52 protein-coding genes and 1 pseudogene (1 of these 53 cut by a window edge) are annotated in these 55,378 nt (G+C 70.0%); 23 read left to right on the forward strand and 30 right to left on the reverse strand.

Annotated elements, in window-relative coordinates; all coding sequences use genetic code 11:
• Window positions 1–549: 549 nt before the first annotated feature.
• From grxD to purL, 3 genes are read right to left on the reverse strand one after another with little or no spacing between them, the layout of a single operon-like run.
• Window positions 550–888, reverse strand: coding sequence for a Grx4 family monothiol glutaredoxin (gene grxD, locus ACYVO7_RS21920; protein ID WP_406855082.1), 339 nt, complete (start codon window positions 886–888; stop codon window positions 550–552).
• 50 nt (window positions 889–938) lie between these two features.
• The gene (locus ACYVO7_RS21925) at window positions 939–1,172 is read right to left on the reverse strand and encodes a BolA family protein (RefSeq protein WP_460451912.1); all 234 of its coding nucleotides are present in this window, start codon (window positions 1,170–1,172) and stop codon (window positions 939–941) included.
• A 12-nt stretch (window positions 1,173–1,184) separates the two neighbouring features.
• On the reverse strand, window positions 1,185–3,410 hold the full coding sequence (gene purL, locus ACYVO7_RS21930) for a phosphoribosylformylglycinamidine synthase subunit PurL (RefSeq protein WP_460451998.1): 2,226 nt from the start codon (window positions 3,408–3,410) through the stop codon (window positions 1,185–1,187).
• A gap of 325 nt (window positions 3,411–3,735) precedes the next feature.
• Here purL and ACYVO7_RS21935 point away from each other — a divergent pair, with 325 nt between their 5' ends.
• A complete protein-coding gene (locus tag ACYVO7_RS21935; protein ID WP_460451913.1) occupies window positions 3,736–4,959 on the forward strand; it encodes a VWA domain-containing protein in 1,224 nt (407 codons plus the stop codon).
• A 72-nt stretch (window positions 4,960–5,031) separates the two neighbouring features.
• On the opposite strand, the gene purQ is transcribed toward ACYVO7_RS21935, so the two are convergent.
• Both purQ and purS read right to left on the reverse strand, forming a co-directional pair.
• Window positions 5,032–5,733, reverse strand: a complete 702-nt coding sequence (gene purQ, locus ACYVO7_RS21940; RefSeq protein ID WP_460451914.1) for a phosphoribosylformylglycinamidine synthase subunit PurQ — start codon at window positions 5,731–5,733, stop codon at window positions 5,032–5,034.
• Window positions 5,734–5,736: 3 nt separating this feature from the next.
• Window positions 5,737–5,979, reverse strand: coding sequence for a phosphoribosylformylglycinamidine synthase subunit PurS (gene purS, locus ACYVO7_RS21945; protein WP_406855086.1), 243 nt, complete (start codon window positions 5,977–5,979; stop codon window positions 5,737–5,739).
• A gap of 199 nt (window positions 5,980–6,178) precedes the next feature.
• Here purS and ACYVO7_RS21950 point away from each other — a divergent pair, with 199 nt between their 5' ends.
• Window positions 6,179–6,757 carry a GNAT family N-acetyltransferase gene (locus tag ACYVO7_RS21950; protein ID WP_460451915.1) on the forward strand — a complete coding sequence of 193 codons (579 nt, stop codon included), beginning with the start codon at window positions 6,179–6,181 and terminating at the stop codon, window positions 6,755–6,757.
• A 5-nt stretch (window positions 6,758–6,762) separates the two neighbouring features.
• Here the strand turns inward: ACYVO7_RS21950 and lysA are convergent, their stop codons facing one another.
• The 3 genes from lysA to argH form a co-directional block, all read right to left on the reverse strand.
• On the reverse strand, window positions 6,763–8,055 hold the full coding sequence (lysA, locus tag ACYVO7_RS21955; protein ID WP_460451916.1) for a diaminopimelate decarboxylase: 1,293 nt from the start codon (window positions 8,053–8,055) through the stop codon (window positions 6,763–6,765).
• A gap of 15 nt (window positions 8,056–8,070) precedes the next feature.
• Window positions 8,071–8,349 (reverse strand): LPS translocon maturation chaperone LptM, encoded by a 279-nt coding sequence (gene lptM, locus ACYVO7_RS21960; protein WP_460451917.1) that lies wholly within the window; start codon window positions 8,347–8,349, stop codon window positions 8,071–8,073.
• Between the two features lie 87 nt (window positions 8,350–8,436).
• Window positions 8,437–9,828, reverse strand: coding sequence for an argininosuccinate lyase (argH, locus tag ACYVO7_RS21965; RefSeq protein WP_460451918.1), 1,392 nt, complete (start codon window positions 9,826–9,828; stop codon window positions 8,437–8,439).
• A gap of 30 nt (window positions 9,829–9,858) precedes the next feature.
• Here argH and tlpA point away from each other — a divergent pair, with 30 nt between their 5' ends.
• Entirely contained in the window at window positions 9,859–10,560 is a 702-nt protein-coding gene (gene tlpA, locus ACYVO7_RS21970; protein WP_460451919.1) for a thiol:disulfide interchange protein TlpA, read from the forward strand.
• Window position 10,561: 1 nt separating this feature from the next.
• Here the strand turns inward: tlpA and ACYVO7_RS21975 are convergent, their stop codons facing one another.
• On the reverse strand, window positions 10,562–11,944 hold the full coding sequence (locus tag ACYVO7_RS21975; RefSeq protein ID WP_460451920.1) for an amidase: 1,383 nt from the start codon (window positions 11,942–11,944) through the stop codon (window positions 10,562–10,564).
• 174 nt (window positions 11,945–12,118) lie between these two features.
• Between ACYVO7_RS21975 and ACYVO7_RS21980 the strand changes: the two genes are divergently transcribed.
• Window positions 12,119–12,406, forward strand: coding sequence for a DUF3072 domain-containing protein (locus ACYVO7_RS21980; protein ID WP_460451921.1), 288 nt, complete (start codon window positions 12,119–12,121; stop codon window positions 12,404–12,406).
• Window positions 12,407–12,421: 15 nt separating this feature from the next.
• Here the strand turns inward: ACYVO7_RS21980 and ACYVO7_RS21985 are convergent, their stop codons facing one another.
• From ACYVO7_RS21985 to ACYVO7_RS22015, 7 genes are all read right to left on the reverse strand, one after another.
• Window positions 12,422–12,958 (reverse strand): disulfide bond formation protein B, encoded by a 537-nt coding sequence (locus ACYVO7_RS21985; protein WP_460451922.1) that lies wholly within the window; start codon window positions 12,956–12,958, stop codon window positions 12,422–12,424.
• Window positions 12,958–13,539, reverse strand: a complete 582-nt coding sequence (locus tag ACYVO7_RS21990; protein ID WP_460451923.1) for a YqaA family protein — start codon at window positions 13,537–13,539, stop codon at window positions 12,958–12,960. The genes ACYVO7_RS21985 and ACYVO7_RS21990 overlap by 1 nt, the downstream gene beginning before the upstream one ends.
• 142 nt (window positions 13,540–13,681) lie before the next feature.
• Complete coding sequence (locus ACYVO7_RS21995) at window positions 13,682–14,752, reverse strand: DUF4167 domain-containing protein (RefSeq protein WP_460451924.1); 1,071 nt, start codon at window positions 14,750–14,752, stop codon at window positions 13,682–13,684.
• Between the two features lie 483 nt (window positions 14,753–15,235).
• Window positions 15,236–16,168, reverse strand: coding sequence for a peptide chain release factor N(5)-glutamine methyltransferase (gene prmC, locus ACYVO7_RS22000; RefSeq protein WP_460451925.1), 933 nt, complete (start codon window positions 16,166–16,168; stop codon window positions 15,236–15,238).
• A 3-nt stretch (window positions 16,169–16,171) separates the two neighbouring features.
• Window positions 16,172–17,248: a peptide chain release factor 1 gene (prfA, locus tag ACYVO7_RS22005; protein ID WP_460451926.1), complete on the reverse strand. Its 1,077-nt coding sequence runs from the start codon at window positions 17,246–17,248 to the stop codon at window positions 16,172–16,174.
• A gap of 45 nt (window positions 17,249–17,293) precedes the next feature.
• The gene (gene ptsP / locus ACYVO7_RS22010) at window positions 17,294–19,561 is read right to left on the reverse strand and encodes a phosphoenolpyruvate--protein phosphotransferase (RefSeq protein ID WP_460451927.1); all 2,268 of its coding nucleotides are present in this window, start codon (window positions 19,559–19,561) and stop codon (window positions 17,294–17,296) included.
• Window positions 19,562–19,719: 158 nt separating this feature from the next.
• Window positions 19,720–20,955 (reverse strand): aspartate kinase, encoded by a 1,236-nt coding sequence (locus tag ACYVO7_RS22015; RefSeq protein WP_460451928.1) that lies wholly within the window; start codon window positions 20,953–20,955, stop codon window positions 19,720–19,722.
• A gap of 154 nt (window positions 20,956–21,109) precedes the next feature.
• Between ACYVO7_RS22015 and ubiG the strand changes: the two genes are divergently transcribed.
• A complete protein-coding gene (gene ubiG, locus ACYVO7_RS22020) occupies window positions 21,110–21,883 on the forward strand; it encodes a bifunctional 2-polyprenyl-6-hydroxyphenol methylase/3-demethylubiquinol 3-O-methyltransferase UbiG (RefSeq protein WP_460451929.1) in 774 nt (257 codons plus the stop codon).
• Here the strand turns inward: ubiG and ACYVO7_RS22025 are convergent.
• The 5 genes from ACYVO7_RS22025 to ACYVO7_RS22045 form a co-directional block, all read right to left on the reverse strand.
• Window positions 21,823–23,445, reverse strand: coding sequence for a methyl-accepting chemotaxis protein (locus ACYVO7_RS22025; RefSeq protein WP_460451930.1), 1,623 nt, complete (start codon window positions 23,443–23,445; stop codon window positions 21,823–21,825). The two genes, ubiG and ACYVO7_RS22025, sit on opposite strands and share 61 nt — an antisense overlap.
• Before the next feature lie 301 nt (window positions 23,446–23,746).
• Window positions 23,747–24,250, reverse strand: a complete 504-nt coding sequence (locus ACYVO7_RS22030) for a DUF1178 family protein (RefSeq protein ID WP_460451931.1) — start codon at window positions 24,248–24,250, stop codon at window positions 23,747–23,749.
• A gap of 39 nt (window positions 24,251–24,289) precedes the next feature.
• Window positions 24,290–25,162, reverse strand: a complete 873-nt coding sequence (locus tag ACYVO7_RS22035; protein WP_460451932.1) for a carbon-nitrogen hydrolase family protein — start codon at window positions 25,160–25,162, stop codon at window positions 24,290–24,292.
• Window positions 25,163–25,198: 36 nt separating this feature from the next.
• Window positions 25,199–25,456, reverse strand: a complete 258-nt coding sequence (gene grxC / locus ACYVO7_RS22040) for a glutaredoxin 3 (protein ID WP_460451933.1) — start codon at window positions 25,454–25,456, stop codon at window positions 25,199–25,201.
• Between the two features lie 97 nt (window positions 25,457–25,553).
• Window positions 25,554–26,318: a ComF family protein gene (locus ACYVO7_RS22045; protein WP_460451999.1), complete on the reverse strand. Its 765-nt coding sequence runs from the start codon at window positions 26,316–26,318 to the stop codon at window positions 25,554–25,556.
• 148 nt (window positions 26,319–26,466) lie between these two features.
• On the opposite strand from ACYVO7_RS22045, the gene ACYVO7_RS22050 reads away from it, so the two are divergent.
• Window positions 26,467–27,375: a methyltransferase domain-containing protein gene (locus ACYVO7_RS22050; protein ID WP_460451934.1), complete on the forward strand. Its 909-nt coding sequence runs from the start codon at window positions 26,467–26,469 to the stop codon at window positions 27,373–27,375.
• Between the two features lie 3 nt (window positions 27,376–27,378).
• Here ACYVO7_RS22050 and ACYVO7_RS22055 read toward each other — a convergent pair whose 3' ends face one another.
• Window positions 27,379–28,164, reverse strand: a complete 786-nt coding sequence (locus ACYVO7_RS22055; RefSeq protein ID WP_460451935.1) for an HpcH/HpaI aldolase family protein — start codon at window positions 28,162–28,164, stop codon at window positions 27,379–27,381.
• Window positions 28,165–28,271: 107 nt separating this feature from the next.
• Window positions 28,272–28,595: a DUF1476 domain-containing protein gene (locus tag ACYVO7_RS22060; protein ID WP_460451936.1), complete on the reverse strand. Its 324-nt coding sequence runs from the start codon at window positions 28,593–28,595 to the stop codon at window positions 28,272–28,274.
• A gap of 326 nt (window positions 28,596–28,921) precedes the next feature.
• Here ACYVO7_RS22060 and purC point away from each other — a divergent pair, with 326 nt between their 5' ends.
• A complete protein-coding gene (gene purC / locus ACYVO7_RS22065) occupies window positions 28,922–29,716 on the forward strand; it encodes a phosphoribosylaminoimidazolesuccinocarboxamide synthase (protein ID WP_460451937.1) in 795 nt (264 codons plus the stop codon).
• A gap of 55 nt (window positions 29,717–29,771) precedes the next feature.
• Here the strand turns inward: purC and ACYVO7_RS22070 are convergent, their stop codons facing one another.
• Window positions 29,772–30,170: a GFA family protein gene (locus ACYVO7_RS22070; RefSeq protein WP_460451938.1), complete on the reverse strand. Its 399-nt coding sequence runs from the start codon at window positions 30,168–30,170 to the stop codon at window positions 29,772–29,774.
• A gap of 195 nt (window positions 30,171–30,365) precedes the next feature.
• On the opposite strand from ACYVO7_RS22070, the gene zapE reads away from it, so the two are divergent.
• Window positions 30,366–31,541, forward strand: coding sequence for a cell division protein ZapE (gene zapE, locus ACYVO7_RS22075; RefSeq protein ID WP_460451939.1), 1,176 nt, complete (start codon window positions 30,366–30,368; stop codon window positions 31,539–31,541).
• 10 nt (window positions 31,542–31,551) lie between these two features.
• Here the strand turns inward: zapE and ACYVO7_RS22080 are convergent.
• A pseudogene (locus ACYVO7_RS22080) lies at window positions 31,552–32,840 on the reverse strand (Nramp family divalent metal transporter).
• 110 nt (window positions 32,841–32,950) lie between these two features.
• On the opposite strand from ACYVO7_RS22080, the gene ACYVO7_RS22085 reads away from it, so the two are divergent.
• The 9 genes from ACYVO7_RS22085 (at window position 32,951) to ACYVO7_RS22125 (ending at window position 45,528) form a co-directional block, all read left to right on the forward strand.
• Window positions 32,951–33,565, forward strand: coding sequence for a TetR family transcriptional regulator (locus ACYVO7_RS22085; RefSeq protein ID WP_460451940.1), 615 nt, complete (start codon window positions 32,951–32,953; stop codon window positions 33,563–33,565).
• Between the two features lie 292 nt (window positions 33,566–33,857).
• The gene (mdh, locus tag ACYVO7_RS22090) at window positions 33,858–34,820 is read left to right on the forward strand and encodes a malate dehydrogenase (RefSeq protein ID WP_460451941.1); all 963 of its coding nucleotides are present in this window, start codon (window positions 33,858–33,860) and stop codon (window positions 34,818–34,820) included.
• A gap of 111 nt (window positions 34,821–34,931) precedes the next feature.
• On the forward strand, window positions 34,932–36,125 hold the full coding sequence (sucC, locus tag ACYVO7_RS22095) for an ADP-forming succinate--CoA ligase subunit beta (protein ID WP_460451942.1): 1,194 nt from the start codon (window positions 34,932–34,934) through the stop codon (window positions 36,123–36,125).
• 2 nt (window positions 36,126–36,127) lie between these two features.
• Window positions 36,128–36,334 carry a tautomerase family protein gene (locus ACYVO7_RS22100; RefSeq protein WP_406855117.1) on the forward strand — a complete coding sequence of 69 codons (207 nt, stop codon included), beginning with the start codon at window positions 36,128–36,130 and terminating at the stop codon, window positions 36,332–36,334.
• Window positions 36,334–37,218: a succinate--CoA ligase subunit alpha gene (sucD, locus tag ACYVO7_RS22105; RefSeq protein WP_460451943.1), complete on the forward strand. Its 885-nt coding sequence runs from the start codon at window positions 36,334–36,336 to the stop codon at window positions 37,216–37,218. Before ACYVO7_RS22100 ends, sucD begins: the two co-directional genes overlap by 1 nt.
• Before the next feature lie 173 nt (window positions 37,219–37,391).
• A complete protein-coding gene (locus ACYVO7_RS22110) occupies window positions 37,392–40,358 on the forward strand; it encodes a 2-oxoglutarate dehydrogenase E1 component (protein ID WP_460452000.1) in 2,967 nt (988 codons plus the stop codon).
• A 77-nt stretch (window positions 40,359–40,435) separates the two neighbouring features.
• Window positions 40,436–41,689, forward strand: a complete 1,254-nt coding sequence (odhB, locus tag ACYVO7_RS22115; protein WP_460451944.1) for a 2-oxoglutarate dehydrogenase complex dihydrolipoyllysine-residue succinyltransferase — start codon at window positions 40,436–40,438, stop codon at window positions 41,687–41,689.
• A gap of 169 nt (window positions 41,690–41,858) precedes the next feature.
• Window positions 41,859–43,256 (forward strand): dihydrolipoyl dehydrogenase, encoded by a 1,398-nt coding sequence (gene lpdA / locus ACYVO7_RS22120; protein WP_460451945.1) that lies wholly within the window; start codon window positions 41,859–41,861, stop codon window positions 43,254–43,256.
• A gap of 97 nt (window positions 43,257–43,353) precedes the next feature.
• Window positions 43,354–45,528 carry a methyl-accepting chemotaxis protein gene (locus ACYVO7_RS22125; RefSeq protein WP_460451946.1) on the forward strand — a complete coding sequence of 725 codons (2,175 nt, stop codon included), beginning with the start codon at window positions 43,354–43,356 and terminating at the stop codon, window positions 45,526–45,528.
• Between the two features lie 20 nt (window positions 45,529–45,548).
• Here ACYVO7_RS22125 and ACYVO7_RS22130 read toward each other — a convergent pair whose 3' ends face one another.
• Window positions 45,549–46,115, reverse strand: coding sequence for a DUF4337 domain-containing protein (locus ACYVO7_RS22130; protein ID WP_460451947.1), 567 nt, complete (start codon window positions 46,113–46,115; stop codon window positions 45,549–45,551).
• A 74-nt stretch (window positions 46,116–46,189) separates the two neighbouring features.
• Window positions 46,190–47,119, reverse strand: a complete 930-nt coding sequence (locus ACYVO7_RS22135; RefSeq protein WP_460451948.1) for a tyrosine recombinase XerC — start codon at window positions 47,117–47,119, stop codon at window positions 46,190–46,192.
• A gap of 90 nt (window positions 47,120–47,209) precedes the next feature.
• Here ACYVO7_RS22135 and ACYVO7_RS22140 point away from each other — a divergent pair, with 90 nt between their 5' ends.
• Entirely contained in the window at window positions 47,210–49,414 is a 2,205-nt protein-coding gene (locus ACYVO7_RS22140; protein WP_460451949.1) for a primosomal protein N', read from the forward strand.
• A gap of 15 nt (window positions 49,415–49,429) precedes the next feature.
• On the opposite strand, the gene ACYVO7_RS22145 is transcribed toward ACYVO7_RS22140, so the two are convergent.
• Together ACYVO7_RS22145 and ACYVO7_RS22150 are read right to left on the reverse strand one after the other, a co-directional pair.
• Window positions 49,430–49,756: a type II toxin-antitoxin system PemK/MazF family toxin gene (locus ACYVO7_RS22145; RefSeq protein WP_460451950.1), complete on the reverse strand. Its 327-nt coding sequence runs from the start codon at window positions 49,754–49,756 to the stop codon at window positions 49,430–49,432.
• Window positions 49,743–49,973 carry a hypothetical protein gene (locus tag ACYVO7_RS22150; RefSeq protein ID WP_460451951.1) on the reverse strand — a complete coding sequence of 77 codons (231 nt, stop codon included), beginning with the start codon at window positions 49,971–49,973 and terminating at the stop codon, window positions 49,743–49,745. Before ACYVO7_RS22150 ends, ACYVO7_RS22145 begins: the two co-directional genes overlap by 14 nt.
• 303 nt (window positions 49,974–50,276) lie before the next feature.
• On the opposite strand from ACYVO7_RS22150, the gene ACYVO7_RS22155 reads away from it, so the two are divergent.
• Genes ACYVO7_RS22155 through ACYVO7_RS22175 form a run of 5 tightly spaced genes read left to right on the forward strand, consistent with a single transcriptional unit; the run spans window position 50,277 to window position 55,225 of the window.
• Window positions 50,277–50,837: a F0F1 ATP synthase subunit delta gene (locus ACYVO7_RS22155; RefSeq protein WP_460451952.1), complete on the forward strand. Its 561-nt coding sequence runs from the start codon at window positions 50,277–50,279 to the stop codon at window positions 50,835–50,837.
• Complete coding sequence (atpA, locus tag ACYVO7_RS22160) at window positions 50,837–52,366, forward strand: F0F1 ATP synthase subunit alpha (protein ID WP_406855127.1); 1,530 nt, start codon at window positions 50,837–50,839, stop codon at window positions 52,364–52,366. Before ACYVO7_RS22155 ends, atpA begins: the two co-directional genes overlap by 1 nt.
• 24 nt (window positions 52,367–52,390) lie before the next feature.
• Window positions 52,391–53,266: a F0F1 ATP synthase subunit gamma gene (locus tag ACYVO7_RS22165; RefSeq protein ID WP_406855128.1), complete on the forward strand. Its 876-nt coding sequence runs from the start codon at window positions 52,391–52,393 to the stop codon at window positions 53,264–53,266.
• 48 nt (window positions 53,267–53,314) lie between these two features.
• The gene (gene atpD, locus ACYVO7_RS22170; protein ID WP_460451953.1) at window positions 53,315–54,754 is read left to right on the forward strand and encodes a F0F1 ATP synthase subunit beta; all 1,440 of its coding nucleotides are present in this window, start codon (window positions 53,315–53,317) and stop codon (window positions 54,752–54,754) included.
• A gap of 60 nt (window positions 54,755–54,814) precedes the next feature.
• Window positions 54,815–55,225: a F0F1 ATP synthase subunit epsilon gene (locus ACYVO7_RS22175; RefSeq protein WP_460451954.1), complete on the forward strand. Its 411-nt coding sequence runs from the start codon at window positions 54,815–54,817 to the stop codon at window positions 55,223–55,225.
• Window positions 55,226–55,288: 63 nt separating this feature from the next.
• Here the strand turns inward: ACYVO7_RS22175 and ACYVO7_RS22180 are convergent, their stop codons facing one another.
• Window positions 55,289–55,378: the 3' portion of an RNA pyrophosphohydrolase gene (locus tag ACYVO7_RS22180; protein WP_460451955.1), read on the reverse strand. Its footprint extends 438 nt past the window's final position; 90 of the gene's 528 nt are visible here — the last part of the coding sequence; the start codon falls outside the window, past its right edge; the stop codon is at window positions 55,289–55,291.

Here is a 55,378-nt window from a genome sequence, read left to right on the forward strand (position 1 = left end):
GGATGAAAGGAAGATCCCGGGGCGCTTTCAGCCCCTTCGCGCTTCGCTGGTCGGACCTTGTCTTCCGTCCGCCGCCTCGACCGGGTCGTGAGCCCGGCTTTGACGGCCGCCGCCCCCGATCCACATCCGTCACGCTGCAGACGCCCCTCCGTGGACCGGAGCATGGACAGAATTATAGGAATTTTATCCGCTTGTCAAGCGTCATCCCCGGCGGCGCGGAGCGCCGGGAAGGGGATCCAGGAGGGGTGGCGAGAGGCGCCCTCCGCCCGCCGCTCTGGATCCCCTTCCCGCGCCTGCAGCGCGCCGGGGATGACGGGGGGTGGTCTCATGCAAACGCCCCCTCGTCCTTCGAGACGCCATGCTGCGCATGGCTCCTCAGGATGAGGGGGTGGTGGGCTGGGATGTTGGAGAAGGGCCGCAGCACGCCCCCTCGCCCCGGAACGGGGAGAGGGCTGGGGTGAGGGGCGCCGCCGCTTGGCTACGTATCCCCTCTTCCGGCCCGTCGGGCTGCCTTCTCCCCGTGCCGGGGAGAAGGGGATGAGACTGGGATCAGGCCTGGGCGGGCTGCTTCAGCGGGACGCCGTTCTGGGTGAGGTGCGACTGCAACTCGCCCGACTGGAACATCTCGCGGACGATGTCGCAGCCGCCGAGGAACTCGCCCTTGACGTAGAGCTGCGGGATCGTCGGCCAGTTGGCGAAGTCCTTGATGCCCTGGCGGATCTCGTCGTTCTCGAGCACGTTCACGCCCTTGTAGGGCACGCCCAGATAATCGAGGATCTGGACCACCTGCCCGGAGAAGCCGCACATGGGGAACTGCGGCGTCCCCTTCATGAACAGCACCACGTCCTGGGAGGCGACTTCGGTCTTGATCGTGTCCTGGATGCTCATCGCTTCGTCCTTCGCTCGTGCGCGGTCAAGGCGCGCCGTTCGTGGGTGTATTATTCGGGTGTCGCGGTCGTCAGCGCAAGGGCGTGCAGAACCCCGCCCATATTGCCCTTGAGGGCCCCGTAGACGAGCTGGTGCTGCTGCACCCTCGTCTTGCCCCGGAAGGCCGAGGACACGACCGTGGCGGCGTAGTGGTCGCCGTCGCCCGCGAGGTCGCGGATCTCGACCGTGGCGTCCGGCAGCGCCTCCTTGATGAGCCGCTCGATCTCGCGCGCGTCCATGGCCATGGGGGTGTCCTCTCAGAGGCGTTCTGCGGTGGTGGGATGGCCGGCCATGTAGTCGGGCAGCCAGGATTCATGCGCGTGGCGCAGCGTCTCGACCGATATGGGGGCCTCGCCGGGCAGCGTCAACGCGTCGCCGCCGGTCCGTCCGATCCGCTGCGCCGGCACGCCGGACGCCGCGGCCTGGGCCAGCACCGCCTCGGCCCGGTCGGCCGGGACGGCCAGGAGGTAGCGCGCCTGGTCCTCGCCGAACAGGACCGCATGGGCGGATGCGCCGGAGGGCAGCGCGTCGATCGTCGCCCCGATCCCGCGCGCCATCGCCATCTCGGCCAGCGCCACGGCCAGGCCCCCGTCCGACAGGTCATGCACGGTGCGCAGGCCCCAGTTGCGGATGAGGCCGCGCACGAAATCGCCATTGCGGCGCTCGACCGCAAGGTCGACCGGGGGCGGAGCGCCCTCCTCCCGGCCGTCGATCTCCTTCAGATACATGGACTGGCCGAGCCAGCCCTGCGTCTCGCCGACGAGCAGGATGGCCTCGCCCTCGGCCTTGAACGCCACGGAGGCGTTGACCGTGACGTCGTCCAAAAGCCCGACCGCCCCGATGGTCGGCGTCGGCAGGATGCCGCGCCCGTTGGTCTCGTTGTAGAGCGAGACGTTGCCCGACACGATCGGGAAGTCGAGCGCGCGGCAGGCCTCGCCGATCCCCCGGATGCAGCCCACGAACTGGCCCATGGCGTCCGGCCGTTCGGGATTGCCGAAATTGAGGTTGTCGGTCACGGCGAGCGGCAGGCCGCCGACGGCCGTGATGTTGCGCCAGGCTTCGGCGACGGCCTGCCTGCCGCCCTCGACGGGATCGGCCTCGCAGTAGCGCGGCGTGACGTCGGAGGTGAGCGCCAGCCCCTTGGGGCCGTCGAGCACGCGCACCACGGCGGCGTCGCCGCCCGGCTGCTGCACGGTGTTGCCCAGGATGAGGTGGTCGTACTGCTCCCACACCCAGCGCTTGGAGCACAGGTCCGGCGAGCCGATCAGCCGCACCAGCGCCTCGGCGTTCGCCATCGGGGCCGGGACGTCGGCGGGCGAGAGCACGGGCTGGTGGGTGTTGGCGATGTGCGGGCGGTCATAGACCGGGGCCTCGTCGCCCAGCTCCATGATGGGCAGGTCGGCCATGACCTCGCCGCGGTGGCGGACGACGAAGCGCTTGGTGTCGGTGGTCCGGCCCACCACCGCGAAGTCGAGGCCCCATTTCACGAAAATCGCCTCGGCCTGCTTCTCCTTGGCGGGATCCAGAACCATGAGCATGCGCTCCTGGCTCTCCGACAGCATCATCTCGTAGGCCGACATGCCCTCCTCGCGGCAGGGCACCTTGTCGAGGTCGAGCTCGACGCCGAGGCCGCCCTTGGCGCCCATCTCGACGGCCGAGCAGGTGAGGCCGGCCGCGCCCATGTCCTGGATGGCGATGACCGAGCCGGTCTGCATCAGCTCCAGGCACGCCTCCAGCAGCAGCTTCTCGGCGAAGGGGTCGCCGACCTGCACGGTCGGGCGCTTCTCCTCCGACTTGTCGTCGAACTCGGCCGACGCCATCGTGGCGCCGTGGATGCCGTCGCGGCCCGTCTTGGAGCCGAGATAGACGATGGGGTTCCCGACGCCGGTCGCGGCCGCGTAGAAGATCTCGTCCGCCTTGGCGATGCCCACCGCCATGGCGTTGACCAGGATGTTGCCGTCATAGCGGGTGTGGAAGCCGAACTGGCCGCCCACGGTCGGCACCCCGAAGGAGTTGCCGTAGCCGCCGACGCCCGCCACCACGCCGGCCACGAGGTGGCGCGTGCGCGGGTGGCTCGGGTCGCCGAAGCGCAGGGCGTTGAGGCAGGCGATGGGGCGCGCCCCCATGGTGAAGACGTCGCGCAGGATGCCGCCCACGCCCGTCGTCGCGCCCTGATAGGGCTCGATATAGCTCGGGTGGTTGTGGCTCTCCATCTTGAACACGCAGGCGAGCCCGTCGCCGATGTCGATGACGCCGGCGTTCTCGCCCGGGCCCTGGATCACCCACGGGGCGGAGGTCGGCAGCGTCTTCAGGTGCAGGCGCGACGACTTGTAGGAGCAGTGCTCGTTCCACATCGCCGAGAAGATGCCGAGCTCCGTGAAGGTGGGCTCGCGCCCGATCAGGCCGAGGATGCGCTGGTACTCGTCCGGCTTGAGGCCATGCTCGGCCACGAGTTCGGGAGTGATCTTGACGGCGTTGGGGATCACGGTCGCCCTCTCTCGGTGCGCTTCGTCCTGCGGCGTGAGGCTGCGACGGGGCCAAGGCCCGACGCCGCCCGCGTCTCGCCATCGCATAAAGGCGCCGGCGCCGCATGGCAATGCGCAAGCGTGCCGGGCCGGGACCCGGCGCAGGGGTCGTGCCGAACTGGGACGCCCCGGACGAGGGGATTCCGGCCGAATCGAGCCTCGACGCCCGTTTTCGGCGACTACTCGCGTCGGTTGCATTCGAATGACGAGACACTTCGCCTCAAACAACCGTTGGCCCGGTCTTTGAAACCTGGAGTTGCAGAACGCCAAGAGGGCCTCTGCGATGTCCATTCTGAAACGCCTCGCTTCCGACGACCGCGGCTCCGTCAACGTCATGTTCGCGGTCGGGCTCCTGCCGCTCCTGCTGGCGGTGGGCAGCGCCGTCGACTACGACCGCGCGACCGGGATCCAGGCGCGGCTCCAGTCCGCCGCCGACTCCACCGCTCTGGCGATGGCCAAGCAGGCCGGCCAGCTGACCGACGCGGACCTGCAGGCCAAGGGCGTCGATTATTTCGAGGGCGCGTTCTCGTCCCAATGGACCGACGCCGGCCCGAACCGGACGGCGCGGCAGTTCCTGCGCAACAGCCTGACGGTCACCAAGACCGGCAAGACCGTGAACGTGGACGTGAAGGGCCTCTACCCGACGACCTTCATGAAGCTCGCGGGCCTCAACGACGTGGCGCTCGCCGCCTCCGGGCAGGCCGCCTGGGGCACGCGCAAGATCGAGGTCGCCCTCGTGCTCGACAACACCGGCTCGATGGCGGGCGCGAAGATCACCGAACTGAAGAAGGCGGCCAAGACCCTGGTGAGCACGCTGGAGACCGCCTCCAAGGAGCCCGACCAGATCAAGATCGCGCTGGTGCCGTTCAACACCCAGGTCCACATGGACGCCGCGGCCTACCGCAACGACTCCTGGCTCGACTTCGCCTCCTATGGGGTCAACAAGGCGACCTGGACGGGCTGCGTCACCGACCGCAACAGCGGCTACGACACCAATGACGTCCCGATGGCCAAGTATCCGGCCGTGCAGTCCTGCACGTTCGGCAACCAGCTCGCGCTGATGTCGCCGCTGTCGTCGAATTTCGGGGCGATGCGCACGTCGATCGACAGCATGAGCGCGACCGGCAACACCAATATCGCGATCGGGCTGGCCTGGGGCCTCGCCTCGCTGTCGCCCGGCGCGCCATTCACCGGCGGCGCGGCCTTCGGGACGCCGGAGGTCGACAAGTTCATGATCATGCTGACCGACGGCGACAACACCCAGAACCGCTTCGGCGACAGCGTCTACCAGATGGACCAGCGCACCAAGCTGGCCTGCGACGAAGTCAAGAAGAGCGCCAACAAGATCGCCCTCTACACCATCCGGGTGATGAACGGAAACGCCGCCCTGCTGAAGAGCTGCGCCTCGGACACGTCGAAATACTACGACGTCACCAGCGCCAGCCAGCTGAACGGCGTGTTCCAGCAGATCGCCGACGAGATCACGTCCATCCGCCTCACCATGTGAGTTTGCGTAACGGTGAGGCGCGGTGCGCGGCCTCGGTCCGGAGCCGAGGCCGCAGCTCTATTGGGAGGCGGCTCAGGCCGCCGCGGGGGTCCCGGAGACCAGGCTCTGGAACAGGGCCAGCCCGTCCGTCCCGCCGACGAGCGGGTCGATGAGGTTCTCGGGGTGCGGCATCATGCCGAGCACGTTGAACCGCTCGGAATAGACGCCGGCGATGTCGTTGAACGAGCCGTTCGGGTTGGCGCGGCTGCCGATCCGGCCCTGCGCGTCGCAATAGCGGAACGCCACCCGGCCCTCGGCCTCGAGCGCGTGAATGGTGTCCTCGTCGGCGATGTAGTTGCCCTCGCCATGCGCGATGGCGACCTCGATCACCTGGCCGGTCGTGTAGCGGTTGGCGAAGGGCGTGTCGGCCCGCTCCACCCGCAGGTGCTGCATCTTGCACACGAAGCGCAGCTGGGAGTTGCGCATCAGCACGCCCGGCAGCAGGCCCGACTCCACCAGGATCTGGAAGCCGTTGCAGACGCCCAGCACCAGCCCGCCGCGCGCCGCATGGGCCCGCACCGCGTCCATGATGTTGGCGCGCCCCGCGATGGCCCCGCAGCGCAGATAGTCGCCATAGCTGAAGCCGCCCGGCAGGACGACCAGGTCCGTCCCCGCCGGCAAGGCGTGGTCCGCGTGCCAGACGGAGGCCGGCTCATGGCCGGTCCCGGCCCGGATCGCCCGGATGATGTCCCCGTCGCGGTTGGAGCCGGGGAAGACGACGACGGCGGATTTCATGGCTCAGCCCGTGATCTCGACGCGGTAATTCTCGATGACCGTGTTGGCGAGCAGCTTCTCGCAGGCCTCCTGCAGGGCCGCCTCGGCGCGGGCCTTGTCCTGCGTGGAGAGCTCGACGTCGAACACCTTGCCCTGCCGAACGCTGTCGACGCCCGAAACGCCAAGCGAACGCAGCGCGCCCTCGATGGCCTTGCCCTGCGGGTCGAGGACGCCGTTCTTCAACGTGACGGTGACGCGGGCTTTCATTCGTCGCTTCCTCGTTCGGGCGTGGTCGCCCCAAGCCGATAGAGGCTCGCCGCCCGGATCGCAAGCCCCGGGCCGCCGCCAGGCGCGACGGAACGCCGCCGCGCCCTTGATGCCGCGGCCTCGCCGCGCCATGTTGCACTGCAGCAAACACGTACGATTCGGGAGAGACGCTCGGGACCTCGAGAACAGGAACCGACACATGGGACAGGCCGCACCCCCCGGCGGGATCTTTCGAAGGCTCGGCGCCGCCGATGTCGCGCTCTTTCGCGAGCATCTGATCCGGCTCGATCCCGACACCCGCCGCGACCGCTTCGCCATGGGGGCGAGCGACAGCTTCCTGGCGCGCTACGCCGAGCAGGCCTTCGCGGGCGACGCCGTGCTGTTCGGCTTCGTGGAGGCGGGACGCCTGCGCGCCGTCGCCGAGTTGCGCCCCTTCGACAGCCGCGAGGCGGAGGCGGCCTTCAGCATCGAGCGCGACTTCCGCCGCAGGGGGCTGGCCACGGAGCTGTTCTCCCGGCTGATCACGGCCGCCCGCAACCGGCGCCTCAGGCGTCTCTACATGAATTGCCTCGCCCACAACCGCGCCATGCAGGGCCTGGCGCGCAAGTTCTCGGCCGAACTGACCTTCGAATCCGACAGCGTGCTGGCCATCGTGACCGCGCCACCCGGCTCTCCGGCGAGCGTCATGCAGGAGGCGGGCGACGCCATGGGGGTCTTCACGACCGCGATCCTGCAGCTGCAGGGCCGCTGGCTCGGCCTGGCGTCCTTCCGGCGCTGAGGGCGTCAGCGGCTGGCGACGGGCTCGGCCGCCCGCAGCCAGGGCGGAATCGAATCGAGGCCGATCAGTTCGTCATAGCTGGGCCGCCGCCGCACCACCGCGTAAGACGCCCCGGTGACCATCACCTCCGGGACGAGCAGGCGGCTGTTATAGGTGCCGGACTGGGCGGCCCCATAGGCGCCGGCCGTCATCACGGCCAGAAGGTCCCCCGCGGAAGGCGCAGCCATCTCGCGGTCCTTGGCCAGGTAGTCGCCGCTCTCGCAGACAGGGCCGACCACGTCGGCGGTGATGCGGGGCGCGCCGGCGGCGGGCTCGGTCACGGGCTTCACGTCGTGATGCGCCTCGTACAGCGTCGGGCGGATCAGGTCGTTCATCGCCGCGTCGACGATGACGAAGTCCTTCCCGTCGCCGTGCTTCAGATAGATCACCTGCGTGACCAGCACGCCGGCGTTGCCGACGATCAAGCGGCCGGGCTCGAACACCAGCGTGCAGTCGAGCGAGCGCGTGTGGCGCTTGACCACCCTGGCGTAGTCCTCCGGGGTGGGAGGCGGCGCATTGTCCTCGCGATAGGGGATGCCCAGCCCGCCCCCGAGATCGACATGGTCGATGGCGTGGCCGTCCGACCTGAGCTCGCGCACGAAGTCCGACAGCAGCGCGAAGGCGTCGTCATAGGGCTGCATGTCGGTGATCTGGCTGCCGATATGCATGTCGACGCCGGTCACCACGACGCCCGGCAGCGTCGCCGCGAGGGCGTAGACCTCGCGCGCCCGCGAGATCGGGATGCCGAACTTGTCGCCGGACTTGCCGGTCGAGATCTTGTGATGCGTGCGCGCGTCGACGTCCGGGTTCACCCGCAGGGCGATGCGGGCCTTCATGCCCTTGGCGGCCGCCACGGCCGACAGCGCCTCCAGCTCGGGCTCGGATTCGACGTTGAAGCACAGGATGTTCTCATCCAGGCCGTAGGCCATCTCGCGGGCGGTCTTGCCGACGCCCGAGAAGGTGATGCGCGAGCCCGGCACGCCGGCCGCGCGGGCGCGGCGCAGCTCGCCCTCCGACACCACGTCCATGCCGGCGCCGAGCCGGGCCAGCGTCTTCAGAACGGCCTGGTTGGAGTTCGCCTTCATGGCGTAGCAGACGAGCGAGGGCGCATCCGCGAAGGCTTCGGCGAAGACGCGGTAATGCCGCTCCAGCGTGGCCGTGGAGTAGCAATAGAACGGCGTGCCCACCTCGTCGGCGATCCGCCGCAGGTCGACGTCCTCGGCGTGCATGACGCCGGCGCGGTAATCGAAATGGTGCATGGCGGAACGCCTGCCTTAGAGGATCGGGTCCAGGATGAAGGGCTCCTTGGGAGCCGTGATCGGCTTGCCCTTCGCTTTCTGGCGGCCGGAGGCTACCGGCGCGATCGAGGGCGCGATGGTGCGCTGGTCCGTCTCGGGATCGATCCCGCCCAGCGGGTCGGGCTTCGCCGCGACCGCGCCCGGAGGCGGCTCCAGCGCTCCCTTGCGGCCGCACGCCCCGAGGGAGGCCAGCAAGACAAGGCTCAGCGCGAGCGCGACGGAACGCGACGACAGCGACGAATTCGAGGAAGGCACCGGCGGGACTCCAAGGACAGCGGCACTATAGCGAAAGCCCTACGGGGCGAAAGCGGCGGGAACCTGCGATTTGCAGATGCGCCCCTCTCACCCCTTCTCCTTGCCGAGTCGGGCGAGCCAGCGGCGGGCCTGCTTGCGGACTTCGGCGGGCGCGGTGCCGCCGTAGCTGGTGCGGCTGCGGACGGAGCGGTCCACGCCCAGCACCTCGAAGACGTCGTGCGTGATCGCGGGCTCGACGGCCTGCATCTCGGCGAGCGAGAGCTTCTCCAGCCCGACGCCTTTCTCCGCCGCGAGCGCGACGATGCGCCCGGTGACGTGATGCGCCTGCCGGAAGGGCGTCCGCAGCGTGCGCACCAGCCAGTCGGCGAGGTCGGTCGCGGTGGCGTAGCCAAGCCCGGCGGCCTTCTTCATGGCCTTCTGGTCGGGCTCCATGTCGCGCACCATGCCGGCCATGGCGGCGATGCAGAGCGACAGCGAGCGCAGGGCGTCGAAGGTGCCCTCCTTGTCCTCCTGCATGTCCTTGGCGTAGGTGAGCGGCAGTCCCTTGATGACGATCAGCAGGCCGCTCAGCGCCCCGATGATCCGTCCCGCCTTGCCGCGGACGAGCTCGGCCGCATCCGGGTTGCGCTTCTGCGGCATGATCGAGGAGCCGCTCGTGAACTTGTCGGAGAGCTTCACCAGGCCGAATTGCGGCGTGGTCCACAGCACGATCTCCTCGGCGAAGCGCGACAGGTGGACGGCGGCGATCGAGGCGGCCGCCAGGCTCTCCAGGGCGAAGTCGCGGTCCGAGACGCTGTCGAGCGAGTTGGCCGTGGGCCGGTCGAAGCCCAGCGCCGCGGCCGTCATGTGGCGGTCGATCGGGAACGAGGTCCCGGCCAGCGCGGCGGCCCCGAGGGGGCATTCGTTCATGCGCCGGCGCGCGTCGGCGAAGCGGCCGCGGTCGCGGCCCAGCATCTCGACATAGGCCAGGAGATGGTGGCCGAAGGTGGTGGGCTGCGCCGACTGCAGATGCGTGAAGCCCGGCATCACCGCGCCCGCGAAGGCGAGCGCCTTCTCGGCCAGCGCCGTCTGCAGGTCGGCGAGCTGCGCGTCGAGCTGGTCGACGGTGTCGCGCACCCACAGCCGCATGTCCGTCGCGACCTGGTCGTTGCGCGAGCGCGCGGTGTGCAGCCGGCCGGCGGCGGGCCCCACGATCTCGGCCAGCCGGGACTCCACGTTCATATGGATGTCCTCGAGGGACCGCGAGAACGTGAAATCTCCCGCCTCGATTTCGGCGTGCACCGCGGCTAAACCATCGGCGATGGCCTTCGCGTCCTGCTCGGCGACGATCCCCTGCTTCGCCAGCATGGCCACATGGGCCTTCGATCCGGCGATGTCCTGTCGCCAGAGGGTCTTGTCGAAATCGATGGAGGCGTTGATCTCCTCCATGATGGCGTCGGGACCGCTGGCGAAACGGCCGCCCCACATCGTGTTGCTCATGGCTTTCGAACTTTCCAACGCAGGACGGACATGACGGACAGGACGGACAGGACGCCCGGGGCGGAACGCCCGCAGACCGCGGCCGCATCCGCGACGGCGCCCCGTCGCCGCGCGCTCGTCGTGGCGGGGGTGGGCGTCGCGGCCGCGCTTGGGCTCGGGCTGGCCGTCCTATACGGGACGAACCCCGGCTGGGGCAACGCCGGCGATGCGGATTGCGCCCCCGCGCTGGCCGTCGCGCAGGCCATGCAGCCCTTGGCGCGCGGCGAGGTCGCGGCCGTGCAGGTCTCCAAGGCGCCGAAGCCCCTGCCGGCGCTGGCCTTCAACGGCCCGGACGGCAAGCCTATGTCGCTGGCCGACCTGAAGGGCCGGACCGTCCTGCTGAACCTCTGGGCCACCTGGTGCGCGCCCTGCCGGCAGGAGATGCCGGCCCTCGACGCCGCGCAGGAGAAGCTCGGGGGCGACGATTTCCAGGTCGTGACCGTCAACATCGACACTCGCAACCTCGACAAGCCGCGGCAGTGGCTGGCCGACAACAAGGTCACGCGCCTCGCCTATCACTCCGATCCGAGCGCCAAGATCTTCCAGGACCTGAAGGCCATCGGGAAGGCCTTCGGCATGCCCACCACCCTGATCGTGGATCCGAAGGGCTGCGAACTCGCCTCCATCGCGGGCCCGGCCGAGTGGTCGAGCGAGGACGCCCTGACGCTGCTGAAGGCCGCCGCCCGGAAATAGCTCAGATGGGCCAGGGCCGCTGCTCGCCCCGCAGGCCCTCGAAGGCGGCCGCCATGGCCAGCACGCCCCGGTCGTCGAAGCGGCGGCCCACGATCTGCAGCCCGATCGGCAGGCCTGACGCGGTGTAGCCGGCGTTGATCGAGACGGCGGGGTTCTCCGCCATGTTCCACACCACCGTGTAGCCGATATGCTCGAACGGGCGCTCCGGATCGTGGATCGGCGAGGCCTGTTCGGCCGGGAAGCTCGGCACCGGCGAGGTGGGCGAGAGCACGAAGTCGTGAGCGGCGAAGAGCGCGCCTGCCGCCTTGCGCATCTCCATCGTGCGGTTGTAGCCGCGCATGACGTCGAGCCCGCTGCGCGCCGCGCCCGATTCGGCCCAGGCCCGGATATAGGGCAGGATCAGGTCGCGCTGCGCCGGCGCCAGCCGCGAGACGTCGTCCCAGGCGCGCACGCGCCAGAAATCGTCCAGACCGTCGAGCATCTCGCGCGTCAGCACGGGGGCGACCGGCTCGACGATCGCGCCCGCCGCCTCGAACAGCGAGGCCGCGCGCTCGACGGCCGCCCTCACCTCCGGGTCGAGCGGCAGGCCGGCCCCGATGTCCAGTTGCAGGCCGAGCCGCAGACCCCTGAGGTCGACGGAGAGGTCGTTCCAGTCCACGGCCTGAGGCGGCAGGCTGGTGCCGTCCCGGGGGTCGGGGAGGGACAGGACCGACATCATCAGCGCCGCGTCGGCCACGCTGCGCGTCATCGGCCCCGCAACCCGGCCCAGATAGGGCGGATCGATCGGCACGCGCCCGGCGCTGGGCTTGAGGCCGACGAGGCCGCACCAGCCGGCCGGCAGGCGCACGGACCCGCCGATGTCGGTGCCGAGATGCAGCGGCCCGTAGCCGGCCGCCGCCGCCGCGGCTGCGCCCGCGCTGGAGCCGCCGGGCGTCATGCGCGGGTCCCACGGGTTGCGGGCGAGCTTGTGGAAGCTCGACAGGCCGGAGGAGAGCATGCCGTAGTCGGGCATGGTGGTCTTGGCGAGCAGCACCACGCCGGCTTCGCGAAGCCGCGCCGCCGGGGGCGCGTCGTGCGTCGACGGCGTGAGCGGGGTCGCCGCCGCGCCCAGCGGCGTGGGCGCGCCGATGGTGGCGATGTTCTCCTTGATGGTCGCCGGCACGCCGTCGAGCGGGCCCGCCGGCTCGCCCCGCGCCCATCGGCGCGTCGAGGCCGCCGCGGCGGCGCGGGCGGCGTCGGGGTCGAACAGATAGAGGGCGCACAGTTCCGGCTCGCGCCGGGCGATATGGCGGATCAGCTCCTCGACGGCTTCGCTGGGGCTGAGGCGGCGCGCTGCGTACAGGGCCAGGAGTTCGCGGGCGGACAGAGACGGAATGGAGGTCAAGCGGTCGTCCTCGCGGGGGGGCGGAGCCCGGGCCGATCCGGCCTGGCGCCCGGCGCAGCTTAGACCCGCGCCGCGGCGGCCGAAAGCCGCGCCGGACGCCGCCCCGAACGCCGGAACAAGAGGCCGGGCGCCGCGTTCCTGATCATGAACGAAAACGGAACAGAGAGGCCCGCGATGTCGAGCAAGCCGTCCCCCGCCGCCACCCACAGCCGCAATCCGCAGGATGCGCCCTTCACGGGCGAGAACCCCAAGAAGCCGAGCGACGCGGCGCCGCCCAACTCCAACCAGATCAAGGACCCCGACGACTGGGTCACCGGCGAGGAGCCGATGACGGGCGCGCAGGCCTCCTACCTGAAGACCCTCTCCGAAGAGGCGCACGACCCCGACGCCTTCGACCCGAAGCTCGACAAGGCCGAGGCCTCCAAGCGCATCGACGAGTTGAAGGAGAAGATGGGCCGGTGAGCCGCGCCGGGCGCGTCAGCGCGCCCGGGTGCGCCAGGCGGCGTAGCCCGCCGCGAGGGCCAGGCCGCTGGCGATGACGAAGTTCCAGGCCGCCAGCGACAGTCCGAAGATCCGCATCGCGACCTCGTCGCAGCGGATCACCTTGGTGGTCTGGAGCTGCTTCAGGAAATCGCCCATCGCGGCCGGCTTGGTCACCGGTCCCGTGCAGTCGCTGGGGCCGGCCCACAGCCCCCATTCGACGCCCGCGTGGTAGCCGCCCAGCGCCGCGGCCACGAGGAACACCAGCGCCGCGGAGGCGACCAGCGCCGTGGTGAGGAGATGGCGCGGGCGCCGCGCCGCCGCCCAGGCGGCCACGGCCGCCAGCGGGACGCCGGCGTAATAGGGGATGCGCTGCACCAGGCAGAGCTCGCAGGGCTTCACGCCCAGCGCATGCTCGATGAACAGCGCGCCCCCGATGGTGGCCGCGCCGCCCAGGGCCACGGCGGCGGTGAGCCGGGCCGGGGTGAGGCGGGCGCGCGAAGGCGCGAGCGCGTGGGCGGTCGGCGTCGTCATCACACCAGCCTCGCGGCGATCCAGAAGCCGAACACGATGAAGAACAGGATCGCCCCCATGAACACGGCGAAATGCCTCTCCAGCAGGGTGCGGATCGGATCGCCGAAGCGGTGCAGCAGGCCGGCCAGGATGAAGAACCGGGCGCCGCGGGTGATCAGCGACAGGAGGACGAAGAGCGGGAAATTATAGGCCAGCAGGCCGCTCACGATGGTGACGAGCTTGTAGGGGATCGGCGTGAGCCCCTTGACGAGGATGAACAGCGCGCCCCACTTGGCGTAGGCGTCGCGCACCACGTCCATCTTCGCGCCATAGCCGTAGAGGCCGATCAGCCACTGGCCGACCGTGTCGAACAGCAGCGCCCCGATGGCGTAGCCCAGGATCCCTCCCAGCACCGACATGACGGAGCAGATGGCGGCGTAGCGCCAGGCCAGCTTGGGCCGGGCGAGCGACATCGGCACCAGGATGACGTCCGGCGGGATGGGGAAGAACGAGCTCTCGGCGAACGCGATCGCGCCCAGCGCCCAGGTGGCGCGAGGACTTTCCGCGAGGGACAGCGTCCAGCGATAGAGGCCTTTGAACATGCCGTGGTGCCTAACGGATGCGGGCCGCCCTGTCACCCCGCCGGCGGCTCGCGCCAGCGTCACGCCAGGGGGCGCAACGAAAAAGGCCCGCCGGCTGGGCCGGCAGGCCTGATGGTCTCAGACGGGTCTCATTGCGCCGCGATCATTCACCGGCCGGAGCGTCGGCCGGCGACGGCTCCTCGGTGCGCTTGGCGGCGCGGCGGCGGCGCGGACGGACGGCGAAAGCCGGATCCTCGGCGCTGTCGGCGGGCGTGGGCGCGGCCTCGGCCACGTGCGGCGGGGCGTCGGCCTCGCTCGGCGCGACGGTCCTCACCGGAGCGGTGATGAAGGCCGGCAACGCCGTCCCGGCGGGCTCGGGCGCCTCGGGGGCGCGCTCGGCGCGCGCCTCGGGACGCCGGTCGCCGACCGGGCGGTCCTGACGCGGTCCACGCCGGGGGAAGCGGCTCTCGCGCGGCTCGCGGGCCTCGCGGGGCGCCTCGGGCTGGAACTCCGGCTGCTCGCGGCTCTCGCGCGGCTGGAAGTCGCGCTGCTGCTCGCGGGGCTGGAACTCCCGCGGCTCGCGCTCGCGGAATTCGCGGGGCTGGCGCTGCTCGCGCGGCTGCTGCTCGCCCTGCTCGCGGTCGCGAGGCTGGAAGTCCCGCTGCTCGCGAGGCTCGCGGGGGCGGAACTCCCGCTCGCCGCGCGGCTGGAACTCGCGCTGCTCACGCGGCTGCCGCTGCTGGTAGTCGCCGCGCTGTTCGCGGGGCTGGTACTCGCGGTCGCGGTTGTCCCGCTGCTCGCGCGGCTGGAACTGGCGCGGCTGGTAGTCGCCCTCGCCGTCCATCCCGGCCTGCGGGAAGCGCACGTCCGGCTGCGGCCCGCCCGCATAGGGAGCGCCGTCCTCGTCCCCGTCGTCCTGGTCGGGATCGTTGATCTCGAAGGGACGGTAATTCGGGTTCTGCTGCCGGAACTGCTCCTGCGCGGCTGCGATCAGGCGCAGATAGTGCTCCGCATGCTGCAGGTAGCTCTCGGCCGTGACCGGATCTCCGGAGGCCTGCGCGTCGCGACCGAGTTGCAGGTACTTCTCGGCGATGTGCTGCGCCGTGCCGCGGATTTTCACGTCCGGACCGTTGGACTCATAGCTGCGAGACAGGGGATTGGGACCCTTTCCGCCGCGGTTGCGTCCACGCATACGCTTGCTGTTGTTATTGTTGTTCTGATGATTGGGTCTCATCGAACGTCCTTCAAAGCTGTTCGTTGTCCATGCCGGACCGCCGCTGCGAGGCCGTGCCCATGCGGGTCGCTGCTCCTTGCCAGAGGTCTGGGTTCAGTCGAGGCTTTCAAGCCCTTCCGTCCGCTGCTCGCGCGATACGTTGCACGCCACGCCGGTCGACCTTCTCGCCGCCGCTCGATCGCGTGCGGTAGAACGCCTCCAGTTCCGGAGCATGTCGTCGGCTCGAAACCGATCCTTCGGGGATCAGGAACGAACTCCGGAGATCTTTCCCGTGGTGAACCTGCCGGTCTGTCCTCGAAGGGAGAGATCTCGACGGTGCTGGCCTGCGCTGCGCGCGGCGCTGCCCGACGACGTCATTGGCCGTCACCCTAGTCGCTTCGGCCTCCAAGACCAAGCGAATTCCTCATCTCATGTCTGCACGACCCGCGAGAAATCAAGGGCTGTGGCATCGATGCACAGCCGAACTGCGTCCAGGGCGACGATTCAGGACGGTTCGGCGCTCCTGCGTACGATCACCGCGCGCGGCCTGGCGCCGAAATCCGCGAAGGGTCCCTCCACCGCGTAGCCGGCTTTCAGGAACAGGGCGGGAATGGATTGCGCCTGGTCCGAACCGATCTCCAGCGCCAGCACCCCGTCCGGGGCGAGGATCTGCGGCAGCGCCTCCAGGATGGCCCGGTAGGCCTGCAACCCGTCGGGGCCGCCCGACAGCGCCAGCCGGGGGTCGTGGTCGCGCACCTCCGGTTCGAGGCCCTCGATGACCGCGTCCGCGATGTAGGGCGGATTTGAGACGACGAGGTCGAACCGGCCCTGCACCGCCTCGGCCCAGTCCGAGAGGAGGATCTCGGCCCGGTCGCCCACGCCGTTGCGGGCGGCGTTGAAGCGCGCCGTCTCGACCGCGCCGGGGGCGACGTCCACCCCCACCCCGGTCGCGCCCGGCAGCTCGTGCAGCAAGGCCACGAGCAGGCAGCCGGAGCCGACCCCGAGATCCAGGATGCGCAGGCCCTCGCTGGCGTGGCGGCGCTCCTTCAGGGCGATCAGCGCGGCGGCCACGACCGTCTCGCTGTCGGGGCGCGGCGTCAGCACGTCCGGCGCCAGGGTGAAGGGCAGGCTCCAGAACTCCCACTCGCCCAGGATGCGCGCCACCGGCTCGCGGGTGAGGCGGCGCGAGGCGAAGTCGCGCAGCTTCGACGAGGCGGCTTCGCCCAGCGTTTCGCGCGGAGAGCGGATCAGGTCGGCGTGCTTCACGCCCGCGGCCTCCAGCGTGAGCAGCCGCGCGTCGCGCTGCGCCGTCTCGATGCCGGCGGCCCGAAAGGCCTCGCCGAGATGCTTGAGCGCCGCCAGGCGCGTCGTGTCGGGGCCGATCGCGCCGATGGGGTCCGGCGCGCCCGCGTTCGTCCCCGGGCCTGGTTCGGTCATCGGTCAGCCCTCCTGCGAGGCCAGGAGCGCCGCCTGATGCTCGGTGGTGAGCGCGTCGACCACCTCGTCCAGCGCCGCGCCCTCCATCACCTGCGGCAGCTTGTAGAGGGTGAGGTTGATGCGGTGGTCGGTCACCCGGCCCTGGGGGAAGTTGTAGGTGCGGATGCGCTCCGAGCGGTCGCCCGAGCCGACCTGCGAGCGCCGGTCGGCGGCCCGCTCGCTGTCGCGCTTCTGGCGCTCCATGTCGAAGACGCGGCTGCGCAGCAGGTCCATGGCCTTGGCCTTGTTGCGATGCTGCGAGCGCTCCTCCTGCATCATCACCACGATGCCGGTCGGCAGATGGGTGATGCGGATGGCGCTCTCGGTCTTGTTGACGTGCTGGCCGCCCGCGCCCTGCGCCCGCATGGTGTCGATCTGCAGGTCCTTTTCGTCGATGTGCACGTCGACGTCCTCGGCGATCGGCAGCACCGCCACCGTGGCGGCGGAGGTATGGATGCGGCCGCTGGTCTCGGTGTCGGGGACGCGCTGCACCCGATGGACGCCGCTCTCGAATTTCAGGCGGGCGAACACGCCCTTGCCGTGCACCTCGGCCACGATCTCCTTGTAGCCGCCCATCGTGCCTTCGCTCTCGGAGAGGATCTCCACCTTCCAGCGCTTCATCTCGGCGTAACGCTGGTACATCCGGAAAAGGTCCCCGGCGAACAGGGCCGCCTCGTCGCCTCCCGTTCCGGCGCGCACCTCCAGGATGGCGCCGCGCTCGTCGGCCGCGTCCCGGGGCAGCAGCATGAGCCGCACCTGGCGCTCCAGCGCGTCCACCCGCTCGGCGACCTCGTCGCGCTCGGACCGGGCCAGCTCGCGCATCTCCGCGTCGGTCGCCGGGTCGGCCAGCATGGCGTCGACCCCCGCCAGCTCGGCCTGCGCCGCCTGGTAGTCGCGCAGCGCCGCGACCACGGGATCGAGCTCGGAAAGCTCCCGCGACAGGGCCACATAGGTCTCGGCGTCCGGCCCGGACGACAGCCGATCGGTGATGATCGCATGTCGCGACTGGATGGCGTCGAGCTTCTGGAGCGGCAGCGTCATGGCATCTTCCGGGGGCGGAGGGCGGCGGCGGCGAAGGGACGCCGGCTACAACGCGATGTCGTGCTTCTTGGCGAAGGCGACGTAGTGGGGCCGCAGGGTGTCGGCCGCGGTGCGCTCCTCCAGGAGCGAGCCCAGGTGGTCCGTCAGCTCCTGCAGGTTGAGCGACAGCAGCATGGCCTTCACGGGGCCGATCGAGGCCGGCGACATCGACAGGGACCGGTAGCCGAGCGAGAGCAGCGCCATCGCCTCGAGCGGCCGTCCGCCGAGCTCGCCGCACAGCGTGACCGGAATGTCGTGCCGCGCGCCGGCGTCGGCCACGCATTTCAGCGCGCGCAGGCAAGCGGGGTGAAGCGGGTCGAAGCGGTCCGCCATCTGCGGGTTCTCGCGGTCCGCCGCGAACAGGAACTGCATGAGGTCGTTCGACCCGACCGAGAGGAAGTCCGCCTCGCGCGCGATCTCGTCGATCTGGAACAGCAGCGACGGCACCTCGACCATGACGCCGAGCTTCACCTCGGACGGGAGCTGGTGCCCGTGGCGCTCCAGATGGCCGATCTCCCGCTGCACGATGGCCTTGGCGCGGACGAATTCGTCCACGGTCGCCACCATGGGGAACATGATCTTCATCTCGCGCCCGCCGCCCGCCTTGAGCAGCGCGCGGACCTGGGCGCGCAGCAGCCCCGGCCGGTCCAGCCCGATGCGGATCGCCCGCCATCCGAGCGCCGGGTTCTCCTCCTCCACGGCCCGCATATAGGGCAGGACCTTGTCGCCCCCGATGTCCAGGGTGCGGAACGTGACGGTCTTGCCCGGCACCGAATCAAGCACGGCGCGGTAGAGCGCGAGCTGCTCGGCCGTCGACGGCAGCCGCTCGGCGACCATGAACTGCAGCTCGGTGCGGAACAGCCCGATGCCGTCCGCGCCCGTCTCCTCGACATGCGGCAGGTCGACGACCAGGCCGGCGTTGAGGTGCAGGCACACGCGCACGCCGTCCTGCGTGACGGCGGGCTGGTCGCGCAGCGCCCGGTACTGCTCCTGGCGGCGGGCGCGCAGCCGCGCCTTCTCGCGGAAGGCGGCCTCGACGTCGGGCTGCGGCCGCAGATGCACCTGGCCGACGCCGCCGTCGACGATCAGCGCGTCGCCCGTCTCGGCCAGTCCGGCGATGTTCTCCACATTGCCGACGGCCGGGATGCCGAGCGCGCGCGCCACGATGGCGATGTGGCTGGTGGGTCCGCCCTCCTCCAGCACGAGCCCGCGCAGGTGGCGCCGGTCATAGTCGAGCAGGGCGGCCGGCCCCATGGAGCGCGCCACCAGGATGGCGTTCTCCGGCAGGGCGGCCTGGCCGCCCACCATCTCGCGCCCGACGAGGCGGTGCAGCAGGCGGTTGGCGAGCTCGTCGAGATCGTGCAGCCGCTCGCGCAGGTAGGGATCGGTCTGCCGCATCATCCGGGCGCGGTTGTCGGACTGCACCCGCTCCACGGCGGCTTCGGCCGTGAGGCCCGACGCGACCGCCTCGCGCAGGCGCCGGATCCAGCCCTGGTCGTGGGCGAACATCCGGAAGGTCTCGAGCACCTCGCGGTGCTCGCCCCCATGCGCGACGTCGCCGCGGTCGATCAGGGCGTCGATCGAGGAGCGCAGGTCGGCGACCGCCTCGTCGAGGCGGCGCACCTCGCGGCCGGGATCGTCCGCGATCAGGTTGGAGACGACGACGCGCGGCTCGTGCAGCACCACATGGCCGAGCCCCACGCCGTCCGACAGCGGCTGGCCCGACAGGCTGAAGGGCCGCCGCAGCGCGATGTCCGCGCCGGGACGCGCCAGCGTCTGGAACTCGGTCGAGGCGATGATCTCGGCCAGCACCATCGCGGTGGTCTGCAGCGCCTCCACCTCCTCCTCGGAGTAGAGGCGGTGCGCCCGGTTCTGCACGACCAGCACGCCCAGCGTGTTGCCGGCCCGCAGCACCGGCACGCCCAGGAAGGACTGGTAGATCTCCTCGCCCGTCTCCGGCTTGTAGGCGAAGGCCGGATGCGACTGCGCGTTGGGCAGGTTGAGCGGCTGCGCCTTCTGGGCGATCAGGCCGACCAGGCCTTCGCCGGCCGTCATGGTGGTGAGGTGGACGGCCTCGCGCTTCAGTCCCTCGGTGGCGTAGAGCTCGAGCGTGCCGTCGGCCCGCAGCACATAAAACGAGCAGACCTCCGCCACCATGTTGTTGGCGATCAGCACGACGATCTTGTCGAGACGCGCCTGCGCGCTGACGGGCTCCGCCATGACTTCGCGGAGGCGTCGCAGCAAAAGGCGCGGACCGCCGAGAGCGCCTCGCATCAGTATCCTCACCGTCTGTCCGTCCGCGGCGCAGCGCCTGCGCCACGAATCGGGGTCGGAACGGAACCTCCGTTCCCGAGACCATTACCCTACCATCAGGGCGTCATGCAAAGTCCACGCCGACGCTGCGCCACAGCCCCGGCGGGGTCCTGCAGGGCTCAGGCCTTGTCGAGACCGTAGAGCGAATGCAGGGTCCTGACCGCCAGTTCCGTGTAGGCGGCGTCGATCAGGATCGAGAACTTGATCTCCGAGGTCGTGATCGCCCGGATGTTGATGCCCTTTTCGGCCAGCGCCTTGAAGGCCTTGGCGGCCACGCCGGCGTGGCTGCGCATCCCCACTCCGATCGCCGACACCTTGACCACGTCCGTGGCGCCCTGGAGCGTCTGGTAGGCGATCTCGGACCGGCTCTTCTCCAGGATCGAGCGCGCCCGCTCGAAATCGGCGGTCGGCACCGTGAAGGTGATGTCGGTGGTGGTGGTGTCGTCCGACACGACCTGGATGATCATGTCGACATTGATGTTGGCGTCGGCCAGCGGCACGAAGATCGCGGCCGCCACGCCGGGCTTGTCGGCCACGCGCCGGAGCGTGATCTGCGCCTCGTCCTTGGAGTACGCGATGCCCGTGACGATCTGCTGCTCCACGATCTCCTCCTCGTCGCAGATGAGAGTACCCGCCTGCGGGTTGGCAGGGTCGTCGAATGACGAGCGCACGAAGGTGCGCACATTGTGAACCATGGCGAGCTCGACCGAGCGCACCTGCAGGACCTTGGCGCCCAGCGACGCCATCTCCAGCATCTCCTCGAAGGCCACCTTGTCGAGGCGGCGCGCCTTGGAGACGATGCGCGGATCGGTCGTGTAGACGCCGTCCACGTCGGTGTAGATGTCGCAGCGGTCCGCCTTGACGCCCGCCGCCAGCGCGACCGCGCTGGTGTCGGACCCGCCGCGGCCGAGCGTCGTGATGCGCCACGTCGCCTCGTGGACCCCCTGGAAGCCGGACACCACCGCGACCTCGCCGCGGGCGAAGCCCTGTTCCAGGCGGGCGCCGTCCAGGCCGGTGATCCGGGCCGAGCCATGCGCGTCCGACGTCAGGATCGGGATCTGCCAGCCCTGCCAGGAGCGGGCCGGGACGCCCAGGTTCTGCAGCGCCAGCGCCAGCAGGCCGGACGTGACCTGCTCGCCGGAGGCCACCACCACGTCGTATTCGCGGCTGTCGTAGAGGCTGCTGGCGTCCTTGCACCAGCCGACGAGCTCGTTGGTCTTGCCCGACATGGCCGACACCACGACGGCGACCTGATGGCCGGCGTCGACCTCGCGCTTGACGTGCTGAGCGACATTCCTGATGCGCTCGATGTTGGCGACTGAGGTGCCGCCGAACTTCATGACGAGACGGGCCATGCGGGTCTTCGCGTCCGGTGTCGGTGCGACAGCGGCGACGGCTTGCGCCGCGGCGACTGTCGTCGGAAAAGGGCGCACACTCATGACGGCGGCGCCTGGAGCTGTCAACGGCCCCGGACGGCCGCGGCGTGCATTGCACAGGACGGAGGACCCGATGAGCGCTGGCGCCGGAACGATCGACGAAGCCGAGGTGGCCCGCTTCGAGCGCATCGCCAGGACCTGGTGGGACCCGGACGGGGCGATGAAGACGCTGCACCGGTTCAACCCGGTCCGGCTCGCCTATGTGCGCGACGCCGTCGCCCGCCATTGGGCGCGGGACGCGCAGGACGGGCGGCCCCTGGAGGGACTTACGGTCCTGGACGTCGGCTGCGGCGGAGGCCTGCTCTGCGAGCCCCTCGCCCGCATGGGCGCGACCGTGACCGGGATCGACCCGGCCCCGACCAATGTCGAGGTGGCCCGCCTGCACGCCGAGAAGGTGGGGCTCGACGTCGCCTACCGGCGCGCCGCCGTGGAGGACCTCGTGGCCGAGGGCGCGCGCTTCGACGTGGTGCTCGCCATGGAGGTGGTGGAGCACGTGTCCGACGTCGGGTTCTTCGTCGAGAGCTGCTGCGCCGCCGTGAAGCCGGGCGGGCTCCTCTTCATGGCCACTCTCAACCGGACCATGAAGGCCTTCGCGCTGGCGATCGTCGGCGCGGAATACGTGCTGGGCTGGCTGCCCAAGGGCACCCACCAGTGGGAGAAGTTCGTCACCCCGGAGGAGCTCGCCGCGGCGCTGCACGGCGCCGGCTTCAAGCTGCGCGACGAGGTCGGGGTGGTCTACAACCCCCTGAGCCGGACCTGGCGCACCTCGTCCGACATGTCCGTGAACTACATGGTCTGCGCCGGGCCCAAGGCCGCCCCCGGCGCGGCGCCGGCGTCCAGCCCATAGGCGGTGCGGACATTGCCCCAGTGCCGGCCCTGGACGAAGATCGGGGCCGCGACCTCCCGGACCACGTCGCTCTGCGGATCGCCGAACTCGGCCCGGTAGGAGTGGATCAGGCTCGGCCGCAGGTTGCGGGCGGCCGCCAGCGCCGGGCCGTCCGCGAGGAGGCGGCGGGCGAGCCCGCGCGCCTGCGCGGCGGAGCCCCGCGCCTCGACGCAGAAGCCGTTGCGGTCGACCACGAGCGCGGCCAGGGGCCGCGGCCGCGCGGCGCAGTGCGCCTCGATGATCTCCCCGAGAGCCTCCTCGATGACGGGCAGGCACGCGATGCTGAACCGCGGCGGGTCGGAGCCCGGCGCCGCCACGTAGCCCGTGTCGAACAGGTCGGAGGCGGAGAGCCAGCCCTCCAGGATGAGCACCTCGAAGCGCGCCGCCACCGCCTCGGCCAGCGCCGAGCTGCGCGTCAGCAGCGGGGCGTAGTCCTCGTGCAGCTGCGAGAGCAGGTTGCGCAGCGCCGACCGCGACGCCTGGTCGGCCTGCAGGATGCGCAGCCCCAGGCCGTCCCGCCGCACCGACGCGACGCGGGCCTCGAAGCGCCCCAGCGACGGGACCTCGAGCGCCACGGCGCGGCCGACGTCGTCGAGCGAGGCGTCGCCCGTATGCACGAAGGCGCCGTCGAGCGAGAGGTTGCCGGTCTGCACCGCCAGCACCCGCTCGCCCACATGCAGCCGGGCGGCCATCACCACCGGCAGCCGGTCGGCGACGGTCTCCTGCGTGTCGGCCTGGCGGACCAGGATGGCGGCGTTCTCGCCGAGCCGCGTGATGGTGGCGGCGGTCTTCTCGGACGCGACGTCCGCCTCGGCGGCCAGTTGGACCGCCTCGTCGCCGAGTTCGTCGATGAGGACCGCTTCGGCGTTCACCTCCTCGGCGAACTGGGCCGCGTCGGCGGCGCTTCGGCCGATGTCGGTCGTGGTCGCGACCTGGATGGACACGGCGTCGACGACGGTCGCGAAGGACTCGCGCAGGTCGTTGATCGCCTCGCCCAGCGTGGCCACGTCGTCGATGGAGGTCAGCGCGCTGGCCCTCACCTTGTCGATCGTGGTGGCGATCCGGGTCGTGGCCTCCTGGGTGGCGATGGACAGCGCCTTCACCTCCGACGCCACCACGGCGAAGCCGCGCCCGGCGTCTCCGGCGCGCACGGCCTCGATGGTGGCGTTGAGCGCCAGGAGGTTGGTCTGGCGCGCGATGGAGGCGATGAGGTTCACCACCTGGCCGATCTCGGCGACGGAGTCGCGCAGCTGCCCGACGCCTTCGCTGGCGCGCCGGGCGCGGGCCTCCGCGGCGTCGACCGTCTCGCTCGACTTGCTGATCCGGGTGCCGATCGTGTGGCTGGCGGCCGCCAGGTCGCGCAGCGCGGCCGAGATGGCGCCCGAGCTGTTGCGGGCCACCTCGGCCATCCCGGCGAAGGTCTGCGCCTTGCCGCGCAGGCGCTCGACGAGCCCGAAGGCGTCGCGCAGGCGGCGGCGCAGCTCGATATTGGCGTCTCCGACCTCGCGCACGCTGCGGAACACGTCGGCCTGCGTCAGGCGGATGGTTTCGCTGCCGTCGCGGTTTTCCAGAAGATCCTGAATGCGGCCATGCGGCCGGCCGGCGGCCTCCCCAGCGCCCTCAGCCGCAACGGGGGCTGAATCGGCGGTATTCTGCGACTTTCGAAATAATTTGGGGAGAACAAGCATCGTTTCGGCGGCGCCCAATCCAGCAATGGGCGTATCTTGCCACCGAAAGGTTAAGCGTTATGACCGTCGATGCACGAAAGATCAGCAATCTAAGGTAGATCTTTCAGATCTATGAGCAACCCCGAGTTGCCGCTCGTCAATGCCGGTCGTCCGACAGCCAGGGGATCGCGACCGCGTCGATGCCTTCATCCGCCAGAGCCTGCGCCTCCTCGGGAGTCGCTTGCCCATAGATCGACCGGAAGGCGCTCACGCCCTCGTGCATGCGCCGCGCCTCGGCGGCGAAGCCGCGGCCGACGTCCTCCGACGTGGCCCTGATCTGCTCGCGGACCGCCTTCACGAGTTCGCGGAAGGCGATGTCGCGCTCGGACAGGAGCGCCACCGGAGAGGCCGGCGCATCGGCCGGCGGGCCGGGCGGAGCCGCTGCGGCTTCGCCCTCCTCGGCGGCCGGCGCGTCGCGACGGACGACGTCGAGATCGGTCCGGGCCACGCGCGGCGCCATGATCTGCTTGGCCACTTTCGCGGAACCGCAGAACGGGCACGCCACCAGCCCGCGCTCCGCCTGCTCGTCGAAGGCGGCGCTGTCCCGGAACCAGGTCTCGAAGCTGTGTCCGGCCTCGCAGGAGAGGGCGTAACGGATCATCGCGCAGGGTTTTCCATCACGGGCCGACGCCTCGCCGATTCAGGCGGACCTCGCCAGAGGCGCCTTCGCGACAGGGGCCTCGACATGGTCCAGGTCGAAGGTGCGGGTGTGCTGCAGGGTCGGGATGCGGCCGCGGGCGTCCGCCACGAGGGCCATGTCGATCTCCGCCATCACCACCCCCGGCTGGTCGCCCGCCTCGGCGAGCACGCGGCCCCACGGGTCGACGATGATGGAATGGCCGAAGGTCTCGCGCCCGTCCTCGTGCAGGCCGGCCTGCGCGGCGGAGATCATGAAGGATCCGGTTTCGATCGCCCGCGCCCGGTGCAGCACCACCCAATGAGCCTCGCCGGTCTGCCGCGTGAAGCAGGCCGGGGCCGTGAGGATCTCCGCCCCGGCCTCCGCCAGCGCGCGGTAGAGATAGGCGAACCTGACGTCGTAGCAGATGGACAGGCCGAGGCGTCCGGCCGGCAGGTCGGCCACCACCGCGCAGTCGCCGCCCGTATAGGTCCGGCTCTCGCGCCAGCTTTCGCCATTCGGCAGGTCGACGTCGAACAGGTGGATCTTGTCGTAGCGCGCCTCGATCTCGCCGTTCGGCGTGATCAGGAAGGCCCTGTTGGCGACCTTTCCGTCGTCCCGCAAGATCGCCAGCGAGCCCGCATGGATGTGGACGCGCCTCTCGCGCGCCAGCGTCCGGAAGGCCTCCAGCATGGGGTCCCGGTCTTCGGGCGAGATCGCATCGAACAGGCCGGCCCGGTCGCGGTTGACCGTGTTCGACATCTCCGGAGTCTGCACATAGGCGGCGCCCGCCGTCGCGGCCTCGCGGATCAGGCCCACCGCCTGGTCGATATTGGCCTTGGGATCACGCCCGGACCGCATCTGGGCGCAGGCGGCGACGAAGGAAGAGCGGCTCATGATTCGTCCTGTCGGGGGCTTTAGGGTTGCGTGGCGTCAGGCCGCCAACAATGGATCGAGCTTGCCCGCCCGGTCCAGCGCATAAAGATCGTCGCAGCCGCCCACATGGCGGTCGCCGATGAAGATCTGCGGCACGGTCGTCCGCCCTTGCGCGCGGGACGCCATCTCGGCCTGCCCGGCGCGGTCGGTGGTGACGTCGATCTCCTGGAAGGCGACGCCCTTCAGGCGCAGGAGATCCTTGGCCGAATGGCAATAAGGGCAGTAGGACTTGCTGTAGATCGTGACGGGCGGCATGGAAAGGCTCCGGCTTCTTGATCGTTCGCCCGTCATATAGGCAAGCCGTCGCCGCCATCCAAGCGGCGGCGTAGGACGGGGCCTTGCGTGGCGCGCGTCACGCCGGCCGGCACACGCTGGCGAAGGTCAGCACGTCCACCGCCGCTGCCCCGCCGCGCAGGAGCGCGCGCGATGCGACGTTGGCGGTGGACCCGGTCGTCATCACGGCGTCGACCAGCAGGACGCGCCGCCCCCTCAGCCGCAGGGCGCCGGCCGGCGTGCAGGCCAAGGCGCCCTGCAGGTTGTCGGCCCGCTCGTTGCGGGTGAGCCCGACCTGCGAGCGGGTGGGCCTGCGCCGCTCCAGGCAGTCGAGCGCCAGCTCCCGGCCCGAGGCGCGGGCCACGACCGACGCCAGCGCCGCGGCCTGGTTCATCCGCCGGCGCCAGAGCCGTCCCCGGTGCAGCGGCACCGGGACCACCAGGTCGGCCTCCGCCAGCACGTCGCGCCCGGCGCGGGCCATCCAGCGGCCCATCATGGGCGCAAGGTCCGTCCGGTCGCCGTATTTCAGCTTGTGGACGAGCTCGCGCCCGAGCCCGTCATAGCGCGCGACGGCCCGCGCCCGCTCGAAGACCGGCGGCGCGCTGATCGCGCCCGGCGACAGGAGCCCCTCCCCGAGGTCCACGGCGAAAGGCGTCCCCAGCCGTTCGCAATAGGGACGCTCGATCCAGGGCACGCCGCGCCAGCAGGCGGGGCACAGCGCGTGCGGCCGGTCGGTGGCGGCGCTGCAGGCCGCGCAGGACGGGGGATAGACCAGGTCGACGGCCGCGCGCGCGCCGCGGCGCAGGGCGCCGCCCAGCCAAGCGGCCGCCCTCCCGAGCGGCATCCGGTCGGGCTCGGCGGAGTCTTCGGCGGTCAGGTCGCTCACAGGGCCAGACTAGCGCCACAGCGCGCGGCGGCGCACCACACGTTTGACGGCGCCGGAGGGCCGCCCCATAACCCGCGCTCGCAACCGCGCCGAACCGAGATCCTCCATGAGCGGCCCGCCCGTCCTGTTCGACCGCGATCTCGCCCGCCTCCGGCTGGCCCGAGCCATGCGGGCCGCCGACGGCGACGCGGGCGCGGCCTTCCTGCTGCGGCGCGCGGCCGAGGACCTGGACGACCGCCTGGGCGCGGTGCTGCGGCGCTTCGAGGTCGGCCTCGACCTCGGCGGAGCGCTGCCGCTGGCCGCAGCCCACATGGCCGGGTCCGAGCAGGTCGGATCGGTGCTGCGGCTCGCGCCGCTGGACGAACCTCGCGATCCGCGCTGGGAGACCGCCGTGGCGCCTGACGAGAACCTCCCGCTCGGGCCGGAAAGCGTCGACCTCGTGGTTTCGCTGCTCTGGCTGCAGGGCGTCAACGACCTGCCCGGCATGCTCGTCCAGCTGCGGCGGGCGCTGCGGCCCGACGGCCTGTTCCTCGGCTGCATGGCGGGCGGAGCGACGCTGACCGAACTGCGCCAGTGCCTCACCGAGGCGGAGAGCGAGGTCGAGGGCGGGGCCAGCCCGCGGGTGTTCCCGTTCGCGGACGTGCGCGACCTCGGCGCGCTGCTGCAGCGGGCGGGCTTCGCGCTGCCGGTGACCGACGCCGACGCCTTCGTGGTGCGCTACGCCGATCCTCTGGCGCTGATGCGCGATCTGCGCGCCATGGGGGCGACGAACACGCTCGTCGCCCGGCGCCGCACGCCCCTGCGCCGGGCCACGCTCATCCGCGCGCTGGAGATCTACGCCGAGCGCTTCTCGGACCCGGACGGCCGCATCCGGGCGACCTTCGAGCTGGTCTGGCTGTCCGGCTGGGCGCCGCACGAGAGCCAGCAGAAGCCTTTGCGCCCCGGTTCCGCCAAGATGCGGCTGGCCGAGGCGCTGGGCGTGCCGGAGCGGCCCGCCGGCGACAAGCCGGGCTGATCCTCAGCCCTTGCAGGCTTCGATGAAGGCCTTCGCGCCGGCGCGAAGCTGCATGACGTCCGTGCCGAGCGCCAGGAAGTCGTACCCCATCGCGATCACGTCCTTGCCCTTGGCCCCCGTGGTCACGAAGGTGCAGGCGGCCTTGCCGTGGGCGCGGCAGCGCTCGGCGACATGCCTGAGGGCGTCGTCGACCTCCGCCGACATCGGGTTCACCGAGGCGCCGTTGGCGAGCGCGATGGACAGGTCGGACGGGCCGACCAGCACGCCGTCGATGCCGTCGACCGCGAGGATGTCGTCGAGGGCGGCGAGCGCCTCGCGGGTCTCCACCATGGCGATCGTCGCCGTGAGGCCATTGGCCTGTGCGAGATACTCCGACAGCGTCAGCCCGCACACGTTGAGGGCGATGGCCGGCCCCCAGCTGCGTTCGCCGAGAGGCGGATATTTGGTGAAGGAGACGAGCGCCCTGGCGTCGGCGGCCGAGTTGACCATGGGGGCGATGACGCCCGCCGCGCCGGCGTCAAGGACGCGCGAGGCCGTCGCGAACTGCCCCACCGGGATGCGGACCACGGCCGGCTTGCCGGCCAGCGCGATCTGGGCGACGCCCTGCACGGCCGACGCGATGTCGACGAAGCCGTGCTGCATGTCCAGCACCACCGCGTCGAAGGCCTCGTTGGCGACGACGCCGGCCACGAGCGGATCGGGAAGGCCCACCCAGCCCGTGATCAGACCGGCGCCGGTCCCTTTGCCCAGCCGCTGCGACAGCGACGCGAATGATGGATTGAGCGGCATGCGTTTCCCCTTTGGCCGGTCAGAGCCGGAATGCGGGGAACACTAGGGGCAAGGACGCCGCACCGGCAACCCGGCGGGGCGGCAGCCCTGCCCTGCGCGAGCCTTTGTCAGCGCCCGTCCTGGATCTGCTGGACCGCCTTGGCGAAGAGCTCGCTCATCGCGGTGCGGACCTGCGTCTCGGTGACGGACGCGCCGGCCGCCGAGAGGTCGCCATGCACCTTCCGGAACACGTCCTCGTCTCCGACCTCCTCGAAGTCGGACTTCATGACCTCGCGCGCGTAGGCTTCGGCGTCGGGACCGGACTTCCCGAGCTTCTCGGCCGCCCACAGACCCAGCAGCTTGTTGCGGCGGGCGTTCGCCTTGAAGCGAAGCTCCTCGTCGTGAACGAATTTCTGCTCGAATCCCTGCTCGCGCTTGTCGAACGTCGTCATGGTTCCCTCTCTGGCGGTGCGAAGCCGTTGTTTCCAGCCCCGATATAGCTATGCGCCGCGCCCGGCGCCAGCCGCCCCGGGGCCTTGACTTGCGCCATCGGCCCCGCGGGGCCATATACAGCTCCGAACCGCGGACAGCCGCGATCCTGGGAACCCTCTGGAACCCGCGGGATCACGGCCTTGAAGCCTTGCAGGCCCTGTCATTGTGCTGGCGCCCCCGATCGGCTAGTTTGCGGGCGCGGGCACGAGGCGGGTCCGCCTGAACCCGACCTTGCTCGCCCGCACTCAGTCGCGGACGTTCTCCCAGGGGAGCCACGGCCGTATCCATGGATTTTCTCAAGACACGGTACACGCCGATGAACCGCCGCCGTCGGATCTACGAAGGCAAGGCCAAGGTCCTCTATGAGGGCCCGGAGCCGGGAACGTTGATCCAGCACTTCAAGGACGATGCGACCGCCTTCAATGCGAAGAAGCACGAGGTGATCGACGGCAAAGGTGTGCTCAACAACCGCATCTCCGAGTACATCTTCCAGCACCTGAACGATATCGGCGTGCCGACCCATTTCATCCGCCGGCTGAACATGCGCGAGCAGCTCATCCGCGAGGTGGAGATCATCCCGCTCGAGATCGTCGTCCGCAACGTGGCGGCGGGCTCGCTGGCGACGCGTCTCGGCATCGAGGAGGGCACGCAGCTGCCCCGCTCGATCATCGAGTTCTACTACAAGAACGACGGCCTCAACGACCCGATGGTGTCGGAAGAGCACATCACGGCCTTCGGCTGGGCGACGCCGCAGGAGATCGACGACATCATGGCGCTGGCCATCCGGGTCAACGACTTCCTGTCCGGTCTCTTCCTGGGCGTCGGCATCCGCCTCGTCGACTTCAAGATGGAATGCGGGCGCCTGTGGGAAGGCGACCTCATGCGCATCGTGGTGGCCGACGAGATCTCGCCCGACAGCTGCCGTCTGTGGGACATCAAGTCCAACGACAAGCTGGACAAGGACCGCTTCCGCCGCGACCTCGGCGGCCTCGTCGAGGCCTACACCGAGGTGGCGCGCCGGCTCGGCATCATCACCGAGAACGAGCGCGTGACGACCGGCGGACCCAAGCTCGTCCAGTAACGAGCCGGTCAGGCCCAACGATCCGAAAAAGGCCGCCCTCGCCGGGCGGCCTTTTTCATGCCGGCGGCTCGAAGCGGCTCGCCGGGTCGCGGTCGCGCTCGTAGCGCCGCGCCAGCGGAAAGGGCGGCAGCCAGGCCTCGCGCCGGATGGTCCAGCTCTCATAAGTCGGGGTCAGCTGGTCGGGGGCGTCCAGCGATCCCAGATTCACCTCGACCTCGTCGCCGCTGCGCGCGAAGACCGGCGAGCCGCAGCGCGGACAGAAGAACCGTCCGGCGTAGTCGCGAGTCTCGCCCGCGATGCTCACCGCGTCCTGCGGGAAGATCGCCGAGGCGTGAAACAGCGCGCCATGGTGCTTGCGGCAGTCCATGCAGTGGCACAGGCCGACCCGATAGGGCCTGCCGGTCGCCACGAGCCTGACGTCGCCGCACCAGCACCCGCCCGTCCACCGCTCCATGCCGCATCTCCCCGTCATCCTGCGCCGGGCCAGCCCGTATCGCGCATCTTTCTACGACTTTCGACGCAGGGAAACGCGCAGAACCGCCGTTCGGGTCCCTTTGCGGCCCGCGGCCGCGTTGCGGGCCGGCGCGGCAACCGGTAAAGCCTGCGCGCACCATCCGCCCGCCAAGCCCCTCCCCGGAGCGTTTCCCTCGTGTCAGCCGCACTCGCCGATCGCTATCAGGCGCTCGTCTCCGCGGGCGCGATCGACCCCGATCCCGCCCAGCGGGCCGTGGCCGTGAAGCTCGACGCGCTCGGGGCGTCCCTGGCCGACCGGCATCTCGCCCGCAAGAGCAGCGCGCTGGGCTGGCTCTTCGGCAAGAGCGCGGCGGCGGCGCCCGTTCGCGGGCTCTACATCTGGGGCTCGGTCGGCCGCGGCAAGACCATGCTGATGGACATGTTCCTGGAGGCCGCGCCGATCGCCCGCAAGCGGCACGCCCATTTCCTCTCCTTCATGGCCGACGTGCACGAGCGAGTGCACGCCTTTCGCCAGCAGGTGAAGCGGGGCGAGGTGAAGGACGCCGACCCGATCCCCCCGGTCGCGGCCTCGATCGCGGCCGAGGCCTCGCTGCTGTGCTTCGACGAGTTCACCGTCACCGACATCGCCGACGCCATGATCCTCGGGCGGCTCTTCACCGCGCTCTTCGCCGAGGGCGTCACCGTGGTGGCGACGTCCAATGTCGAGCCCGACCGCCTCTATGAGGGGGGCCTGAACCGGGCGCTGTTCCTGCCCTTCATCGAACTCCTGAAGGAGCGCATGGAGGTGGTGCGCCTCGACGCGCGCACCGACTACCGTTTGGAGAAGCTGGCCGGCGCCGACGTCTGGCGCACCCCCGCCGACGAAGCCGCCCGCGAGCATCTCGACCAGGCCTTCCGCCGGCTCACGGGCGGCGTCCGGGGCGCCCCCATGACGTTGACCGTGAAGGGCCACGACGTCTTCGTGCCGTCGGCCGCGCAGGGCGTCGCCCGCTTCGGCTTCGCGGATCTCTGCGACAAGCCGCTGGGCGGCTCGGACTATCTGGCGGTGGCGAACCGCTTCCATACGGTCATCCTCGACGACATCCCGGTGATGGGGCTCGAGCACCGCAACCAGGCCAAGCGCTTCATCACCCTCATCGACGCGCTCTACGACAACACCGTCAAGCTGGTCGCCAGCGCCGAGGCGGAGGCCCAGAGCCTCTACACCGCCGCCGAGGGTCGCGAGGCGTTCGAGTTCGACCGCACCGTGTCGCGCCTGATCGAGATGCGCTCGCAGGACTATCTCGCGGCCCCGAAGGGCCGCCGCGATTCCGCCGCCTCGGGCGACACGACCGGACTGGTCGAGACCTGAGCGCGACCGCTCAGGCCATCGCCCAGGTCGCCAGCATGGCGGCGACGACCAGCGCCATCACGGCCGTGGCGGCCCAGCCGCCGACGCGCAGGACCGGCCCGGCGGCGACCGGACCCATGACCTTGCGGCTCGACACGAGGCGCATCATCACGGCCATGACCGGCACCGCCACCACGCCGTTGATCACGGCGGTCCAGAACAGCATCTTGATCGGATCGAGCGGCGACAGGCCGATCAGGGCCCCGATGATGGTCGAGCCGGCCACGATGGAGTAGAAGCCGCGCGCCTCCAGCGGCTTCAGCTCCAGCGAGGACCGCCAGTTGAAGGCCTCCGCCACCGCATAGGCGGCCGATCCGGCCAGGACGGGCACCGCCAGAAGCCCGGTGCCCAGGATGCCCAGCGCGAAGAGGAAGAAGGTGAGCGGACCGGCGAGCGGCCGCAGGGCCTCGGCCGCCTGGGCCGACGTCTCGATGTTCGTGATCCCCTGCTGGTGGAGCGTGGCCGCCGTCGTCAGCATGATGCAGGCGGCGATCGCGATCGAGAACCCCATGCCGAACGCCGTGTCCACGCCGATGCGCTTCAGGACGGGCTTGATGTGGCCGTGATAGTCGCGCAGGGCGCGGACATGATGGTCGAGCTTCATGTCCTCGACCTCCTCGGCCGCCTGCCAGAAGAACACGTAGGGGCTGATCGTGGTGCCGAAACGGCCACCACGGTGACGATGTAGTCGGCGTTCCAGGTCAGCTGCGGGAGGAGCGCGCCCAGCGCCGCCTGCTCCCACGGGATGCGCACGGTCAGCACGGTCCCGACATAGAAGAACAGCACGACCGTGAGCCCCTTGAGGATGGGCGCATAGCGCCGATAGGGAACCATCACCTCCAGCACGACGCAGAAGGCGCCGAGCAGCACCGCGTAGAGGGCCGGATGGCCCCCGATCACCAGCGACGTCGCGGCGCCCATGGCGGCGAGGTCGGCCGCGATGTTGATGGTGTTGGCCGCCAGCACCAAGACCACGATCCACACCATGGCCCAGCGGGGGAACACGGCCCGCATATTGGCCACGATGCCCTCGCCGGTGGCACGGCCGATCCGCGCGCTCACGACCTGGATGGCCACCATGAACGGATAGGTGAGGATGACCGTCCAGAGCAGGCCGAACCCGAACTGCGCGCCGGCCTGCGAGTAGGTGGCGACGCCCGACGGATCGTCGTCCGCGGCCCCCGCCACGAGCCCCGGCCCGAGCAGCCGGAGGATCGTCCGCTTGGGAACCCGCGTGCGCGCTCTGGTGTGAATGGACACGGCGTCCCGCCAAGATTGAGCCGCCGACCCTAGGAGGGGCGCCCGGAATGGTCAATGACGGGACCGGCGCGCCGCGCTATTGCTTCCCGATCTAGCCGTCCGGACCCGCCGTGCCTCCTGCCCCCGCCCCGCCGACCGACAGCACCGACGCCCGCATCCTGGCGATCGCGGCCGAGCATGTGCGGCGCTACGGCATGGCGCGCACGACCGTGACGTCCATCGCCCGCGACGCTGGGATGACGCACGCCAACGTGTATCGCTACTACCGCTCCAAGTCGGCGCTGGCCGACGCGGTGACGGCCTCCTGGCTGCGGCCCATCGAGGCCCTGCTGGCCGACACCGCCGACGCGCCCGACCCGGCGGACGACAAGCTGGAGCGCATGATCCTCGGCCTCGCGGCGGCCCACCGCGACAAGCTGGAGGCGGACCCCAACCTGTTCGACCTCTATGTGGACGCCTTCGAGGAGATGCGCGGCGTCGCCCGCAAGCACCGGGCGAGGGTCCGCACCCTCATCGACCGGGTGGTCGAGGAAGGCGTCGGATCCGGCCTGTTCCATGTGCGCCGGCGGGACCGCGCCGTCACGCTGCTGCTCGACGTGGTGTTCCGCTTCGTCCATCCGGTCCCCGTCCGGATGGACCGGGAGACGCCGCGCAAGCTCCTGGACGAGCGCCTCGGCGCCGCCTTGAGGGTGGCCCTGCGCGGCCTGGCGGCCGGAATACTCTAGGCTGACAGCCCAAAAAACCTGTTACGATTGACAAACTTCGTCATTTGTCACTGCCGTTTCTTTAGGCGGAGGCGCCGGGGACGAATCGCGGCGGCTTGAGCCAAGTCTTTGCGGTATAAACGGAAAAACCAGGCCCGCTTCGCCCTTGATCTTGATCCCAGGGCGGGAATTTCAACCTGCGTCGGTCTTTAGGTTGACTTGATGCCGCCATGCGATGGGGCTATGCCACCTGCCGTCCCGGGCGGACATGGCCTGCCGCGGGACGGCTGCTTGTTCAAGGAACCCTCGACTCATGGCGCGCAAGAAGATCGCTCTGATCGGCTCTGGGCAGATCGGCGGAACCCTCGCCCATCTCGCCGGCCTGAAGGAACTCGGCGACGTCGTTCTCTTCGACATCGCGGAAGGCGTTCCCCAGGGCAAAGGCCTCGACATCGCCGAATCCTCCCCGGTCGACGGCTTCGACGCCAAGTACACGGGCGCCAACTCCTATGAGGCGATCGCCGGCGCCGACGTGGTGATCGTCACGGCGGGCGTGCCGCGCAAGCCCGGCATGAGCCGCGACGACCTCCTCGGCATCAACCTCAAGGTGATGTCGCAGGTCGGCGAGGGCCTGAAGCAATACGCCCCCGACGCCTTCGTGATCTGCATCACCAACCCGCTCGACGCCATGGTGTGGGCGCTGCAGAAGGCCTCCGGCCTGCCGAAGAACAAGGTCGTCGGCATGGCCGGCGTGCTCGACTCGGCCCGCTTCCGCTACTTCCTGGCCGAGGAGCTCGGCGTCTCCGTCAAGGACGTGCACGCCATGACGCTGGGCGGCCACGGCGACGATATGGTGCCGCTGATCCGCTACTCGACCGTCGGCGGCGTGCCGCTGCCCGACCTCGTCAAGATGGGCTGGCTCACCCAGGAGAAGCTCGACAGCATCGTCAAGCGCACCCGCGGCGGCGGCGGCGAGATCGTCGCCCTCTTGAAGACCGGCTCGGCCTTCTACGCCCCGGCCGCCTCCGCGATAGCGATGGCGGAGAGCTACCTGCGCGACCAGAAGCGCGTGCTGCCCTGCGCGGCCTATCTGGACGGCCAGTACGGCGTCTCCGACATGTATGTCGGCGTGCCGGTGCTGATCGGCGAGAACGGCGTCGAGAAGATCGTCGAGATCGCCTTCGACGAGACCGAGAAGGAGATGTTCTCCAAGTCGGTCGCGGCCGTGAAGGGCCTCGTCGACGCGTGCAAGCAGATCAATCCCGCTTTCGCGTGAGTAAAGTCGTGAGGTCGTAAGCTCGTGAGGTCGTGAGATCGGCTAGCCGGTCCCGCGCGCCTCTTCCGCCGACCTCACGACCTCACGACCTCACGACCTCACGAGGACCCCATGAACATCCACGAATACCAGGCCAAGGCGGTGCTGAAGGAGTTCGGCGTTCCGGTCTCCAAGGGCCGCGCCGTCTTCAAGGTCGAGGAGGCCGAGGCGGCCGCCAGGGAGCTTGGCGGGCCGCTCTGGGTGGTCAAGTCCCAGATTCACGCCGGCGGGCGCGGCAAGGGCAAGTTCAAGGAAGCCGAAGCGGGCGAGAAGGGCGGCGTGCGGCTCTCCCGTTCGATCGACGAGGTCAAGCAGAACGTCCGCGAGATGCTGGGCAAGACGCTGGTCACCATCCAGACGGGCCCGGCCGGCAAGCAGGTCAACCGCCTCTACATCGAGGACGGCTCCGACATCGACAAGGAATTCTACCTGTCCATGCTGGTGGACCGCGCCAGCTCGCGCATCTCCTTCGTGGTCTCCACCGAAGGCGGCATGGACATTGAGGAGGTGGCGCACTCCACCCCCGAGAAGATCGTCAGCTTCTCGGTCGACCCCGCCACGGGGGTGATGCCGCATCACGGCCGCCGCGTCGCCAAGGCGCTGGGCCTGACGGGCGACCTCGCCAAGCAGGCCGAGAGCCTCGTCTCCAAGCTCTATGCGGCCTTCGTGGCCAAGGACATGGAGATGCTGGAGATCAACCCGCTGATCGTCGGCAAGGACGGGAACCTGAAGGCGCTCGACGCCAAGATCTCGTTCGACGGCAACGCCATGTACCGCCACCCGGACGTCTTCGCCCTGCGCGACGAGACCGAGGAGGACGCCAAGGAGATCGAGGCCTCCAAGTACGACCTCAACTACATCACCCTGGACGGCACGATCGGCTGCATGGTCAACGGCGCCGGCCTGGCGATGGCCACCATGGACATCATCAAGCTCTATGGCGAGAGCCCGGCGAACTTCCTGGACGTCGGCGGCGGCGCCACCAAGGAGAAGGTGACGGCGGCCTTCAAGATCATCACGGCCGACCCGAACGTGCAGGGCATCCTGATCAACATCTTCGGCGGCATCATGCGCTGCGACGTCATCGCCGAAGGCGTGATCGCGGCCGTGAAGGAGGTCGGCCTCAAGGTTCCGCTGGTGGTGCGCCTCGAGGGCACCAACGTCGACCTCGGCAAGGACATCATCGCGAAGTCCGGCCTCAACGTGATCTCCGCCGACGACCTCGACGACGCCGCGCAGAAGATCGTCAAGGCCGTGAAGGGCTGACCATGCCCTTCGTGAACCTCAAGACCACGACGACCAACCTGACCCGGGAGACGAAGGCCCAGGTCGTGCGCGAGTTCAGCGAAACGCTCGTGCGCGTCCTGGGAAAGAAGCCGGAGAGCATCCATATCGTCATCGACGTCGTCGAGGACGAGAACTGGGGCCACGCCGGATCGCTCGTCGCCGACACCCGTAATCTTGCGAGGGACTGATGTCCGTTCTCATCGACGCCAATACGAAGGTCATCACCCAGGGATTTACCGGCAAGAACGGCACCTTTCATTCCGAGCAGGCGATCGCCTACGGGACGAAGATGGTCGGCGGCACGTCGCCGGGTAAGGGCGGCTCCACCCATCTCGGCCTGCCCGTCTTCGACACGGTGGCGGAAGCGCGCGAGAAGACCGGCGCCGACGCCTCGGTGATCTATGTCCCGCCGGCCGGCGCGGCCGACGCCATCTGCGAGGCGATCGCGGCGGAGATCCCGCTGATCGTCGCCATCACGGAGGGCATCCCGGTGCTCGACATGGTGAAGGTGAAGCGCGCCCTGCAGGGCTCGAAGTCCAGGCTCGTGGGTCCGAACTGCCCCGGCGTGATGACGGCCGGCGAGTGCAAGATCGGCATCATGCCCGGCAACATCTTCAAGAAGGGCAATGTCGGCATCGTGTCGCGGTCCGGAACCCTCACCTATGAGGCGGTGTTCCAGACCACCCGCGAAGGCCTCGGCCAGACGACGGCCGTCGGCATCGGCGGCGACCCCGTCAAGGGCACCGAGTTCATCGAGGTGCTGGAGCTGTTCCTGGCCGATCCCAAGACCGAGTCGATCATCATGATCGGCGAGATCGGCGGCTCGGCCGAGGAGGACGCGGCGCAGTTCCTGGCCGACGAGGCCAAGCGCGGCCGCAAGAAGCCGACGGTGGGCTTCATCGCCGGCCGCACGGCGCCTCCCGGCCGCCGCATGGGCCACGCCGGCGCGATCATCTCGGGCGGCAAGGGCGGCGCCGAAGACAAGATCGCCGCCATGGAAGCCGCCGGCATCCGCGTGTCGCCCTCGCCCGCCAGGCTCGGCAAGACGCTGGTGGACGTGCTGAAGGGCTGAGCCGAACCCTTCTCCCCGAAACGGGGAGAAGGTGGCCGAGCGCAGCGAGGTCGGATGAGGGGAGCGGCGGAACAACCCTCATCCCAGCCCTCTCCCCGTCCCGGGGAGAGGGGGAAGATGGCGGTCCTCCGCCAAAGAATTCGACGGCGCCGCATGGGCGCGGGAGAGACATGATGGCACGGCAGGACCAGAACGACGCCCTTTTGCAGACCTCGTTCCTGTATGGCGGCAACGCCGCCTATATCGAGGATCTGTACGCCAAGTACGAGGCGGACCCGAATGCGGTCGACGCCGAGTGGCGGGCGTTCTTCGGCGCGTTGAAGGACGACAAGGCGTCCGTGGAGAAGAGCGCCCGCGGCCCCTCCTGGGCGCGGCCCGGATGGCCGATCGCCGCCAATGGCGAGCTCGTCTCCGCGCTCGACGGCAACTGGGGCGCGGTCGAGAAGATCGTCGCCGACAAGCTGAAGGGCAAGGCGCTCGCCGCCCCGAAGGGCTCCGAGGTCTCGCAGGCCGAGCTCATGCAGGCGACGCGCGACTCCGTGCGCGCTCTGATGATGATCCGCGCCTACCGCATGCGCGGACACCTGCACGCCGACCTCGACCCGCTCGCCATCGCGACGCGCACCGACCACGAGGAGCTCGACCCCTCCTCCTACGGCTTCACCGAGGCCGACTGGGACCGCAAGATCTTCATCGACCACGTGCTGGGGCTGGAGTTCGCCACCATCCGCGAGATGCTGGCGATCCTGAAGCGGACCTATTGCTCCACCATCGGCTACGAGTTCATGCACATCTCCAATCCGGCCGAGAAGGCCTGGATCCAGGAGCGCGTGGAGGGGCCGGACAAGGAGATCGCGTTCACCCGCGAGGGCAAGCGCGCCATCCTCAACAAGCTGGTCGAGGCCGAGGGCTTCGAGAAGTTCATCGACGTCAAATACACGGGCACGAAGCGCTTCGGCCTCGACGGCGGCGAGGCCCTGATCCCCGCGCTGGAGCAGATCATCAAGCGCGGCGGCAATCTCGGCGTGAAGGAGGTCGTGGTCGGCATGGCCCATCGCGGCCGCCTCAACGTGCTCACGCAGGTGATGGCCAAGCCCCACCGCGCCTTGTTCCACGAGTTCAAGGGCGGCTCCTACGCGCCCGACGAGGTCGAGGGCTCGGGCGACGTGAAGTACCATCTGGGCGCCTCGTCCGACCGCACCTTCGACGGCAACAACGTCCACCTCTCGCTCACCGCCAACCCGTCGCATCTGGAGATCGTCGACCCGGTCGTGCTCGGGAAGGTGCGCGCCAAGCAGGACCAGCTCAACGACGTGGTCGAGCGCAGCAAGGTGATGCCGCTGCTGATCCATGGCGACGCGGCCTTCGCCGGCCAGGGCGTGGTGGCCGAGTGCCTGGGGCTGTCCGGCCTGAAGGGCCACCGCACCGGCGGCTCCCTGCACGTCATCATCAATAACCAGATCGGCTTCACCACCTATCCGCGCTATTCGCGCTCCTCGCCCTATCCGTCCGACGTGGCCAAGATGATCGAGGCCCCGATCTTCCACGTGAACGGCGACGATCCTGAGGCGGTGGTGTTCGCCGCCAAGGTGGCGACCGAGTTCCGGCAGCAGTTCCACAAGCCTGTCGTCATCGACATGTTCTGCTACCGCCGCTTCGGCCACAACGAGGGCGACGAGCCGGCCTTCACCCAGCCGCTGATGTACAAGCGGATCCGCCAGCAGCCGACCACGCTGGAGATCTACTCCAGGAAGCTGATCGGCGAAGGCGTCGTCACCGAGGGCGAGGTCGAGAAGATGCGCGCCGACTGGCGGGCGCGGCTCGAGGCCGAGTTCGAGGCCGGCCAGGCCTACAAGCCCAACAAGGCCGACTGGCTCGACGGCCGCTGGGCCGGCCTGAAGGCCGTCAAGGAAGAGGAAGAGGATCCCCGGCGCGGCCAGACCGGGCTGGCGATCGACCAGCTCAAGCTCATCGGCGAGCGCATCACCACCGCGCCCGAGGGGTTCAACGTCCACCGCACGATTCAGCGCTTCCTGGACAATCGCCGCAAGGCGATCGACAGCGGCGAGGGCATCGACTGGGCGACCGGCGAGGCGCTGGCCTTCGGCTCGCTCGTGCTGGAGGGCCATCCGGTCCGCCTGTCGGGCCAGGATTCCGAGCGCGGCACCTTCTCGCAGCGCCATTCGGTGCTGATCGACCAGGAGACGGAGGCGCGCTTCACGCCCCTGAACCACATCAAGGACGGCCAGGCCCGCTACGAGGTCATCAACTCGATGCTCTCCGAGGAGGCCGTGCTGGGCTTCGAGTATGGCTACTCGCTGTCGGAGCCCAACGCCCTGACGCTGTGGGAGGCGCAGTTCGGCGACTTCGCCAACGGCGCCCAGGTGGTGTTCGACCAGTTCATCTCGTCGGGCGAGCGCAAGTGGCTGCGCATGTCGGGCCTCGTTTGCCTGCTCCCGCACGGCTATGAGGGCCAGGGCCCGGAGCACTCCTCCGCCCGCCTGGAGCGCTTCCTGCAGATGTGCGCAGAGGACAACATGCAGGTCGCCAACATCTCGACGCCGGCGAACTACTTCCACGCCCTGCGCCGCCAGATGAAGCGCGACTTCCGCAAGCCGCTGATCCTGATGACGCCGAAGTCGCTGCTGCGCCACAAGCGCGCCGTGTCGCGGCTCGACGAGATGGGGCCGGGCTCCTCGTTCCACCGCCTGCTGTGGGACGACGCCCAGATCCTCAAGGGCGAGAAGATCAAGCTCGCCAAGGACAACAAGATCCGCCGCGTCGTGCTGTGCTCGGGCAAGGTCTATTACGACCTCTACGAGGAGCGCGAGAAGCGGGGGGTGGACGACGTCTACCTGCTGCGCGTCGAGCAGCTCTATCCCTTCCCGGTGAAGGCGCTGGCCGCCGAGCTCGCCCGCTTCAAGAACGCGGACGTGGTCTGGTGCCAGGAGGAGCCCAAGAACATGGGATCCTGGACCTTCGTGGAGCCCTACCTGCGCTGGGTCCTGGCGCGTTCCGGCATGAAGGTGAAGGAGCCGCGCTACGCCGGCCGCCCGGCTTCCGCCGCGACCGCCACCGGCCTGATGTCCAAGCACCTGGCGCAGCTTCGCGCCTTCCTGGAGGAGGTCTTCGCGGTCTGACCGCCGAGACCCCCCTTCCGTCCCGCCTCAACCTTTCCCGCCTTCAGGGCCGTCCGCCCGCATCCCCAGACTGCAACATGGCGACTGACATCCGCGTTCCGACCCTCGGCGAGTCGGTGACCGAAGCCACCATCGGAAAGTGGTTCAAGAAGCCCGGCGACGCCGTGAAGGCGGACGAGGCGCTGGTCGAGCTGGAGACCGACAAGGTCACGCTCGAGGTCAATGCGCCGGCCAGCGGCGTGCTGTCCGAGATCGCCGCCAAGGACGGCGAGACCGTGGGAGTCGGCGCGCTGCTCGGCTCCATCACGGCCGGGGACGGCGCCCAGACCGCGGCTCCGGTCGCCAAGGCCGCCCCGCAGCCCAAGCCCGAAGACACGCCGAAGCAGGCGCCCGCCGCCCCGGCCCCTGCGCCCGCGCCGGCGAAGACTCTCCCCGCCGGGACGCCCCAGGCTCCCTCCGTCCAGCGCCTCGCGGCCGAGAGCGGCGTCGATCCCGCGGCCGTGGGCGGCAGCGGCAAGGACGGCCGGGTCACCAAGGGCGACATGCTGGCCGCCATCGCCACCGGCGCTTCGGCTCCGGCGCCCGTCGCGGCTCCGGTCCAGATGCGCGCGCCCAGCGCGCCGGACGACGCCTCCCGCGAGGAGCGGGTGCGCATGACCAAGCTGCGCCAGACCATCGCGCGCCGCCTCAAGGAGGCCCAGAACACGGCCGCGATGCTGACGACCTTCAACGAGGTCGACATGACCGAGGTCATGGCGCTGCGCGCCAGGTACAAGGACATCTTCGAGAAGAAGCACGGCAACAAGCTCGGCTTCATGGGCTTCTTCGTGAAGGCCTGCGTGCAGGCCCTGAAGGAGATCCCGGCCGTGAACGCCGAGATCGACGGCACGGACCTCGTCTACAAGAACTACTACCACGTCGGCATCGCGGTCGGCACCGACAAGGGCCTCGTGGTCCCGGTGGTGCGCGACGCCGACCAGCTCTCCATCTCGGGCGTCGAGAAGACCATCGCGGATTTCGGCAGGCGCGCCCGCGACGGCCAGCTCAGGATCGACGAGATGCAGGGCGGCACCTTCACGATCACCAATGGCGGCATCTACGGCTCGCTGATGTCGACCCCGATCCTGAACGCGCCGCAGTCGGGCATCCTGGGCATGCACAAGATCCAGGAACGCCCCATGGCGGTCGGCGGTAAGATCGAGATCCGCCCGATGATGTACCTGGCGCTCTCCTACGACCACCGCATCGTCGACGGCAAGGAAGCCGTCACCTTCCTGGTGCGCGTCAAGGAAGCCCTGGAGGACCCGGCGCGCCTCGTGCTGGATCTCTGATCTGGAAGACAAGCCGCGGCGCCGTCCCTCCCCTTCAGGGGAGGGTGGACCGCGAAGCGGGACGGGTGGGGCCTCCTTCACCACCGCCCACCCCACCCGTCAGGCGCTGCGCGCCTGCCACCCTCCCCTGCAGGGGAGGGACGCAAGTCCCACTGCGGAGCAGTTTCCCATGTCCTACGACCTCATCGTCATCGGCACCGGCCCCGGCGGCTATGTCTGCGCCATCCGGGCCGCGCAGCTGGGCCTCAAGACCGCCGTGGTCGAGAAGCGCAAGACGCATGGCGGCACCTGCCTGAACATCGGCTGCATCCCCTCCAAGGCGCTGCTGCACGCCTCGGACATGTTCGAGGAGGTCACGCACGACTTCCCGGCGCTGGGCGTCAAGGTCGGCACGCCCGAGCTCGACCTGCCGGCGATGATGAAGCACAAGGACGACACGGTGGCGGCCAACGTCAACGGCGTCGGCTTCCTGCTCAAGAAGAACAAGGTCGACGCCTTCCACGGCACGGGCGTGATCACGGCCCCCGGCCAAGTCCAGGTCACGGCCGAGGACGGCTCCGAGCAGACGCTGGAGACCAAGGCCATCGTGATCGCCACCGGCTCGGACGTCGCGCCGCTGCCGGGCGTCGCCATCGACGAGAAGGTGATCGTCTCCTCCACGGGCGCGATCGCGCTCGACAAGGTCCCGGCCAAGATGCTGGTGGTGGGCGCGGGCGTGATCGGCCTGGAGCTCGGCTCCGTCTGGCGCCGCCTCGGGGCCGAGGTCGCGGTCGTCGAGTTCCTCGACCGCATCCTGCCCGGCATGGACGCCGAGGTCGCCAAGCAGTTCCAGCGCATCCTCGAGAAGCAGGGCGTGTCCTTCACGCTCGGCCACAAGGTCACCAAGGTGGAGACCAACCAGGGCGGCGCCAGCGTCACCATCGAGCCCGCCCAGGGCGGCGAGGCCAAGACCATCGACGCCGACGTGGTGCTGGTCGCCATCGGCCGCCGGCCCTACACGGAAGGCCTCGGCCTCGAGCAGGTCGACGTGGCGCTGGAGCGCGGCCGCGTCGTCATCGACGAGCACTTCCAGACCAACGTGCCGGGAATTTTCGCCATCGGCGACGTGGTGCGCGGCCCGATGCTGGCCCACAAGGCCGAGGACGAGGGCGTCGCCATGGCCGAAATCCTGGCCGGCAAGGCCGGCCACGTTAACTACAACGTCATCCCGGGCGTGGTCTACACCATGCCGGAGGTCGCCTCCGTCGGCCAGACCGAGGAAGAGGTGAAGGCCGCCGGCGTCGCCTACAACATCGGCAAGTTCCCGTTCACGGCCAATGGCCGCGCCCGCGCGGTGCGCCATTCGGACGGCTTCGTGAAGGTGATCGCCGACGCCAACACCGACCGCGTTCTCGGCGTCCACATCATCGGCGCCGGCGCGGGCGAGATGATCCACGAGGCCGCCGTTCTGATGGAGTTCGGCGGCTCGTCGGAAGACCTCGCCCGCACCTGCCACGCGCACCCCACCATGAGCGAAGCCGTCAAGGAAGCCGCCATGGCGGTGGAGAAGCGGGCGATTCACATCTGACGCCCGTTCCGCCTCCCGCCGGTCGCCGGCGGGAGGACTCAGTTTCTTCACCTGTCTCCGTTAATCAGGGGGTTAAAGCCTCCAGGCGGAGCAGGTCATGCAACTCCCAGCTATAAATCTGTCGATATCTGCACGGATTACTATTCTAAGTTGTATCTTTATTTCGGGCCTGCTTGTCGTCGGCGGGGCCTATGTGGTGGGGCGGGACCGGGTGGCCGCCGCCTTCGACGAGGCCCAGGGCTTCGCCGCGATCGGCCGGCAGGCGCAGCGGGTCGCGATCGACCAGACCAGCCTGAAATCCATCAGCCGGGACCTGCGCTTCCGCCGCGACGACGCAGACGCCGAGCGCTTCTCCGCGGAGCTCGCGGGCCTGCGCAAGTCGGTCGAGACCCTCGGCGCCCTCCCCTACGCCGAGCGCTACGCCAAGGATCTCGCCGCAGCGGCGGCCGAAGTCGCCGCGATCGCGTCGGAGTTCGGCGCCGTCCAGGAGTTGAAGGCCCGGATCGGCGGCGACGGCCAGGACGGGCTCGTCAAGGATCTGGCCGACGCCTCCTCGCGCCTGACCAACAAGGCCCGCAACGACATCGCCGACGAGGACGCGCCGCTGGCCGAGCGGATGCTGCAGGGGCTCGCCACCATGCGGGCGACCGAAGCCGAGTTTCGCCGCACGACCGATGTCAGCCAGCTCGGAGGCTGGGAGGTCGCCAAGGGCCGGGTCGAGCGCGCGATCGGCAAGCTGCATGCCGACGAGGCCGCCAAGGCGGCGCTCGAGGCCGACATCGCCGCGATCGGGACGCGCTTCGCCGCCTGGAGCGACGCCGAGGCCGAATTCGTGCGCGCCGCCGAGAAGCTGACCGGCTCCTTCGACGTGATCGCCCCCGTCCTGACCTCCCTGGAGGAGAACGTCGCCGCCGACAGCCTTGGCGCGGCCGAGCGGCTGGTGGCCGCCCAGGCCCTGACCCAGCAGATCATCCTGGCCACGATCTTGGCGGCGCTGGGCGTCGGGCTGCTCGCTTCCCTGGTGGTGGCGCGCACGACCTCGCGCCCCCTTGCGGGGCTGCGCGACGCCATGCTCGACCTGGCGTCCGGATCGACCGTCGGCGAGATCCCGGCGCGGAGCCGCCAGGACGAAATCGGCCAGATGGCGCGCGCGGTGCTCGGCTTCCAGCAGGCGGCGATCGACCGCGAGCGCCTGGAGCGCGAGGCCGTGGCCCAGCGCGAGCTCTCGGAAGCCGATCGCCGGCGCGCCGACGCCGAGCGCCAGGCCGCCGAAGCCGAGCGGGCGGCCCTTGCGGCCGAGCAGTCGCGGATCGTCGAGACCCTGGCGGGCGCGCTCCGGCGCCTCGCCGCCGGAGATCTCGCGGTCCACATCGCGGAGGCCTTCCCGCCCGAGTATGACGCGCTCAAGCACGACTTCAACGATGCGGCGGCGCAGATGCGGCGCGCCATCCAGGAGGTGCTCGGCGCCGTGGAGGCGATCCGCGTCGGCGTAGCCGAAGCGGCCCGCGCCTCCGGCGACATGGCGCGGCGCACCGAGACCCAGGCCGCCTCCCTGGACGACACCGGCCAGAGCGCCCGCGAGCTGGCCGCCTCCGTCAAGGCCTCCTCCGCCTCCTCGGTGGCGGCCGCCAATGAGGCCCGCCAGGCGATGTCCGTCGCCGAGCGCGGCGGAGCGATCGTGGTCGACGCCGTCGACGCCATGGGCCGGATCGAGGCGGCCTCGAACCGCATCAGCGAGATCTCCAGCGTAATCGACGGCCTGGCCTTCCAGACCAACCTGCTCGCCCTCAACGCCGCCGTCGAGGCGGCGCGGGCCGGCGAGGCCGGCAAGGGCTTCGCCGTCGTGGCCAGCGAGGTCCGGACCCTGGCGCAGCGCGCCGGCGAGGCGTCGCGCGACATCGGCGGCCTGATCGCCGCCACGGCGGCGGAGATCACCCAGGGCGCCGGCCTGGTGCGCTCCACCGGCGAGGCGCTGTCGCAGATCGTCCAGGCCGCCCGCAAGGTGGCGGGCGACGTCGACGCGATCTCGGGCGCGGCCGGCGAACAGATGCGCCAGCTCACCGCCATGAGCGAGGCCTTCGCGGACATGGACCACGTGACCCAGCAGGACGCCGCCTTCGCCGAGGAGAGCGCCACGTCGGCCCAGTCCCTGGCCGAGCAGGTCGACCGCCTGGCCGAACTCGTCGCGGTCTTCCGCACCCATGACGAGGCGGACCGCCGCGCCGCGCGCGAGCAGGCCCATCCGGGCCTGCGGCTTCGCGCCGCCGGCTGAGGCCGGCGCGCGTCGCCCGCTCAGAACAGATGCACGGCCATCGGGGCGAACACCGCGATGGCCATGAAGGCCATGCCGAAGACGCCGAGGCCGGCCGCGACCCAGACCAGGGCGGCGATGCCGGTGATGATCGACGACGACGCGATCACGATGGCGAGCTGCAGCGCCGCCGACGAGACCTCGTAGTGGTCGTGCTTGCGGGCGTAGAGGTCGCGCTTCTCCTCGGCGGCCTTCGCCCGGGCGGCGAGCTCCTTGCGGCCCTCCTGGGTGTCGGGCTCGCTGTCATAGCGGGCCACGGTCGCCTTCCAGGCGTCGATGCGCTTTTGCATCACCGCCTTGGCGGCCGCGTCCTGCGTCAGCTCCATGTTGACCTCGAGCGCCTCCTGGGCGGCGCGCACCACGGTGCCGCGCACCGTCTTGGCCTGGAAGAACGCCCAGAGATTCGACGCCTCGACATTGGCGGCCAGCGAGTTGGTCTGCGATTCGTTGCCGCCCTGCTCCGAGAAGGCCAGGAACAGCGCCAGGATCCCGATCAGCAATGCGATCTTTTTGTTTCCGCCCTCCACGGGGCCGGCGTCGTGCGACATGAGTGAGCTCCCTCCCGGATCGCGCGGATTTGTCGTGCGATTCGCGCCATGCGCAAGGGGGACGGCGGCGGGCGTCACGCCCGCGGATGCGCGGCCCTGTAGGCGGCGAGCAGCCGCGAGGCGTCGACCTCGGTGTAGATCTGGGTGGTGGACAGCGAGGCGTGGCCGAGGAGCTCCTGGATGGCCCGCAGGTCCCCGCCCCGCGCCAGGAGATGCGTCGCGAAGGAGTGCCGCAGCGCATGGGGCGTCGCCGTGTCGGCGAGGCCGAGCGCGCCGCGCAGGCGCTCCATCGCGAGCTGGATGATGCGGGGCGACAGCGGTCCGCCCTTCTGGCCGCGGAACAGCGGCTCGGCGGGCGCGAGCGCGTAGGGACACAGGCTGACATATTCGGCGATGGCGGCCGTGACCTGGGGGATCACCGGGACCATGCGGGTCTTGCCGCCCTTGCCGGTGACCACGATGGCGTCCTGCCCGCCCAGCGGAGCGTCGCTGCGGCGCAGGCCCAGCGCTTCGGAGATGCGCAGGCCGCATCCATAGAGCAGCGCCAGGACGGCGGCGTCTCGGACCAGCACCCAGGCCTCGCGGTCCTCGCCGGCGCGCAGGTCCGGATCGGCGAGGCGCCGGGCGCTGGGCGCGCTGATCGGCTTCGGCAGGCTCTTCTGCAGCTTGGGGCCGCGGATCGCCGACAGCGCCGAGGCGTCCGCCAGCCCTTCGCGCTCCAGGAAGCGCAAGGCCGACCGGATCGACGCCAGGCCCCGCATCAGCGAACGGCTGCCGACGCCGCCCATGCGCCGCGACGCCATGAAGGCGCGGATGTCGGCGGGCTTCAGGGCGCCGACGTCAGCCAGCGACGCCGGGCCGCCCCGGCGCTCGGCCAGGAAGCCGACGAACTGGCGCATGTCCCGCTCATAGGCCTCCAGCGTCTTGGGCGACAGGCGGCGCTCGGACGCGAGGTGGCGCGTCCAGCGGTCGAGTTCGCGGCGGAGGTCGTCGGAGGCCGGCATGACGGCAGACTGCCCCAGGAGAGTGAAGCGCGGGTGAACGGCCCGGCGCGACGCTGCCGCGCGGACGCGAATCGATGCTAATGCTCCGGCATGTCGGCGCCTCCGCGAAGCTCCCCGGATCTCCAGGCCAGCGGCGCCCTCATCGCCGAGGTGCTGACGCCCGTGGCGCTCGACCAGACCTACTCCTATGTGGTGCCGCCCGGCCTGGAGCTGGAGCCGGGCGCGGTCGTGCAGGCGCCCTTCGGCCCGCGCGAGACGGTCGGAGTGGTCTGGGAGCTGCGCCGCGGCGCTTCCGGATCCAACCTGAAGGCGGTGACCGCCCGCATGCCGGGACCGGCCCTGACCGAGGCGCATCGCCGCTTCGTCGACTGGGTCGCCCGCTACACGCTGGCGCCGCGCGGCATGGTGCTCAGGATGGCGCTCCGCGCGCCCGAGGGCGACCCGCCCGAGCGCATGCTGACCGGCGTGCGGCTGGCCGGCCCGCCGCCCGCCCGGATGACCCCCGCCCGCGCCCGCGTCATCGCCGTGGCCCAGAAGGGCGCGGTCACGCCCAAGCGCGAGCTCGCCGAGGCCGCCGGCGTGAGCGTCGGCGTGCTGGACGGCCTCATCGACGAGGGCACGCTGGAGACCGTCGGCGTCCCGCCGGCCCCGATCGCGCCCACGCCGGATCCGGACCATGCCCATACCAGCCTCGAGCCCACCCAGCAGGAGGCGGCCGACGCTCTCGGCGAGGCGGTGCGGTCGGCCTCCTTCTCGGTGACGCTGCTGGAGGGCGTGACCGGATCGGGCAAGACCGAGGTCTATTTCGAAGCTGTCGCCGCCGCCATCCGGGCCGGACGGCAATCCCTCATCATGTTGCCCGAGATCGCCCTCACGGCGCAGTTCCTCGCCCGTTTCGAGGCGCGCTTCGGCGTCAGGCCCGCCGAGTGGCACTCCGGCGTGGCCGGACGACGGCGGGAACGCACCCACGCCGCCGTCGCGTCCGGGGAGGCGCTGGTGGTCGCCGGCGCGCGCTCCGCGCTGTTCCTGCCCTTCCGCGTGCTGGGGCTCGTGATCGTCGACGAAGAGCACGAGCACGCCTACAAGCAGGAGGACGGCGTGCACTACCACGCCCGCGACATGGCGGTGGTGCGCGGCCGGATCGAGGGCGCGCCCGTGGTGCTGGCCTCCGCGACCCCCTCCATCGAGAGCCGCGTCAACGCGGAGCAGGGCCGCTACCGCCATCTGCGCCTGCCGGGCCGCTTCGGCGGCAGGGCGATGCCTGATCTGACCGCTGTCGACATGCGCCGCGACGGGCCGTCGCGCGGCCGCTGGCTGTCGCCGCGCCTCGTCGCCGCCGTGCGGGAGACGCTGGAGCGCGGCGAGCAGGCGCTGCTTTATCTCAACCGCCGCGGCTACGCCCCGCTGACGCTGTGCAACGCCTGCGGCCACCGGTTCCAATGCCCGAACTGCACGGCCTGGCTGGTGGAGCACCGCTTCCGCCGCGCGCTCGTCTGCCACCATTGCGGCCATGTCGAGCGTCGGCCCGACGCCTGCCCGGAATGCGGGGCGGTCGACAGCCTCGCGGCGTGCGGCCCGGGCGTGGAGCGGCTCGCCGAGGAGGTGGCCGAAGCTTTTCCGCAAGCCCGGTCGCTTGTCTTGTCGTCGGACTTCCCTGGCGGGACGGAGCGGCTGAAGCGCGAGCTCGAGGCCGTGGCGGCCGGCGACTTCCAGATCGTCGTCGGCACGCAGCTCGTCGCCAAGGGGCACAATTTCCCCAAGCTGTCGCTGGTCGGGGTGGTGGACGCCGATCTCGGGCTCGCCTCGGGAGATCCGCGAGCGGGCGAGCGCACCTTCCAGGTGCTGCAGCAGGTCACCGGCCGCGCCGGCCGCGGCGACACGACGGGGCGCGCGCTGCTGCAGACCTTCCAGCCGGACCACCCCGTCATGCGGGCGCTCCTGTCGGGCGACGCCGAACGGTTCTACCGCGAGGAGATCGCGATGCGCCGGGCCGCCGGCCTGCCGCCCTTCGGCCGGCTCGCCGCCGTGGTGGTCTCGGCCGCGGACCGCGCCGCCGCCGAAGGGCACGCCAGGGCGCTGGCGCGCTGCGCGCCGGGCCACCCGGAGGTCATCGTGCTCGGCCCCGCCGAAGCGCCGATCGCCGTGGTGCGCGGCCGGCACCGGTTCCGGATGCTGGTCAAGACCGCGCGCGAGTTCCCCATGCAGGACTGGCTGCGCGGCTGGCTGGCCGCCGGACCCAAGATCACCGGCAACACGCGCGTGCAGGTGGACGTGGACCCGATGAGCTTCTTGTGAGGCCTCGAGGCGCGTTCAGAGCGGCAGGCCGAGTTGCGTCAGGACCGCTCGTTCGACCGCTTTCATGTCCTTCGCGGACAGCGCGCCCAGACGCGACTTGAAGCGCAGCTTTGACACCGTGATGAGCTGATCGGCCATGACCTTGCTGGTCGCGCCATCGATTTGGACCACCGCCTCGCTCGGATAGACCCGTCCGGCGTTGCTCGTGAGCGGCGCAACCTGGAGCCGATTCAGGGCAGCATTCGCGGCGTTGTTGCTCACGATGACCGCCGGCCTGGTCTTACGGACCTCTCCGCCGATCAACGGATCAAAATCGATCCGCCAGACTTCACCGCGCCGCATCGACGCCGTCGCCGATGAGCGCTTCGCTCCAGGCCAGGGCCTCGGCTTCCCGCTCCCGATCGAGCACCAATGCGGCGTAGGCCTCGTCCAGGGTTTCTTTGACGACATGCGGGCGCGCCAGATCCTCAAGGAACCGGCTCATGTTGCGGCGCCCGACCACGCGAACGAGCCCGTCATACACCGCTTCGTCGATGCTGATTGTCATTCGCTTCTGCATTCTGGCCTCCCACAGCGTGTGCATATATGCATCCCCGATCCTTGGCGCCGGGTGAAGCATGGCGGGGCGCCCGCCCTCCCCAAAAGTCGCGCGTCGCCGGGACGCTCGTCGGGTTGCACGCCCCGGATCATCATGCTAGTTCACGCGCGCCTTTCGGACCGGCGTCGAGACGGGGTTGCGCGCAGCGCGACATGTCGAGCGCGGGTCCGTTCCACTCCAGACGTGGCGCCACGCTTTGTCCTTCGCCGATTTCTCGCGCGCAGGTCCGTGGCGCGAAGCGTCGGGACAGATGAGAGACGGCCGGTGGCTCAAGAGAACACGATCGTTTCCGGTGTGGCCGGCCGCTACGCGGCCGCGCTGTTCGAACTCGCCCAGGAGGCGAACGCGATCGACGCCGTCGGCGGCGACCTCGACCGGTTCGACGCCCTCATCGCCCAGAACGCCGACATGGAGCGCTTCGTGCGCAGCCCGGTGTTCTCGGCCGAAGACCAGGAGAAGGCCATGGGCCCGATCCTGGCGCAGATCGGGATCACGGGCCTGACGGCCAACTTCCTGAAGCTGGTCGCGGCCAAGCGCCGCCTCTTCGCGGTCCACGACATGGTGCGGGCCTACCGCACTTTGGCGGACCAGCAGAAGGGCGTCGTCCGCGCGCAAGTCACCGTCGCCTCGCAGCCTTCCGAGAAGGTGCTGGGCGACATCAAGCAGGCCCTGAAGGATGTGGCCGGTGAGAAGGTCGAGGTCGACGTCAAGGTCGACCCGGCGATCATCGGCGGCATCGTCGTGAAGCTCGGCTCCAAGATGGTCGATGCTTCCCTGCGCACGAAACTCAACGGCATTCGAACCGCGATGAAAGAGGTCGGCTGATGGATATCCGCGCCGCAGAAATCTCCGCGATCCTCAAGGAGCAGATCAAGAATTTCGGCTCCGAGGCAGAGGTCACCGAGGTCGGGCAGGTTCTGTCCGTCGGTGACGGCATCGCCCGCGCCTACGGGCTCGACAACGTCCAGGCGGGCGAGATGGTCGAGTTCGAGAACGGCGTGCGCGGCATGGCGCTGAACCTCGAGACCGACAATGTCGGCATCGTGATCTTCGGCTCCGACCGCGACATCAAGGAAGGCCAGACGGTCAAGCGCACCGGCGCCATCGTGGACGCCCCCGTCGGCAAGGGCCTGCTCGGCCGCGTCGTCGACGCGCTCGGCAACCCGATCGACGGCAAGGGCCCGATCGTCGCCGACAAGCGCATGCGCGTCGACGTGAAGGCGCCCGGCATCATCCCGCGCCAGTCGGTGCACGAGCCGATGGCCACCGGCCTCAAGGCCGTGGACGCCCTGATCCCGATCGGCCGCGGCCAGCGCGAGCTGATCATCGGCGACCGCCAGACCGGCAAGACCGCGATCGCGCTCGACACGATCCTGAACCAGAAGGCGATCAACCAGTCGGGCGACGAGAGCCAGAAGCTCTACTGCGTCTACGTCGCCATCGGCCAGAAGCGCTCCACCGTCGCCCAGTTCGTGAAGGTGCTCGAGGAGCAGGGCGCCCTGGAGTACTCGATCATCGTCGCCGCCACGGCGTCGGATCCGGCCCCCATGCAGTTCCTGGCGCCGTTCACCGGCTGCACCATGGGCGAGTATTTCCGCGACAACGGCATGCACGCCGTGATCATCTATGACGACCTGTCCAAGCAGGCCGTCGCCTATCGCCAGATGTCGCTGCTGCTGCGCCGCCCGCCGGGCCGCGAGGCTTACCCGGGCGACGTGTTCTACCTGCACTCCCGCCTGCTCGAGCGCGCCGCCAAGCTGAACAAGGACCAGGGCTCGGGCTCGCTGACGGCGCTGCCGGTCATCGAGACGCAGGCCAACGACGTGTCGGCCTACATCCCGACCAACGTGATCTCGATCACGGACGGCCAGATCTTCCTGGAGACCGACCTGTTCTACCAGGGCATCCGCCCGGCCGTGAACGTCGGCCTGTCGGTGTCGCGCGTGGGCTCCTCGGCCCAGACCAAGGCGATGAAGAAGGTCGCCGGCAAGATCAAGGGCGAACTGGCGCAGTACCGCGAGATGGCGGCCTTCGCGCAGTTCGGCGGCGATCTCGACGCCACCACGCAGCGCCTTCTGAACCGCGGCGCCCGCCTGACCGAGCTCCTGAAGCAGCCGCAGTTCTCGCCGCTGCAGATGGAAGAGCAGGTCGCGGTGATCTACGCCGGCGTGAACGGCTATCTCGACCAGCTGCCCGTGAACCGCGTCCGCGCCTTCCAGGACGGCCTGCTCAGCTCGCTGCACGCCAACCACAAGGACCTGATGGATGCGATCCGCACCTCCAAGGACCTGTCGGACGACAGCGCCAAGAAACTGAAGGACGTCGTCGACGCCTTCGCCAAGTCGTTCGCCTGATCTGAACGCGAGGAAGGGCGGACCATGGCGTCGCTGAAGGACCTGCGCAATCGCATCGCCTCCGTGAAGGCGACGCAGAAGATCACCAAGGCCATGCAGATGGTCGCGGCGGCCAAGCTCCGCCGCGCCCAGACGTCGGCCGAGGCCGCGCGCCCCTTCGCGGAGCGCATGTCCGCCGTTCTGGCCAATGTGGCGGCGGGCGTGTCCGGCAGCGGCGCTCCGGCGCTCCTGGCGGGCACCGGCCGCGACGACGTGCACCTGCTCGTCGTCTGCACCGGCGAGCGCGGGCTCGCCGGCGCGTTCAACTCCTCCATCGCGCGGCTTGCGCGCGAGCGGATCCTGTCGCTCCAGGCGCAGGGCAAGACGGTCAAGATCCTCTGCGTCGGCAAGAAGGGCTACGACATCCTTCGCCGCCAGTTCGCCAAGCAGATCATCGACTTCGTCGACCTGCGCGCGGTTCGCACGCTGGGCTACGAGCACGCCGACATGATCGGCAAGAAGGTGATCGAGCTGTTCGAGGCGGGCGAATTCGACGTCGCGACGATCTTCTTCTCGCGCTTCCAGTCGGTGATCGCCCAGGTCCCGACCGCGCAGCAGATCATCCCGGCCGAGATCCAGGCCCAGGCGCCGGGCTCGGCCTCGCTGGCGGCCTACGAATACGAGCCGGAAGAGAGCCAGATCCTGGCGACCCTGCTGCCGCAGAACATCTCCGTGCAGGTGCTGCGGGCGCTGCTGGAGAACCAGGCCTCCTTCTATGGCGCGCAGATGAGCGCCATGGACAGCGCCACCCGCAACGCCGGCGAGATGATCAAGAAGCAGACGATGACCTACAACAGGACTCGTCAGGCGATGATCACCAAGGAACTCATCGAAATCATCTCGGGCGCGGAAGCGCTCTGAGCCAGACCCCGGGCGCGCGAGCGCTCGCCAGACCTAAGGACTGAAACCATGGCCACCACCTTCCAGGCAGGCGTCGCGACGGGACACGTCACCCAGGTGATCGGCGCGGTCGTCGACGTCCAGTTCGACGGACATCTGCCCGAGATCCTGAACGCGCTCGAGACCACCAACAACGGCAGCCGCCTCGTGCTCGAGGTCGCGCAGCATCTCGGCGAATCCTCGGTGCGCTGCATCTCGATGGACACCACCGAGGGCCTCGTGCGCGGCCAGCCGGTCACTGACACCGGCGCGCCGATCCAGGTCCCGGTGGGCGACGGCACGCTCGGCCGCATCATCAACGTCATCGGCGAGCCGATCGACGAGGGCGGACCGGTGGTCAACGAAGGCATGCGCCCGATCCACGCTCCGGCCCCCAGCTACGCCGAGCAGTCCACCGAGGCGCAGATCCTCGAGACGGGCATCAAGGTCGTGGACCTGCTGGCTCCCTACGCCAAGGGCGGAAAGATCGGCCTGTTCGGCGGCGCGGGCGTGGGCAAGACCGTGCTCATCCAGGAGCTGATCAACAACGTCGCGAAGGCGCATGGCGGCTTCTCGGTGTTCGCCGGCGTCGGCGAGCGCACCCGCGAGGGCAACGACCTCTATCATGAGTTCATCGAGTCCGGCGTGAACAAGAAGGGCGGCGGCGAAGGCTCCAAGTGCGCCCTCGTGTTCGGCCAGATGAACGAGCCCCCGGGCGCCCGCGCCCGCGTGGCGCTCACCGGCCTGACCATCGCGGAGAACTTCCGCGACAAGGGCCAGGACGTGCTGTTCTTCGTGGACAACATCTTCCGCTTCACGCAGGCGGGCTCCGAGGTGTCGGCGCTTCTGGGCCGCATCCCGTCGGCGGTGGGCTACCAGCCCACGCTCGCGACCGACATGGGCGCCCTGCAGGAGCGCATCACCACCACCACCAAGGGCTCGATCACGTCCGTGCAGGCCATCTACGTGCCCGCCGACGACCTGACCGACCCGGCCCCGGCCACCTCCTTCGCGCATCTCGACGCCACGACCGTGCTGTCGCGCTCGATCGCCGAGAAGGGCATCTACCCGGCCGTGGATCCGCTCGACTCCACCTCGCGCATGCTCTCGCCGCTCGTCGTCGGCGAGGACCACTACGCGGTGGCCCGCCAGGTGCAGCAGGTGCTCCAACGCTACAAGGCGCTGCAGGACATCATCGCGATCCTGGGCATGGACGAGCTGTCCGAAGAGGACAAGACCACGGTGGCGCGCGCCCGCAAGGTCGAGCGCTTCCTGTCGCAGCCCTTCTTCGTCGCCGAAGTGTTCACCGGCGCGCCCGGCAAGCTCGTGCCGCTGGCCGACACCATCAAGGGCTTCAAGGGCCTGGTGGAAGGCAAGTACGACCACCTCCCGGAGGCCGCCTTCTACATGGTCGGCACCATCGAGGAGGCGATCGAGAAGGCCCAGCGCCTGGCCGCCGAGGCCGCGTAAGCCTGAGTGAGACTCGGCGGCTCCGGCCGCCGGGTTCGCCTGACCCGGTTGGAGAATTCTATGGCCACGTTCCCGTTCGAACTCGTCTCGCCCGAGCGGCTCCTGATCTCGGCCGAGGTCGAGCAGGTCGTCGTTCCCGGCAGCGAGGGCGACTTCGGCGTGCTGAAGGACCATGCGCCGCTGATGTCGACGCTGCGCCCCGGCGTGGTGGTGGTCACCGGCCCGCAGAACAACACGCAGCGCCTCTTCGTGCGCGGCGGCTTCGCCGAAGTGTCTCCGCGCGGCCTGACCATCCTGGCCGAACAGGCCATCCCGGTCGAGGAGGTCACCGACGAGGTGATCTCGGCCGAGATCAAGGCCGCCGAAGCGGCCTTCGAGAAGGCCGGCAGCGAAGACGCGCGCCGCGCCGCCTCCGATCGGCTGGCTCAGCTAGTGGAGCTCCGCGAGACCCTGATGCATCCGGCGCACTGAACGCGCCCGCAGAGACTTGACGAAAAGGGTCGCTTCGGCGGCCCTTTTTCATGCGCTCACGCCCTAGCGGCGGCGGACCGGATACCGGGAGCCGGCCGCGAACTGCGCGAAGTCCCGGGCCACGCGTTCATAGACGGCGCGCTTGTAGGACAC

The organism is Alsobacter sp. SYSU BS001988 (assembly GCF_054796215.1).

What these genes read in the sequence shown, in the direction of transcription:
- lysA (WP_460451916.1), bottom strand. Translation starts at nt 8,055, where the DNA reads ATGCACCATTTCGATTACCGCGCCGGCGTCATGCACGCCGAGGACGTC.
- ACYVO7_RS22175 (WP_460451954.1), top strand. Translation starts at nt 54,815, where the DNA reads ATGGCCACGTTCCCGTTCGAACTCGTCTCGCCCGAGCGGCTCCTGATC.
- ACYVO7_RS21950 (WP_460451915.1), top strand. Translation starts at nt 6,179, where the DNA reads ATGGGACAGGCCGCACCCCCCGGCGGGATCTTTCGAAGGCTCGGCGCC.
- ACYVO7_RS21985 (WP_460451922.1), bottom strand. Translation starts at nt 12,958, where the DNA reads ATGACGACGCCGACCGCCCACGCGCTCGCGCCTTCGCGCGCCCGCCTC.
- purC (WP_460451937.1), top strand. Translation starts at nt 28,922, where the DNA reads ATGGATTTTCTCAAGACACGGTACACGCCGATGAACCGCCGCCGTCGG.
- atpA (WP_406855127.1), top strand. Translation starts at nt 50,837, where the DNA reads ATGGATATCCGCGCCGCAGAAATCTCCGCGATCCTCAAGGAGCAGATC.
- grxC (WP_460451933.1), bottom strand. Translation starts at nt 25,456, where the DNA reads ATGCCGCCCGTCACGATCTACAGCAAGTCCTACTGCCCTTATTGCCAT.
- ACYVO7_RS21935 (WP_460451913.1), top strand. Translation starts at nt 3,736, where the DNA reads ATGTCCATTCTGAAACGCCTCGCTTCCGACGACCGCGGCTCCGTCAAC.
- ACYVO7_RS22030 (WP_460451931.1), bottom strand. Translation starts at nt 24,250, where the DNA reads ATGATCCGTTACGCCCTCTCCTGCGAGGCCGGACACAGCTTCGAGACC.
- ACYVO7_RS22125 (WP_460451946.1), top strand. Translation starts at nt 43,354, where the DNA reads ATGCAACTCCCAGCTATAAATCTGTCGATATCTGCACGGATTACTATT.
- ACYVO7_RS22140 (WP_460451949.1), top strand. Translation starts at nt 47,210, where the DNA reads ATGTCGGCGCCTCCGCGAAGCTCCCCGGATCTCCAGGCCAGCGGCGCC.
- ACYVO7_RS22070 (WP_460451938.1), bottom strand. Translation starts at nt 30,170, where the DNA reads ATGGAGCGGTGGACGGGCGGGTGCTGGTGCGGCGACGTCAGGCTCGTG.
- ACYVO7_RS21925 (WP_460451912.1), bottom strand. Translation starts at nt 1,172, where the DNA reads ATGGCCATGGACGCGCGCGAGATCGAGCGGCTCATCAAGGAGGCGCTG.
- ACYVO7_RS22050 (WP_460451934.1), top strand. Translation starts at nt 26,467, where the DNA reads ATGAGCGGCCCGCCCGTCCTGTTCGACCGCGATCTCGCCCGCCTCCGG.
- ACYVO7_RS22035 (WP_460451932.1), bottom strand. Translation starts at nt 25,162, where the DNA reads ATGAGCCGCTCTTCCTTCGTCGCCGCCTGCGCCCAGATGCGGTCCGGG.
- ACYVO7_RS22045 (WP_460451999.1), bottom strand. Translation starts at nt 26,318, where the DNA reads ATGCCGCTCGGGAGGGCGGCCGCTTGGCTGGGCGGCGCCCTGCGCCGC.
- ptsP (WP_460451927.1), bottom strand. Translation starts at nt 19,561, where the DNA reads ATGCGAGGCGCTCTCGGCGGTCCGCGCCTTTTGCTGCGACGCCTCCGC.
- odhB (WP_460451944.1), top strand. Translation starts at nt 40,436, where the DNA reads ATGGCGACTGACATCCGCGTTCCGACCCTCGGCGAGTCGGTGACCGAA.
- sucD (WP_460451943.1), top strand. Translation starts at nt 36,334, where the DNA reads ATGTCCGTTCTCATCGACGCCAATACGAAGGTCATCACCCAGGGATTT.
- lpdA (WP_460451945.1), top strand. Translation starts at nt 41,859, where the DNA reads ATGTCCTACGACCTCATCGTCATCGGCACCGGCCCCGGCGGCTATGTC.
- ACYVO7_RS22135 (WP_460451948.1), bottom strand. Translation starts at nt 47,119, where the DNA reads ATGCCGGCCTCCGACGACCTCCGCCGCGAACTCGACCGCTGGACGCGC.
- atpD (WP_460451953.1), top strand. Translation starts at nt 53,315, where the DNA reads ATGGCCACCACCTTCCAGGCAGGCGTCGCGACGGGACACGTCACCCAG.
- ACYVO7_RS22150 (WP_460451951.1), bottom strand. Translation starts at nt 49,973, where the DNA reads ATGCAGAAGCGAATGACAATCAGCATCGACGAAGCGGTGTATGACGGG.
- mdh (WP_460451941.1), top strand. Translation starts at nt 33,858, where the DNA reads ATGGCGCGCAAGAAGATCGCTCTGATCGGCTCTGGGCAGATCGGCGGA.
- ACYVO7_RS22060 (WP_460451936.1), bottom strand. Translation starts at nt 28,595, where the DNA reads ATGACGACGTTCGACAAGCGCGAGCAGGGATTCGAGCAGAAATTCGTT.
- purS (WP_406855086.1), bottom strand. Translation starts at nt 5,979, where the DNA reads ATGAAAGCCCGCGTCACCGTCACGTTGAAGAACGGCGTCCTCGACCCG.
- ACYVO7_RS22130 (WP_460451947.1), bottom strand. Translation starts at nt 46,115, where the DNA reads ATGTCGCACGACGCCGGCCCCGTGGAGGGCGGAAACAAAAAGATCGCA.
- prfA (WP_460451926.1), bottom strand. Translation starts at nt 17,248, where the DNA reads ATGACGCTGCCGCTCCAGAAGCTCGACGCCATCCAGTCGCGACATGCG.
- ACYVO7_RS21990 (WP_460451923.1), bottom strand. Translation starts at nt 13,539, where the DNA reads ATGTTCAAAGGCCTCTATCGCTGGACGCTGTCCCTCGCGGAAAGTCCT.
- argH (WP_460451918.1), bottom strand. Translation starts at nt 9,828, where the DNA reads ATGAGCAACACGATGTGGGGCGGCCGTTTCGCCAGCGGTCCCGACGCC.
- grxD (WP_406855082.1), bottom strand. Translation starts at nt 888, where the DNA reads ATGAGCATCCAGGACACGATCAAGACCGAAGTCGCCTCCCAGGACGTG.
- prmC (WP_460451925.1), bottom strand. Translation starts at nt 16,168, where the DNA reads ATGACCGAACCAGGCCCGGGGACGAACGCGGGCGCGCCGGACCCCATC.
- tlpA (WP_460451919.1), top strand. Translation starts at nt 9,859, where the DNA reads ATGACGGACAGGACGGACAGGACGCCCGGGGCGGAACGCCCGCAGACC.
- ACYVO7_RS21980 (WP_460451921.1), top strand. Translation starts at nt 12,119, where the DNA reads ATGTCGAGCAAGCCGTCCCCCGCCGCCACCCACAGCCGCAATCCGCAG.
- ACYVO7_RS21995 (WP_460451924.1), bottom strand. Translation starts at nt 14,752, where the DNA reads ATGAGACCCAATCATCAGAACAACAATAACAACAGCAAGCGTATGCGT.
- ACYVO7_RS22015 (WP_460451928.1), bottom strand. Translation starts at nt 20,955, where the DNA reads ATGGCCCGTCTCGTCATGAAGTTCGGCGGCACCTCAGTCGCCAACATC.
- ACYVO7_RS22145 (WP_460451950.1), bottom strand. Translation starts at nt 49,756, where the DNA reads ATGCGGCGCGGTGAAGTCTGGCGGATCGATTTTGATCCGTTGATCGGC.
- ACYVO7_RS22055 (WP_460451935.1), bottom strand. Translation starts at nt 28,164, where the DNA reads ATGCCGCTCAATCCATCATTCGCGTCGCTGTCGCAGCGGCTGGGCAAA.
- purQ (WP_460451914.1), bottom strand. Translation starts at nt 5,733, where the DNA reads ATGAAATCCGCCGTCGTCGTCTTCCCCGGCTCCAACCGCGACGGGGAC.
- ACYVO7_RS22110 (WP_460452000.1), top strand. Translation starts at nt 37,392, where the DNA reads ATGGCACGGCAGGACCAGAACGACGCCCTTTTGCAGACCTCGTTCCTG.
- sucC (WP_460451942.1), top strand. Translation starts at nt 34,932, where the DNA reads ATGAACATCCACGAATACCAGGCCAAGGCGGTGCTGAAGGAGTTCGGC.
- ACYVO7_RS22165 (WP_406855128.1), top strand. Translation starts at nt 52,391, where the DNA reads ATGGCGTCGCTGAAGGACCTGCGCAATCGCATCGCCTCCGTGAAGGCG.
- ubiG (WP_460451929.1), top strand. Translation starts at nt 21,110, where the DNA reads ATGAGCGCTGGCGCCGGAACGATCGACGAAGCCGAGGTGGCCCGCTTC.
- ACYVO7_RS22100 (WP_406855117.1), top strand. Translation starts at nt 36,128, where the DNA reads ATGCCCTTCGTGAACCTCAAGACCACGACGACCAACCTGACCCGGGAG.